We start from the raw sequence: 55,447 nt of genomic DNA on the forward strand, positions 1-55,447 counted from the left end.
CGAAGTCGAACGTCTCGGCGGTGACGGGCGCCGCCAGGTCGAGGAACGACTGGTCGAAGACGACGCCGGAGTTGTCCACGTAGCCCTCGTCATCGACGCGCACGCGGGAGGTCAGCTCTTCGCGCAGCAGGTCGGCGCCGGCGTCGCTGACGACCGCCTCCGCGCGGTCCGCGCTCGGGAGGACGTGGCCGTTGACGTAGCGGTTCAGGTCGCCGGCGGGGAGGCCCGTCTCCGCGGAGAGTTCGTCGTAGGTGCGGGTCTCCTTCAGCGTCCGCAGGACCGCGACGGCCTGCAACTGCAGGGCCGCCTTCTCGGCTCGGTTCATACGAGTACGCACGTTTCCACAAACTTGAATACCTCGAAACGGTTCGGCCGGGAAGGAACCACGAACGCGCTGTGCCCCGCGACGGCTGCTGGACCGTCAGTGACCGTGGCTCCGACGCCGGGTCACGCTGAATCGAGCAGGTCGCTCGCCGTGACGAGCGCCTCCATCTCGACGCCGTGCTCGGCGAGCAGGTCGCGGCCACCCTCCTCCCTGTCGACCACGAGCAGCGCCCGGTTCACCGTTGCGCCGGCGTCGCGAAGCGCCGTCACGGCGTCCATCGCCGACTGCCCGGTGGTGGCGATGTCCTCGACGACGACGACCTCCTCGCCGTCGTCGAGGCGGCCCTCGATGCGGTTGCCCGTGCCGTACTCCTTGGCCTGCTTGCGCGCGATGACGTACGGGACGTCCGCGACCACGGACGTCGCGGCGGCGAGGGGCACGCCGCCGAGTGCCACGCCGCCGAGTTTCGTCCCGGGGTCGACGCGCTCCGCGAACGCCTCCGCGATGGCGCGCAGGCACTCTGGGTCCGTCTCGAAGAGGTACTTGTCCACGTAGTACTCCGAGGTGCCGCCGTGGGAGAGTTCGAACTCGCCGAACTGGACGGCGTCCGCGTCCCGCAGCGCCGCGATGAGGTCGTCGTTCGCCATTGGCAGAGACGGCGCGCCGGTCCAGTAAAAGGTGTCCGGTCAGCGGCGCCCGCCTGGGTCGGAGTCGTACCCCAAATTGGTTTGGCGGACGCCGACGAACCGACCGTCCGTGCAGGTCCGGGAGGCTACACCGGCGGACGCCGAAGCCGTCGCCCGCGTCGCCGACGCGGCGTGGCACGACGCCCACGCCGGCATCGTCGGCGAAGACGCAGTCGAGGCGTTCCTCGCGGAGTACTACGACCCGGACGCCCTCCGCGAACGATACCGCGACGCGGAGAGCGTGACGTTCGTCGCCGAGGACACCGAACGAGTCGTCGGCTACGCGAGCGGCGTGCCCGCAGACGACGGCTACACGCTCGGGTCACTGTACGTCCACCCCGACCGGCAGGGAGCGGGCATCGGCAGTCGACTGCTCGCCCGTGTCGAGGACGCCGCCCGCCAGGCAGACTACGACGCCGTGGACCTCGTGGTGATGGCCGGGAACGACGACTCCATCGGCTTCTACGAGTCGAAGGGGTACGAGCGCGTGGACGACCACTACGACGAGCTGCTCGACGTCGACGGCTACGTGTACGAGAAACCGGTCTAGCGCGCGGGAAGCATCCGGCGACCGAGCGGGTCGAAGACCCCGGAAGGTCGCCGGTTCACCGCGCCGCAGGCGCGGGCGCCGAGGACCCCCGGAGTGGGGTCCGACGGCGCTTTTGGGCGAGCTTTTACCGAGCGAGGCGGCCGAAGGCCGCCGAGCGCAGCGTAAAAGCTCGCTCACCAGGGCTCGTCTTTGAGCCCCAACTGGTACGCGCCGACGTTGGTGCCGACGTGGAGGACGGGCGTGAGGACGAGCACGGCGACGACCACCTCGAGGGTGAACGTGTCGCCGAACCAGGCGGGGGCGGCGAGTGCGGTGAGCACGAGCGCGACGACGACGAAGTCGAGCTGGTCGACGAGCGGGAAGGCGGCGCCGCGTTCGCGGCCGGTGCGCCGCTTGAGGAACGACGCGAGGATGTCGCCGAGCATCGCGCCGGCCGGGAGCGCGACCGTCGCGGCGAGCGGGAACGCCGGGAGTGGGACGCCGAGTGCTTCGCTCGCGGCGGGTTCGAGGGTGTTCAGCGCGGCGGTGAGCGCGACGCCGGCAAGCGTCCCGACGAACGTGCCCCGCCACGTCTTTCCGTCGCCGAGGACGCGGCGACCGTTCCACGTGCGGCCGCCGTCGATGGGGCGGCCGCCGCCCGCGAGCACCGCGACGTTGTTCGGGACGTAGGCGGGGAGCATCGCCCAGAACGCGACGGCGACGGTGGCTGCGAGATCCATGCTCGCCGGTGCACGTGGCGGCCGCAAAAACCCGTGGGTTTCCGGGACACGGGTCGTTTAAGGGAGGGCGGCCCACAGGGACACGTATGATACCGCCCATCGCGAGTCGGTTCGTCGCGGGGGAGTCACCTGCGGCGGCGTTAGACCACGTCGACGACCTGAACGACCAGGGGGTGAAGGCGATCCTCAACCTGCTCGGCGAGCACTACGAGGAGCGCCCGCCCGCCGACGAGGACGCGGCAGCGTACGAGGACCTCGTCCGGGACATCTCGGGGAGCGGGCTGGACGCCTGCATCTCCGTGAAGCCCTCGCAGATCGGCCTCGACGTCGGCGACGACGTGTTCGCGGAGAACCTCGCGGACATCGCCGCGGTGGCCGACGAGCACGGCGTGTTCACGTGGGTGGACATGGAGGACCACGAGACGACCGACGCGACGCTGGACGCCTTCGAGGACCTCACGACCGAGTACGAGGGCGGCGTCGGCGTCTGCGTGCAGGCGAACCTCAAGCGGACGGAGGAGGACCTCGAACGCCTCGCCGACCTCCCGGGGAAGGTACGCCTCGTCAAGGGCGCGTACGACGAGCCGCGGGAGCTCGCGTACAAGAACAAAGAGCGCGTCAACGAGGCCTACCGGACCTACCTGAAGTTCATGTTCCAGGAGTTCGACGACGGCGTCGCGGTGGGGAGCCACGACCCCGAGATGATTGCACTCGCCCGCGACCTCCACGACGAGTACGGGACGGACTACGAGATCCAGATGCTGATGGGCGTGCGCGACGACGCGCAGGTCGAACTCGCGGCGGAGGACGTCGAGGTCTGGCAGTACGTGCCGTACGGCGACAAGTGGTTCTCGTACTTCTACCGGCGTGCGATGGAGCGCAAGGAGAACATGCTGTTCGCGCTGCGGGCCGTCCTCGGGCGGTAGCGGGGCACCTCGCAATCAATTTAAGTCCTGCCTCTATGGGTTCGGGTATGACCTCGTGGAAGCGGGACTTCGCGAGCGGACTCATCGTCCTCGTGCCGATCCTGGTCACGGCCTACGTCATCTACTGGCTGTTCGGCATCATCGCGGGCATCGCGGGTATCGCGACGTCCATCGACGACCCGGTGACCGCGGTAGGGCTGACGCTGCTGGTGTTCGTGTTGCTGGTGTTCTCGGTGGGCTACCTGATGCGGACGGCCGTCGGGGGCCTCGTCGAGGGCGTCATCGACGACCTGATGAACCGACTGCCGATTCTCCGCATCGTCTACAACGCCTCGAAGATGGCCGTCGAGACGGTGCTCTCCGGTGGCACCGGCGAGTTCCAGAAACCCGTGAAGATCACGCCGTGGCACGGGATGCGGATGACCGCGTTCAAGACCGGGAAGACGACCGACGACGGCCGCGAGGTGGTGTTCATGCCGACCTCCCCGAACATCACCACGGGGTTCGTCATCGAGGTCGAACCCGAGGACATCGAGGAGACGGGAGAGAGCGTCGAGGACGCGCTGACGCGCGTGTTGAGTGCCGGCTTCGGCGAGAACGACAACAAGAGCATCGACGAGTTCGTCGGCGACGACGAGTAGCGGTTCGGGCAGTCGGCTCTCTGGCGGGAATTGTTCTGCGGGGAAGCGAGAACCGAGACGTTCGGTGAAGTGTGTCTATCGAGGGCGCGAGTTCAGACGTAGTGGAACCACTCCTCGCGCTCGCCGGCCTCGACGAGGTCGAAGAACGCGGTCTGGAGTTCCTCGGTGACGGGGCCGCGGCCACCGTCGCCGATCTCGACGTTGTCGACCCGGCGGATGGGGGTGACCTCGGCGGCGCTGCCGGTGAAGAACAGTTCGTCGGCGGTGTTGAGTTCGCCACGCGAGATGGAGACGTTGTCGTGGACGGTGTAGCCACGCTCCTCGGCCAGCGTGATGACGGTCTCGCGGGTGATGCCGTCGAGGATGCTCTCGGAGAGGCCGGGCGTGTACAGTTCGCCGTCCCGGACGAGGAAGAGATTCTCGCCGGGGCCCTCCGCGACGTTACCCTCCTTGTTGAGGACGATGGCCTCGACGAAGCCGTTGCGGCGGGCCTCCTCGCCGGCGAGCATGGAGTTGACGTAGAGGCCGGTGGTCTTGGCGTTCGTCGGGATCTGGCTGGAGGAGTGCTTGCGCCACGAGGAGACCATCACTTCGACGCCGTTCTCGAGGGCGTCCTCGCCGAGGTAGGCGCCCCACGGCCACGCGGCGATGGTGACGTCGGTCGGGCAGTCGCCTGGGGAGACGCCCAGCGTGTCGTAGCCGTAGTAGGCGAGCGGACGGATGTAACAGGACGCGAGGTCCTGGCGGTCGAGGAGTTCGGTCGTCGCCTCGGTGAGTTCCTCGGGGGTGTACTCGATCTCGAGGTCGTAGGGCTTGCAGGAGTTGTAGAGGCGTTCGAGGTGCTCCTCCCAGCGGAAGATGGCGGGGCCGTTGTCAGTGTCGTAGGCGCGCACGCCCTCGAAGACGCCGCTGCCGTAGTGGAGCGCGTGGGTGAGGACGTGGACCTTGGCGTCCTCCCAGTCCACGAACTCGCCGTTCATCCAGATCGTGTCAACGTCCATGTCGTCGAATCCGCTCATATTCGCCGGAACGGCGCGCCGTATCATAAAACCACGAGTGACGCCTCCCGCGACCTTTGCCGGTTCCTCCAACCCCCGGCGGAAATGTCCTATGATAATTTAACCAACGCCCTTAATTACTGGAGTGAATTAGATCGGGGCGATGAGCGAGTTCACGCCACTCACCTACGACGACATCGACGAGGCCCTCCGGCCGAGCCTGCGCGAGGCGCTCGTGCCCGTCCTCGCCGTCGTCGTCTTCCTCGGCGTCGGCTCCGGCTACCTGGAGCTCGCGCCGCACGCACCGCTGCTGTGGAGCATCGTCTTCGCGGGCCTGTTCGCCCGCTACCGCCTCGCCTACGACTGGGAGGGCGTCTACGACGCCGCCGCCTCCGGCCTCCGCATGGGCCTGCAGGCGATCCTCATCCTGTTCGTCATCTACGGGCTCATCGCCACGTGGACCAGCGCGGGCACCATCCCCGGACTGATGTACTACGGGCTGGACGCGCTGTCGCCGACCGTCTTCCTCCCGGTCACCGCCGTCCTCGCGGCCCTCGTCGCGTTCGCCATCGGCTCCTCGTGGACCACCGTCGGGACGCTCGGCGTCGCGTTCATCGGTATCGGCAACGGCCTCGGCGTCTCCCCCGCGATGACCGCGGGTGCCATCGTCTCCGGGGCGTACGCGGGCGACAAGCAGAGCCCCCTCTCGGACACGACCAACCTCGCGGCCGCCGTCACCAACACGAACCTCTACGAGCACATCAACGCGATGCGCACCGGCACCGCCATCGCGTTCGGCCTCTCGGTGGTCGCGTACGCCGTCCTCGGCGTGTTCGCCGTGAGCGACTCGGGCGCGGACGTCGCCGCCATCAGCGGCCCGCTCGCCGAGTCGTACGCGCTGGGCGCGCTGGTCTTCCTGCCGCTGGTCGTGACGTTCGGCCTCGCGATTCGGGGCTACCCGCCGCTGCCCTCCCTCGTCGCCGGCATCTTCGCCGGCGCGTTCACCACGATCGTCGCCCAGGGCGCGTCGTTCACGTTCGCGTGGGACGTGTTCCTCAACGGAACCAGCCCCGCCACGGGGAGCGAACTCGTGAACGGGCTACTGACCACCGGCGGCGTCTCCGGGTCCGCCTGGACCATCGCCGTCGTCGTCGCCGCGCTCGCGCTCGGCGGCATCCTCGAACGCACCGGTATCCTCGCCACGCTCGCCCACCACCTCACGAACGCCGTCTGGTCGCCCGGGTCGCTGGTCGCGGGCACCGGGGCCGCCGCCATGGTGACCAACGCGTTCTCCGCCCAGCAGTACATGAGCATCGTGGTGCCGGGGATGAGCCTGCGGAACCTCTACGAGGAGTACGGCCTCGAGGAACGCGACCTCTCGCGGGCCGTCGAGGCCGCCGGTACGCCGACCGGCCCGCTGTTCCCGTGGCACGCCGGCGCCGTCTACATGGCGGGCGTCCTCGGGCCGGCGTTCGCCACGTCGTGGGACTTCGCGGCGTTCTACTTCTTCGGGTTCCTCTCCCCGCTCGTGCTGTTCGCGATGGCGCTGTCCGGCCACGGCTACACGCAGAACCGTGCGGAGGCCGACTCGGCGGCGCTCGCCGACGACTGAGGCGCTACCGCTCCTCGAACAGTTTCCCGTCGCCGTCCGCGCTCACCTGTACGCGGAGTCCGCAGAAGGAGAACTCGATGCAGGCCCGCTGCTCCGAGCGCGAGTCGAACAGTGCGTCCAACGCGTCGGGGTCGATCGCCGTGTACAGCGGTGCTATCGACATCGGGTCCCGGCCCGTGTAGGAGGCGACGGACCGAACGACGGCCGCACTCACCGATTCGTCGTCGGTCCACGTGAACGTCTGGCTCGCCGTGCGCTGCGGATCTCCCTGCAACATTGTCCCACGCTACGACCGGGCCGTGCCAATAGCTGATGGTTCCCTCGGGAACGGCGTTTAATACGGCTCGTTCGAATCGTCCCTCGTCGTCGGGTCGAGGAGCGTGCTGGTGACGAGGTTCCGCGTCCCGCGGCGGAGCCGGTTGGAGACGGCGCGGCCGCTGATGTCGAAGTGCTCGCCGAGGTCCGCCTGCGTGACACCCCTGGGTTCGTCGAAGTACCCGCGCTGGTAGGCGAAGATCAGCGTCTGTCGCTGTTCCGGGGTCAGCAGTCGGTCGTCGCTCAGCAGGTCCGCGAAGGCGTAGATGCGTCGTATCTCGACGGGTACCCCGCGGTCGGTGAACAGCTGGCGGAACGCTCCCAGCTGGTCGCGACTCGGGGCCCTGACCTGGAACGTCCAGCCGTCGGCGGTCCCGGTGGCGTCCAGTACCGTCGCCCGCATCTCATGTATCCCCTGGATGGCCACCGCGTCCGGCGTCCACTCCGCGCGGAACAGCGCGCTCGACTCCACCTCCGTGAGCACCTCGACGGTCGAGACGCCGGATTCGTCCCGTAGGCCCTCCAGAAATCGCTGGTGGTCGACGTCGAAGACCCAGAAGAACGGGAGCGCGGCGTCGCCCGTGGGCACCAGCCGTTCGAGTTTGACCGTCGCCGCCGGGAGGGATTCGAGTGTCTCCCCGCCGGGGATCGCTCGCGGCGGGAGACTGAACTCGGCGACGATACTCATCGACACCAGTACGCCGACGAACCGTCCCTGGGGGTGGTCTCGTCGCGCGACAGGGGGCGAACAGTCGACGACCGACTACTGGACCGCAACGAGATGGCAGTCCGCGTCGTACTCGAGGATACCCACGTCGTCGAGCACGGGGAGGTGGACGTGGTGGAGCGACACCGCAACCTCCTGGCGCGAAGTCGTGTCCTCGCCGGGGTCGGTAGGCACCCGTTCGAGCACCGCCGTCGTTAGTTCTTCCAGGGAGAGTTCGGTGGTCTGCTCGGGGAGGACGTCGAGGACGACCTGTCGGCGTTCGTCGGCGAGCAGTCGGTGGCGCTCGCTCTCGGTGAGGTCTGTGTCAGCGGCCTGTTCGAGTCCGTGTTCCAGTTGTGCCTTGCTCATTGTGTATGTCCACGGCTCCCAGCCGTCCGTTGGTGTTTCGAGAGACGTTCCCTCCCCGGGTAAGGGTTGACCATAAGAAATTAGGCCGGCGTTTTGTCGCCACCCCGGCGATTTAGTTGCAATTTGACAATCACGTGCCGGCGGATAGGTGCGACTAGTTTCCAGCATCGCCGAGGATAATTACAGTGTTCTCGATTCGTTACCTCCGTCCACGGAGGGTTAATGAACCAGGAATACGACAGGGAGCACTGATGGCAAGTGGCACGCTGAGTGAAGGGCTGCGCGAGACTCTCGAAGTCTTCGAGACGGTCGACGGGCCGGGCGAACCCTTGACGACGAACGAGGTCGCCGAGGCGTTGCCGATCTCGCGGCGGAGCACGTACGCTCGTCTGGAACGCCTCGCCGACGACGGCTACCTCCGGACCAAGAAAGTCGGGAGCAGGGGTCGCGTCTGGTGGCAGCCACCGACGGCTGCAGCCGCGGCCGACGTGTCGGGCAACGACGTCGAACTGGCGCGACTCATCGACAACACCCCGGGGATGGTGTACCGGTGTCTGGGCGAGTCGGGGTGGAAGTTGACGTTCGTCAGCGACGCCTGCAGTGACATCACGGGCTACGACGCCACCGCCCTCCAGTCCGGGGCCGTGAGCTGGGAGCGAGACGTCGTCCACCCGGACGACCGGGCCGAGGCGCGCGAAGAGATCACCGCGCAGCTGCGCGACGACGACCAGTTCACCGTCCAGTACCGCGTCCTGACCGCCGATGACGAGGTGCGGTGGGTGGCCGAGCACGGTACCCCCGTCGCCGACGCGGACGAACGGGCGTTCCGCGAGGGTGTCGTGACCGACGTCACCGAACAGCAGACGGTCGAGCGCGAACTCGCCGAGCGGGAGCGCCAGCTCCGCGAGGAGCAGGCGCTGGTCCAGAGCATCCTCGACAACCAGCGGGACATCGTCTACGCGGTGGACCCCGACGGGCAGTTCACGCGCTGGAACGACCGTCTCGTGGAGGTGACCGGCTACGCGGACGAGGAGATCGCGGAGATGGAGATCCCGGAGTTCATCGCCGACGAGGCGAGGGAGGAGGCCGCCGAGGCGATCCAGGACGTCGTCCTGCACGGCGAGAGCCGGACCCTCGAGTTGCCGCTGGTGACCGCCGACGGCACCGAGATCCCCTACGAGTTCACCGGCACCCCCATCCAGGAGGGCGGGAAGGTAGCGGGCCTCGTGGGCGTCGGTCGGGACGTCACCGAGCGCAAGAAGAAGGAACGACAGCTGGCGCGCCACCGCGACGACCTCGAGAGCGAACTGGAGGAGATCTACGGCCGCATCACGGACGCGTTCTTCGCGCTCGACGAGGACTGGACGTTCACGCACGCCAACGACCGCGCCCAGGAGCTCGTCGACCCGGACGGCGACGGACTCGAGGGCGAGAACATCTGGGAGTCGTACCCGGACGCGGTCGACTCCCGGTTCGAGACCGAGTACCGGACGGCGATGGAGACCCAGGAGGCGACGACCTTCGAAGCGTACTACCCCGAGCCACTGGACGCGTGGTTCGAGGTCCACGCCTACCCCTCGGAGACCGGGCTGTCGGTGTACTTCCAGGACGTCACCGAGCGCAAGGAGTACGAACGGGAGCTCGGACTGTACGAGACCATCGTCGAGACGATCGAGGACGGCGTCTACGTCCTCGACGACGAGTTCCAGTTCGCGCAGGTCAACGACGCGTACGTCGAGATGACCGGCTACGACCGCGAGGAGCTGCTCGGCTCGCACTGTTCGCTCGTCGTCGACCAGGCTGTGCTCGAGCAGTCCGCCGAGGACCTCCAGCAGATCATCGACGGGGAGGTGGCGGGCGCGACCATCGAGGCCGACATCCACCGGAAAGACGGCACCACGCTCCCCGCCGAGAGCCGGTTCACCGCGCTGCCGACAGTGGGCGACGACCCCCCGAAGAAGGTCGGCGTGGTCCGCGACGTCAGTGAGCGCAGGAAGCGCGAACGCGAACTCGAGGAGTCCGAGCGCCGCTACCGCACCATCGCGGAGTACTTCCCGAACGGCATCGTCACCCTCTTCGACCACGACTTCACCTACACGCTCGCCGCGGGGCAGGGGTTCGCCGACCTGTCCGTCGACCCCGAGGACGTCGATGGCAGGAGCTTCCGCGAGGCCTGGGACGAGGAGACCGCCGACGAACTCGAACCCGTCTTCGAGGCCGCACTCGACGGCGAGGAGCGGTCGGTCGAACTCTCCTACGCCGGCGCAGAGTGGGTCGTCCGCGGCGCCCCCATCACCGACGAGCGCGGCGAGGTGTTCGCCGGGATGACGACGTCCCAGAACATCACCGAGCGCAAGGAACGCGAGGAGGAACTGGTCCGCCAGCGCGAACAGCTGTCGGCGCTCAACGACATCAACGAGGTCGTCCACGAGATCACGGACGCCGCCATCGAGCAGTCCACGCGCGAGGAGATCGAGTCCGGCGTCTGCGAGCGCCTGGCTGCCACGGACTCCTACCGGTTCGCCTGGATCGGTGACGTGGACACGAACTCCCGGACCGTCGACTCGCGGGCAAGCGCGGGCACCGGAGGGTACCTCGACGACGTCACCATCTCCGTCGACCCGGACGACGAGCGCAGCGAGGGGCCGACCGGCAGGGCGCTGCGCACCGGTGAGATGCAGACGTCCCAGGACATCCAGAACGACGCGCAGTACGCGCCGTGGCGCCAGGTCGCCGAGACGTACGACTTCCGCTCCTCGGCGGCGATCCCGATCACCCACGAGGGGACGGTGTTCGGCGTGCTGAACGTCTACGCCGACCGCCCGTACGCCTTCGAGGAACAGGAACGGGCGGTCATCGGCCAGCTCGGCGAGATCGTCGGCCACGCCATCGCGGCCGTCGAGCGCAAACGCGCGCTGATGAGCGACGAGGTCGTCGAACTCCGGTTCCACATCCCGACGCTCTTCGAGAAGATCGACGCCGGAACCACCGGGAGCGGCCGGTTCACGGTCGAGGAGACCGTCCCGATAGCCGACGAGGAGTACCTCGTCTACGGGCAGGCCAGCCAGGACGCCGTCGAGAACGTCTCGGCCATCGTCGACGCCGTCCCCCACTGGGAGGAGGTGCGCTTCCAGGACGACGGCGACGGCGAGGTGGCCTTCGAGGCGCGACTCTCCGAACCGCCCGTACTGTCGGTGCTCGCGTCGCTAGGCGGCTCCGTCGAAGAGTTCGTCGTCGATGGCGGGGACCTCCACATGACCCTCCACCTCGCGCCGAGTTCGGACACCCGGGCGCTCGTCGACGCCGTCCGCGAGGCCTACCCCAGCGCGGAGATGGTGGCGCGACGTCAGACCACGCGGCCCGGGACAGGCGCCGAGCAGTTCGACCACGTGTTCACCGAATCGCTCACCGACCGCCAGCGGGCGGCGCTCCGCGCGGCCTACCACGCGGGCTTCTTCGAGTGGCCACGGGAGGCCTCCGGCGAGGACGTCGCCGCGTCACTGGACGTCTCGGCGCCGACGTTCCACCAGCACCTCCGGAAGGCAGAGCAGCAGATCTTCGAGTCGCTGCTGTCGTCGTCGTTCTGACTACGGCCCGAACGCCGCCAGCAGGTCGCTCCCCTCCACGTAGACGAGTCCGTTGCGTTCGGCGTACGCCTCCGCGTCCGCGACAGACAGCGCCTCGCCGGTCTCGTCGTCGAGCATCTCGCAGACCACGGCGGCGGGCGCGACACCGGCCTCGCGGGCGAGTTCGACGGCGAGTTCTGTGTGGCCCTGTCGGTCGGCCAGCGAGGGCGCGGCGCGCAGCAGGTGGACGTGGCCGGGCGCGCGGAACTCGGTGGCGAAGTCGACGGCGTCGGGGTCTGCGGCCGCTTGCCCGAGTTCCGCGATGGTGAGCGCGCGGTCGTCGTCCGTGATGCCGGTGTACGTGTCGCGGTGGTTGACCGACAGCGAGAACGACGACCGCTCGTCGTAGCCGAGGTGGTCGTGGTCGGCGACGTCGTGGTCGATGACGTCGGCGACGAACGGCAGGTCGAAGGCGTCGGCCACCTCGTCGGCGAGCGCGACGCAGATGAGGCCACCGGCGTCGTTCCGGAGGCGGACGACGTCCGCTGGCGTGACGACTTCCGCGGGGTAGAAGAGGTCGACCTCGCCCTCGCGGTCGGCGGCGTCGTGGACGAGCACCGGCTCGCCGTCGCGGAACGCGGCGACGGCGCGCTCGACGGCGGTCACGTTACCGCTCTTCGACACGGATGGTCACCTCGTCGTCGTCGAGCAGGCCGAGTTCGTCGCGGAGCTTCTCGGGCGCGATGAGCTCCATCTGGCTCTCGTCGTGGTGGGTGCGGTCGGGGACGATGACGTGGGCCGGCGAGAACTCGGTGTCGTCGCTGGCGACGGTGCAGGGGTAGCAGGTGGCCGAGCCGTACGTGCGCTCCTCGTCCTCCCACTCCTCGATGGCTACGCCGGTCATCGCCTCGAGCGCCGAGCGAGCACGCTGGCTCTCGGCGTCGAGGTCGACGTTGAGCGTGCCGGGGTAGGGCTCGTAGCCCAGTTCCTCCCGGAACTGGCGGTTGTACCCGGGGAGGCTGATGTAGTGGCGGCCCTCGCCCATCCCGCTGGTGACCGAGCCGGAGAGGGCGAGTTCGTCGGGGTCCTCGAAGATGCGGCGGTAGTCCTCGTACTCGCGTTCGAGCGCGCGGCTGCCGGGGTCCGTGATGGCGACCCACTGGCCGTCGCTGACGAGGTCGCGCTCGACGAGACCGGCGTCCTCGAGGGCCTGGAGCCGCCGGGAGGCGGTCTGGTTGGAGGCGTCGAGGTGGTCGGCGAGGTCCCCGCAGGAGACCTTGGTTTCGCCGCGGCGCGCGCCGTCGAGCGCGAGCAGTTTCAGCACGGCGAGTTCGTCGAACCCGACCTCGCGCGTGCGGGTGGCGTGTGACATGTTCGTGGCTACTGTCGGGCCCCGCATAAGCATACCGGATATGGAACGCGTTCCGTAACTGGGAGTCAGTCGGCGCTCGCCGGGTCGCGCCGCCAGAACTCCGAGTCCGCCGCCAGTTCGGGCACCCAGGTGTCCCGCTCGCGGGCTAGCAGCGCTACGCGGGAGACTTCCTGGTCTCTCAGCACCGTGTGCTCGGGCATGTGTGCCTGGACGGCCTCCGCGAACGCGAGGACTTCCTCGTGGTCCGGCATCGCCGACCGGTCGAGGCGACTCCGGGAGTTGCCGACGTGCATGTACGCTTTCAGCTCCACGAAGTCCGGGTCCGCGCGCTCGAAGAACGCCGCGTACCAGTCCGGGTTCGCCATGTTCTCGCCGCCGACCAGCGTCGTCCGCAGCACGGTCCGGGTGTCGTCCTTCTCGTAGAGGACGTCCATCGTGTCCACGAGTTTCTCCCAGGCGTCGTCCTCCGTCGCGCCCACCACGTCGTCGAACGTCGCGCGCTCCGGGGCGTCCACGGAGACGTACAGCTGCGTCGGGTCGCACTCCCGCAGGACCTCGGGCCGGGTCCCGTTCGAGACGAGGAACGTCGTCAGCCCGCGGTCGTGGAACGCCTCCAGCAGTTCCGGCAGGTAGGGGTACAGCGTCGGTTCGCCGTCCAGCGAGATGGCGACGTGGCGGGGCTCCATCGCCTCCTCGAAGCGCGCTCTGGGCACCTCGTCGTTGCCGCCGAACCCCGAGAGGAGGCGCTTCTGGAGGGAGATGGAGGCGTCCACCACCGCCTCCGGGTCGTCCCACTCCACGCCGTCGAGTTCGTACGTGTGGCCCGCGTGGTCCCGCCAGCAGAACACGCAGCGCTCGTTGCACCGCACCACGGGCGTCATCTGGATGCAGCGGTGCGAGCGGATCCCGTAGAAGGCGTGCTTGTAGCAGGTGCCCTCCCCACGGAGCGCGTTCGCCGTCCACCCGCAGGTCTGGGCCGCGGTGTGGTTCTCGTGGTGGTAGTCGGGGTCGTCCACCTGCTTCGGCATGCCACCGGGTTCGGCGCTCGCGGGCAAAAACGTGGCGCTACCCCGCCGCGAACGGTCGGCCCCGACGACCGCCCGACGCGGAGCGGGGGTTTGCCACGAGGAGAGATACCAAGTAACGGGGGCGAGTAGGCTGCCGCATGAGCAGCACACGCTCTCTGGAGCGACACGACCTCCTCATCGGGGGTGAGCGCGTACCCCCCGCGAGCGACGAGTACGTCGAGACCGTCGACCCGGCGACCGGCGAGGCGTTCGCCGAGGTGGCAGTCGCGGACGAATCCGACGTCGACCGGGCCGTCCGGGCGGCCAGCGAGGCGTTCCCCGGGTGGCGGGACACGGACCCCGTCGAGCGCGGACAGACGCTCCACCGGGTCGCCGAACTGATCCGGGACAACGCCGACGAACTCGCCGACCTCGAGTCCCGTGACCAGGGGAAGCCGCTCTCGCAGGCGCGTTCGGACATACTGAGCGCGGCGCGGTACTTCGAGTACTACGCGGGCGCCGCCGACAAACTCGAGGGGCGCTCGGTCCCCGTCGGCACGGGACAGGTGGACTACGTGGTCCGGGAGCCCTACGGCGTCTCCGCGCAGATCATCCCGTGGAACTTCCCGGGGAACCTCTTCGCGCGCGGCGTCGCGCCGGCGCTCGCCGCTGGGAACACCGCGGTCGTCAAGCCCGCGCCGACGACGCCGCTGTCGGCGTACCGTCTCGCCGAACTCTGCGCCGAGGCGGGCGTCCCCGAGGCGGCGGTGAACGTCGTCTCGGGCGCCGGCGAGACGGGCGCGGCGCTGACGGACCACGCGGGCGTCGACACGATCACGTTCACCGGGAGCGTCCGCACGGGCCAGCGGGTGATGGAAGCGGCGGCGGGCAACGTCACCCCCGTGACCCTGGAACTCGGCGGGAAGAACCCGGCCATCGTCTACCCGGACGCCGACCTCGAGGAGGCCGTCTCGTGGGTCGAGCGGGGCATCTTCGCGAACGCGGGCCAGGTCTGCTCGGCGGCGGACCGCGCCATCGTCCACGAGGACCACTACGACGAGTTCGTCGAGCGCATCGTCGAGCGCGCCGAGGCGTACGAACTCGGTCCCGGCGCCGAGGACCCGGACATGGGGCCGTTGAACAGCGCCGAACACTTCGAGCGCGTGCGGGACTACGTCGAGGTCGGCGTCGAGGAGGGTGCGAGACTCGCCACCGGCGGGGAAGCGCCGGACCGCGACGGCTACTTCATCGAACCGACCGTGCTCGCCGACGTGGACAACGGGATGCGGGTCGCCCAGGAGGAGATATTCGGCCCGGTGTTGACCGTCATCCCGTACGGCGACGACGAGGACCCGGTCGACATCGGCAACGACGTCGACTACGGCCTCGTCGCCGGCGTGTTCACGAACGACGTGCGGCGCGCCCACCGCGCGGCCCAGCGACTGCAGGCGGGTAACGTCTACGTCAACAAGTGGTTCGGGGACACGAACCAGACGCCGTTCGGGGGGTACAAGCAGTCGGGCATCGGCCGCGAGAAGGGGCTGGAGGCCATGGACTCCTACCTCCAGTCGAAGAACGTCGCCGTCAACCTGGAGGAGGGGTCGGGCGGCGACCTCCCGGGCGCCTGACCAGAACTGCCGGTGCTCCCCCTCTTTTAGTGCGTCGGCGTCCTCCGGTGAGCCATGACAGTGAGTGACAAAGTAGTAGCGGTGACTGGAGCGGGCGCGGGGATGGGTCGGGCGACCGCGGAACTGTTCGCCGAACGCGGCGCGTCGGTCGTGGTCGTCGACCTCGACGAGGACGCCGCAGCGGAGACGGTCGACCGCATCGCGGCCGACGGCGGGGAGGCGACCGCGGTCCGCGCGGACGTCTCCGACGCCGACGACGTCGAGGGGTTCGTCGAGCACGCCGTCGACACCTACGGGCGCCTCGACGTCCTCCACAACAACGCCGGCGTCCCCCAGCGGTCGACGCCGGTCGAGGACGTCACCGAGGAGACCTGGGACCGCATCCAGGACGTGAACCTCAAGAGCGCGTTCCTCGGCGCGAAGTTCGCGGTGCCACGGATGCGCGAGCAGGGCGGCGGCGTCATCCTCAACACGGCGTCCACGGCGGCCATCCGCCCCCGGAATGGGCTGTCGGCGTACTGCGCGTCGAAGGGCGGCATGGTGACGCTGACGAAGCAACTGGCCCACGAACTCGCCGCAGACGACGTCCGCGTGAACGCCATCTGTCCCGTCGCCACGGACACGGAGATGTTACCGGAGTTCACCAGCGACGGACTCACCGTCGACGAGATGGCAGCGACCATCCCCCTCGGCCGCCTCGCGGAACCAGAGGACGTCGCGCAGGCGGCGGCGTTCCTGGCGTCCGACGACGCCGAGATGATCACCGGGACGGCCCTGGAGGTCGACGGCGGCCGCGACCTCTGAGCGGCGACCGTAGCACGTCTGTCCCCATTCCGCCGCGGGTACCTCTGACGGAGCGGGTGATTGTTACCAGCGACAGAATGCTTTTATCCCTCTACTGTGAGAACCGTTCACATGAGAATCGACAGACGGCGATTCCTTAAACGATCTGGTGGCGTGGCAACAATCGCGGCCCTGGCCGGCTGCACAGGCGGCGACGGCGACGGGGGCGGCGACGACACGACCACCAGCGGCGGCGACACGACGACCACCAGCAGCGGCGGCGGCAACTCCGACGCGCTGAAGATCGGCGTCCTGCTGCCGTTCTCGGGTGACTACGCGTGGGTCGGCGCGAACGTCCTCCCGGTCGTCAACATGGTCGTCGAGGATATCAATGGGGCGGGCGGCATCGGCGGCCGGAACCTGACCGTGGTCCAGGGCGACACCGAAGCCTCACCGGACGCCTCCGTGTCGGCGACCAACCGCCTCGTCAACGTCGAGGAGGTCGACGCCATGATCGGCCCGACGAGCATCACCATGTCGGCGGTCATCGACACCCTCGTCGAGAACGAGGTACCGGTCGTCACGCCGACCGCCGGCACCACGTCGCTGGACACCCGGGGCGGCGAGTACATCTTCCGGACGGTGTCCTCGGACTCCCTCGGGGGACGCGCCATCGCGAAGGCAGCCCGGGAGGAGCAGTACAACGGCACCCAGAGCTACGAGCGGATGGCGCTCATGGTCGGGAACAAGGAGGTGTTCCAGTCGTTCAAGGAACCGGTGCGCTCCTCGTTCGAGGAGTTCGGCGGCACCGTCACCACGGCCATGGACATCCGCACCGGGAAGGCGTCGTACACGTCGGAGGTCCAGCAGATGATGGATTCGGACCCCGAGATCTGCGTCCTCATCGCGTCGGTCGAGGACAGCGTCAAGATCACGGAGGCCGGCTTCCAGGCCGGCTACGAGGGTAACTGGTTCGCGACCCAGGACCAGACCAACGCGGACTTCCTCTCCCAGAGCGAGAACCAGGTCACGAACGGCATGCTCGGGCTGAACGCCGCGACCTACCAGCCCGCACAGGAGGCCGGCCGGCTCGACGCGTTCTTCAGCGACATAAAGGAGTACGCCGGCTGGGAGGAGGGCGGGAAGGTGTTCGCGACGAACACCTACGACGCGATGAACGTCGTGGGCCTCGCCTTGAAGCAGGTCGCCGCCGACGGCAGCGACTTCTCCGGGTCGAACATCGCCTCGGCCATCCCGACGGTGGCGAAGCCGCCCGAGCAGCAGGTGACCAACTACAGCGACGGGGCGTCCACCATCGAGGGCGGCACCGACGTCGACTACGAGGGGCTCGTCGGCCCCATCAACTTCGACGAGAACGGCGACATCGTCGCACCGTTCGCCATCAAGAAGGCACAGGACGGTAGCTGGACCGAGGCGGGTCGCCTGCCACCAGAGGCACTCTGAGCGCGTCCTCCCTCCAGAATGGTTCTCGACAACCTCCTGCAGACGGTCGTGTTCGGCCTCATCGAGGGGAGTGTCATCGCCGTCGGCGCCGTCGGGCTGACGCTGTCCTACGGCGTGACGCGGTTCATCAACTTCGCGTACGGGGAGTTCCTCACGTACGGCGCCTACCTGACGGTGTTCCTCGCGGGCGGCCTGTTCGGCCTCTCAGTGCCGCTGCCGGCCGCCGCCGTGCTCGCCATCGTCATCGTCGGCCTGCTCGGCGTCGGCGTCTCCCGCGTGTTCTTCGAACCCATCTCCGGGCGCGGCGCGCTCCCCCTGCTCATCACCTCTATCGGCGTCTCGTTCGTGCTCCGGAACCTGCTCCAGGGGTGGGTCGGCGTCAGCGCGCGCCAGCTCCCCATCCCCCTGATGCGGCGCACGGACTACTTCGGGCTCGTCCAGCTCACGGACCTCGAGCTGGGCGTCATCGTCGCGAGCGTCGTCACCATGCTCGCCATCCACCTGCTGCTCCAGCAGACGATGCTCGGCAAGCGCATGCGCGCGACCAGCGGCAACCGGGCGCTGGCCGAGGTGGCGGGCATCGACACGACGAACGTCGTCCGCCAGACGTGGTTCATCTCGGCCGGGGCGGGCGCGCTGGCCGGCATCCTCTACGCGGTGCTGTTCTCGCCGTTCCGGCCGGGCGTCGGCTTCGAGTACCTCATCGTCGTCTTCGCGGCGACGCTGCTCGGCGGCATCGGCCGGCCGTACGGCGCGATGCTCGGGGCGGTGTTCATCGGGCTCGCGATGAACTTCGGGTCGACGTACCTCTCCGCGAACTACACCCGGGCCTACGCGTTCATCATCCTCGTGGGCGTCCTCCTGCTCAAACCGGAGGGCATCCGCGGAGGTGAGTTCTGATGGCGCTGCTCTCTGGGTGGGCGGCGTTCATCGTCACCATCGCCACCATCGGCTGCATCTACGGGCTGCTGACGCTCGGGCTGAACGTCCACTACGGCTACACCGGGCTGCTGAACTTCGGCCACGTCGCGTTCTTCGCGGCGGGCGCGTACGCGTCGGCCATCGTGACGATGCCGCCACCCTCGACGGTGACGAACGCGAGCTACGCTATCTGGCTCGACCTCCCGATGCCGTGGGGGTTCCCCGTCAGTCTCGCCGCCGCGTCGCTCGTCGGCGGCGCGCTGGCGCTGCTCATCGGCCTCACGAGCGTCCGCCTCGGCACCCACTACCTCGCCATCGCGACGTTCGCGCTGGCGGGCGTGTTCAGCGACGTGCTCGTCAACGAGGCTTGGCTCACCAACGGCTCGTTCGGGATGAACAGCGTCCCGAAGCCCGGGCAGGCCGCCCTCGGCCCGGACGCCTGGCAGCTCGCGTACCTCGCGTTCGCCGTCCTCAGCCTGGTCGCGGTCTACCTGCTGGTCGAACGCGTCCTCGACGCGCCGTTCGGCCGGCTGCTGAAGGGCGTCCGCGAGAGCGAGGCCGCCGCCGAGATGCTCGGGAAGAACACCACCGTGGTGAAGCTGAAGTCGTTCGTCATCGGCGGCATGATCGCGGGGTTCGCGGGCGGCGTCTACGCTCACTACCTCGGCAGCGTCGTCACCGCGCAGTTCGTGCCCCACGTGACGTTCACGGTGTGGGCCGCGATGCTGCTCGGCGGCGCCGCGTCGAACACCGGCGCGGTCGCCGGCGCCGTGCTGGTCGTCGCGTTCGAGGAGTCGACCCGGTTCATCACGACCGCCTACAACTGGGTCCAGGGGACGCTCCCGGACCCGCTGACCAGCGTGCTCCCGGCGCTCGTCGGCCCGCTCCCGGACAACCCGTCGTTCATCCCGAGCATGCGCTTCGTCGTCATCGGCCTGCTGTTCGTGCTCGTCATCCGGTACCGGCCGGAGGGACTGTTCGGCGACCCCTCGGAGATCGAGGCGCTGGGGGAGGAGGAGTGACCGATGCAAACTGAGGACACACCGGCCGGCGGACAGTCGGCCGACGACGGCGCGGAGTTGCTCGAAGTCGAGAACGTCGTGAAGACGTTCGGCGGCCTGCTGGCCGTCGACGGCGCCACCTTCGGCGTCGAGCGCGCGTCCATCACGGGCCTCATCGGCCCGAACGGCGCCGGGAAGTCGACGCTGTTCAACTGCATCACGGGCGTCCACCCGCCCGACAGCGGCACGGTGCGCCTCGACGGCGACCCCATCCAGGGGCGCTCGCCGACCGAGATCGCGCGCCGCGGCGTCGGCCGGACGTTCCAGACGCCGAAGACGTTCCGCGGGATGACCGTCCGCGAGAACCTCGCGTTCGCCGCGAAGGGGCAGGTCGGCGAGCGAGCGCTCAGCACCATCTTCCAGTCCCGTGCGGTCAACGACCAGGAGGCCGACATCCAGGCGACGGTCGACGAGACCCTCGAGTTCCTCGAACTCGACCACCTCGCCGAGGAGTACGGGAGCGCGCTCTCGGGCGGCCAGCGGAAACTGCTGGAACTCGGCCGGGTGCTGATGATGGACCCCGAGATCATCCTGCTGGACGAGCCCATCGCGGGCGTCAACCCGTCGCTGACCGACGAACTGCTGGCCCGGCTCCGCGAACTCAACGACCGCGGCCGGACCATCCTGCTCATCGAGCACGACATGGGCGTCGTGATGGAGAACTGCGACCGGGTCGTCGTGATGCACAACGGGCAGACGCTTGCGTCGGGCCCGCCCTCGATCGTCCAGGAGGACGAACGGGTCGTCGAGGCCTACCTCGGGGGGTACGACCGATGACCGACATCGAGACCGTCCGGCGGTACGACGACGCGGTGTTCTCCGCGCGCGACGTCGAGACCGGCTACGGCGACCTCCAGGTGCTGTACGGCGTCGACATCGACGTGCAGGACGACGAGATCGTGCTGGTGTTCGGGCCGAACGGCGCGGGGAAGTCGACGCTGATGCGCGCGCTGTTCAAGCAGTTGCCGCTGTGGGCCGGTACGATCGAGATCGACGGCGAGGACTACTCGGGACTCGAGGCCAACCAGATGGTCTCCCACGGGGTCGCGTACGTCCCGCAGACGTCGAACGTGTTCCCCAACCTCACCGTCGCGGAGAACCTCGACATCGGGTCGATCCACGCCCGCGACGCGGACGACCGCCGCCAGCGGATGTTCGACCTCTTCCCACGGCTCGAGGAGCGCCGCGGCCAGGACGCCGATACGCTGTCCGGCGGCGAACGCCAGATGCTGGCGATGGCGCGCGCGTTGATGCCCGACCCCGACGTGTTGCTCATCGACGAGCCCTCCGCGGGGTTGGCGCCCCAGCTCATCGAGCGGACGTTCGATCACGTCGACCAGATCCGGCAGACCGGCACGGCGGTGTTGATGGTCGAACAGAACGTCGACGCCGCGCTCGACGTCACCGACCGCGCCTACGCCCTCGACATGGGCGAGAACAAGTTCGAGGCCGACGCCGAGACCATCCGGAACTCCGAGCGCGTGCGGGACCTCTACCTCGGCAAGTAGGCCGCTCGCGTCCGGACTTTCAGAACACCTTTTGCCGCCGCCCACGACCCACCGCACATGTTCATCGCTTTCCGCCGGGAGGTCGAGACGGCCCTCGCGGCCGCGCTCGACGACCTCGGCTACCCGACCGGGGACCTCGGCATCGAGGAACCGCCCGCGGACGTACCCGCCGTGCTCGCGTCCAGCGCGGCGTTCCGACTCGCGGGCGAGGCGGGGGCGCCCCCGCCGCAGGTCGCCGCGGAGCTCGCCGACGCCCTCGACCTGACCGAGGCGAACTACGTCGGCGGCGCCACCGCGCAGGGCCCGTACGTGAACTTCACGCCGAGCGAGGAGTACTACGCGGCCACCCTGGAGTCCGCGCAGGCCAACGGCTGGGGCCGCCTGCCCGACTCCGGGGAGTCGGTCGTCGTCGAGCACACGAGCGCGAACCCTACCGGTCCCGTCCACGTCGGGCGCGCCCGGAACCCCATCCTCGGCGACGCCGTCTCCCGCGTCCTCGACTACGCCGGCCACGACGTCACCCGCGAGTACTACGTCAACGACGCGGGGCGCCAGATGGCCGTGTTCACGTGGGCCTACGAGAACTTCGACGAGGCCGACCTCCCCGAACCCGGCCGCGACAAACCCGACTACGACCTCGTGCGCTACTACCGCGCGGGCAACGAGTTCCTGGAGGAGGGCGAACCGGAGGCCGTCGAGGAGGCAGAGGCGGAGATCGCGGCCATCATCGAGGGCCTCGACCGTGGCGACGAGGCGACCTACGAGCGCGTCGGCGAGGTCGTCGAGGGCGTGCTCGGCGGGATGCGGGAGACCCTCGAACGCCTCCCCGCGGAGTTCGACGAGTTCGTCCGGGAGACCGAGTTCCTCCGCGACGGCTCCACCCACGAGGTCGTCGCGGACCTGAAGGCCTCCGAGTACGCCTTTGAGGAGGAGGACGCCTGGCAGCTCGACCTCGAGGAGTGGGGCATCGAGCAGTCGTTCGTCTTCCTGCGCTCGGACGACACGACGCTGTACACCACCCGCGACCTCGCCCACCACGAGTGGAAGTTCGACACGTTCGACCGCGCGATCACCGTCCTCGGCGAGGACCAGGAGCTCCATGCGAACAAGCTTCGGGCCGCCCTCGACATCCGCGGTAACGACACCGACCAGCTCGAGGAGCTGTTCTACGCGTGGGTGAACCTCCCGGGCGGCGAGTCGATGAGCACCCGGCAGGGCACCGGCGTCGACATGGACGACCTGCTCGACGAGGCCGTGCTGCGTGCCGAGGAGGCGGTCCGCTCCCGGATGGACGACCGCATCCGCGACGACGACCTCACCGAGGCCGACGTCGAGCGCATCGCCCGCCAGGTCGGCATCGGCGCGGTCCGCTACGACATCGTCTCCAAGCAGCCGACGAAGGCCATCACGTTCGACTGGGAGGACGCCCTCGACTTCGAGGGACAGAGTGCGCCGTACGTCCAGTACGCCCACGCACGGGCCTGCGGAATTCTCGGCGAGGCCGGCGACGCGACGGCCACGCTCGACGCGGACCTGCTGACCACCGACGAGGAACGGAACCTCCTGCAGGCGGTTGCGCGGTTCCCGGTGGTCGTCGAGTCCGCGGCGGACGAACTCGAACCCCACCAGGTCGCGACGTACGCCCGCGACTTCGTGGACACGTTCAACGCGTTCTACCGGTCGTGTCCGGTGCTCGCCGACGACGTGGACGACGACCTGCGGGACGCGCGTCTCGCGCTCGTCGAGGCGTCGCGGAACACGCTCGCGAACGCGCTGTCCGTCCTCGGCATCGAGGCGCCGGCGTCGATGTAGCCTACAGCGCGCCGACGAACGCCAGCACGCCGTAGAGGAGACCGAGCGCCAGCAGGACGTAGAGAATCAGCCAGCCGGTCGAGATCGAGTTGTCGGTTGCCATACGCCAAAGCGGTCGCGCCGTTCGCTTAATCCTTCCCGTTCGACCCGAGGAGGCCGCCGGTCACCCGCGAGAGCAGCGACGGGCTCCCCCGTGTCCCTGGCTCGTCGGCGACCTCCGCGAGCGCGGCACCCGCAGCCGCCGACGCCTCCTCGTCGTCGTTCTGGAACGACAGCGGCGGCGACTCCCCGAGCAGTTCGTAGCCGAGTTCCCGGTAGGACTGCGCGGCGGGGCTCTCCTCGGCGAAGACGACCAGCGGTTCGCCCGCCTCCTCGCTGTCGGCGACGCCGCCGTCCTCCGGGATGGAGCCCAGCAGCGGAACGTCGAGGTCCGCCACCGAGTCCTCCGTGTCGACGCTCCCGGAGACCCGCGTCAACACGAGGCCCGCGACCTCGCCGCCGACGCGTTCGGCGAGCGCGAGCGTCTTCGCGGTGTTCTCAAGGGCCGCGCCCTGCGGCGTCGACACCAGCAGCACGTCGTCGGCGAGGCCGAGTGGCACGGTCGTGTCGTGGCTCAGACCGCCGCCCGTGTCCACGACCACCACGTCGTACGCCTCGCGGAGGTCCGCGGCCACGTCCCTGAGCTTCGAGGGGTCCGCGCGCCCGAAGTCCTCGATGTCCGTCCCGCCGACCATCACGTCCAGGTCGCCGGGCGCCGACCCGACGGCGTCCAGCGTCTCGGCGTCCCCCGCGAGAACGTCGTGCAGTGTCGCCGCGGCCGGTTCGACGGTGAGGACGGCGCCGAGGTTCGCCATCCCGAGGTCGTAGTCCACGAGCACCACCGACCGACCCGACTCCGCCATCGCGGCCGCGGCGTTCACCGCGGTCGTCGTCTTGCCGACGCCCCCTTTCCCGGAGGCGACGGCGAACACGTGCCCTGTCATGTGCCCGCATACGCAGAGCGCGACTTAAAGCGTTGGGCGCGAGTGGGGTCAAAGCTTACTTACCCGCTGGCCGGCTACTTCCGAGCAATGAGCGAGCAGGAGGGCGTACCGTCCGAGGACCGTCGGAAGTACGAGTTCCAGAAGGTGATCGAGGAGCTCAAGGACTACTCCGGGAGCGGCACGCAACTCGTCACCATCTACATCCCCCCGGACAAGCAGGTCTCGGACGTCGTCGCCCACGTCACGCAGGAGCACTCCGAGGCGTCGAACATCAAGTCGAAGCAGACCCGGACGAACGTCCAGGACGCACTCACCTCCATCAAGGACCGCCTCCGCTACTACGACACGTTCCCGCCGGACAACGGGATGGTCATCTTCTCCGGCGCCGTCGACTCCGGCGGCGGCCGCACCGACATGGTCACCGAGGTGCTGGAGTCCCCGCCCCAGCCCATCGAGTCGTTCCGCTACCACTGCGACAGCGAGTTCCTCACCGAACCGCTCCAGGAGATGCTCGGGGACAAGGGCCTGTACGGCCTCGTCGTCCTCGACCGCCGGGAGGCCAACGTCGGCTGGCTGAAGGGCAAGCGCATTGAGGCCGTCAAGTCAGCGAGCAGCCTCGTCCCCGGCAAGCAGCGGAAGGGGGGCCAGTCTGCACAGCGGTTCGCCCGTCTCCGCCTCGAGGCCATCGACAACTTCTACCAGGAGATCGCGGAGATGGCCGACGACCTCTTCGTCCCGAAGCGCCACGAACTCGACGGCATCCTCGTCGGCGGCCCCTCACCGACGAAGGACGAGTTCCTCGACGGCGACTACCTCCACCACGAACTCCAGGACCTCGTCCTCGGGAAGTTCGACGTCTCCTACACCGACGAGTCCGGCCTGAAGGAACTCGTCGACTCCGCACAGGAGACGCTCGCGGAAGCCGACCTGATGGACGACAAGGCGGACATGGAGGAGTTCTTCAAGGAGCTCAACGGCGGCGACCTCGCCACCTACGGCTTCGACCAGACCCGCCAGAACCTCATCATGGGCTCCGTCGACCGCCTGCTCATCTCCGAGGACCTCCGCAAGGACGTCGTCACCTACGAGTGTCCGAACGACCACGACGAGCGCGAACTCATCAACCAGCGCGCCGACACCCCCGAACACGAGTGCTCGGAGTGCGGCCAGGACGCCGAGGTCCTCGAACGCGAGGACGCCATCGACCACCTCATGAACATCGCCGAACAGCGCGGCACGGACACCCACTTCATCTCCACGGACTTCGAGAAGGGCGAACAGCTCCTCACCGCCTTCGGCGGGTTCGCGGGGCTGCTGCGGTACGGCACGGGCGTGTAAAAGCACTTTTTCCAGCGCTCGCGGATGCTGCTGTCGACCTCCTTACTTAGTCGTCTGCGTGCGCCAGTTCGAAGGGATACGGCGGGAGCCGTAGTTCGTCGAGACCCGGGAGGTGTTTGACGTCGTAGACGACTTTGAGTTCGTCCGTTACGGGGATGCCGTTGCAGGAGAGCCGGAACCCGCGGTCGAGGAGGTCCGTCGAGAGGACGTGGTCGACGGGCTGGGAGAGGTCGCCCTCGGCGACGGCGACCGCGCAGTTCGCGCACGCGCCACCGCGGCAGGCGTACGGCCATGCCCACCCGCGGCTCTCCGCGGCCTCGAGGAGGGACTCGCCGGGTTCGACGACGAACGTGCCGTGGTCGACCGGCCCGAGGTCGGCGTCGGCTGCCTTCTCGAAGAGGTCCGCGTCGTCGAGCGCCCAGCCGTGGTCGTCGAGGACCGCGTGGCTCAGGTACTCGACGGTCGTCTCCGCGGACACCGGCTGGTCGTCGACGCCGTCGGCGGTGTCGACGTCGCGGGGTTCGAGGGCCTCGTCGCTCTCGATGGCCTCGTAGGCCGCACGGACCAGCTTGAACGCCTCGACGGAGCCACCCTGGTCGGGGTGGGTCTCGATGACGCGGCGGCGGTAGGCTTCCCGGATCTCGTCGTCGTCCGCACCGGGGTCGACGCCGAGAATCTCGTGTGGGGAGTCCACAGAGAGGGTTACGGCCAGAGCAGAATAAGTCTCACCGCTGGCTACGTCATCGCGTCGCTGGAGACGCTGGGGTGGTCGCGGACGTACTCGACGAGACGGTCGACGTAGCTCTCGAAGGCGGGACAGGCGACGCCGCTGCCGGCGAGTGCACGACGGGCGTTCGGGTTCACGTACCGTGTGGGGTGCGTGAAGTAGTCCAGCGTCGCCGGCGGGATGCCGGTCAGCGACCGGCCGAACTCGGTGCCGAGCAGGCGCTTCGCGAGAGCGGGCGTCGACGGAACCGGGAGGACGTGGGTGCCGGTCGCGTCCGCGAGCAGGCGCGTGAGTTCCGGTATCGTCGACGGGTTCGGGTCGCAGAGCTGGTAGACCGCGCCGGCGTCGCCGTGCTCGGCGAGGTAGTCGACGGCGTCCACGACGAAGTTCCGGGGGACGACGTTGAGTTCCGTCGAGCGCGCACCGGGGAAGACGGGGAGCGGGGCGACGCCGGGACACCGGCGGAGCCACTGGAGGACGAAGTACGGACCGTCGTACTTCTGGGTCTCGCCGGTCTCGCTGTCGCCGACCGTGATGGCGGGCCGGTAGACCGACGCCGGCAGTCCCTCGGCCATCCGGTCCTGGACGAGCACCTCCGCTTCGAACTTCGTCGCCTCGTAGTGGTTGTTGAACGACTGTCCGACGTCGAGGTCGGCCTCGCCGAACACGCCGTCGTGGCGCCCGCTGACGTAGCAGGTGCTGACGTACTGGAACCGTCGCAGGTCGCAGTCCGCGGCGAAGTCGAGGACGTGTCTCGTGCCGTCGACGTTGACCGCCTCGCCGACCGCCCTGGTCACCGCGAGGTCGTAGACGGCGGCGAGGTGGAACAGCTCCTCGACGTCCCGCTGGAGGGCGTCCCGGCTGTCTGCACCGAGCCCGAGGTCCGGGTCCGTGACGTCGCCCTCGTGGAGGACGACGTGGTTCTCCCACTCCGCGCCCGCCAGTTCCCGAGCCCGGGCCGCCGCGGCGTCCCGGTACGTCGGCTGGACGAGACAGTGCACCGTGTCCGTCCGGTCGAGCAGTCGGTCGACGAGCGCGGACCCGAGGAACCCCGGGAAGCCGGTGAGGAAGACGCTCACCGCAGCCACCCCGGGAGTCGGGAGAGGACTCGCGTCCCCGCGGTCATCAGACGGGTCCACAGTTCCGTCGGGAGCGGCCCGGGGTCGACCCGGACGCCGCGCTGGACGGCGACGGTCTGCGATTCGGTGTACTTCAGGAGGCCCTCGTCGCCGTGCCGCCGGCCGAGTCCCGAGTCGCCCATCCCGCCCATCGGCGCGTCCGTCGACGCCCACGCGGCGGCGTACCCCTCGTTGACGTTGACGGTGCCGCAGTCGACGCGCCGGGCGACGCGCTCGCCCCGTGCCCGGTCGGCCGTCCAGACGGAGGCGTTCAGGCCGTACGGCGAGTCGTTCGCGCGTGCGACCGCCTCGTCGTCACCGTCGACGCGGTAGAGGCTCACCACCGGACCGAACGTCTCCTCGGCGTACGCCACCATCTCCGGGGTGACACCCTCCAGGACCGTCGGTTCGTAGACGTACGGGCCGAGGTCCTGGCGCTCGCGGCCACCGGTCAGCACCGACGCCCCATGCTCGACGGCGTCCTCGACGTGCCGCGTGGTCTTCGCCAGTTGGTCGGCGTTCTGGAGCGAGCCGACCTCCGGCCCGTAGTCGAAGCCGGTGCCCAGGCGGAGGGACCGGGTCGCGCCGACGAACGCGTCCCGGAACTCGTCGTAGACGGCGTCGTCGACGTACAGCCGTTCGGTGCTGATGCAGAGCTGTCCCGCGTTCGCGAAGCAGGCGCGGACCGCGCCGCTGGCGGCTCGCTCGGGGTCGGCGTCGTCGAGGACGAGCAGCGGGTTCTTCCCGCCGAGTTCCATCGAGCAGTCGACGAGGTTACGGCCGGCGCGCGCGGCGACCTCGCGGCCCGTGGCCGTCGACCCCGTGAAGCAGACGTAGTCCGTGTGGTCGACGAGCGCCGCGCCGACGCGCTCGCCCGCCCCTGGGACGACGGCGAACAACGCCGGCGGCAGGCCGGCCTCGACGAGGAGCCGCCGGGCGAGCAGTGCGACGTGCGTGGTCTGCTGTGCGGGTTTGAGGACGACGCCGTTGCCCGCCGCGAGGGCGGGGAGCGCGTCGGAGACGGCCAGTGTCACCGGGTAGTTCCACGGCGAGATCGCGCCGACCACGCCCACCGGCTGGCGGTGGACCGTGGTCTTCGTGAGGCCCGGGAGTGCGCCGCGGCGCCGCTCGCTCGCCACGAGTCCGGGCGCGACGTCGGCGTAGTGACTCGCCGTCGTCGCCACGTCCAGCACCTCCTCGAAGGCGTCACGGCGAGCCTTCCCCGTCTCCACCTGCGCGAGGTCCAGCAGGTCGTCCTGCGCGTCGAGCACGCGGTCGGCGTACCGGTCGAGGACGGCGACGCGCTCGCCCACGGGGCGCTCGGCCCACGCGTCCTGGGTCTCCCGGACCTGTGCGACGGCGGCCTCGACGTCCGTCTCGGTTCCGGCGGGAATCTCGCCCAGCGGCTCGCCCGTGTACGGCGCCTCGACCGGGATGCGGGCGCGGTCGCCCGTGACGACGAGGTCCTCGCGGAGGTCGGCCAGCCGGTCGGCGTCCGCCCACTCCGTGTTCATACCGGTCCTTTGGAGGCCAGCCTGTTAACTGCGGGCGCCGGGCTCAGATGAGCTGTTCGAGTTGCTCCCGGCGCCGCCCGACGTCCAGTTCCGGGTCGATAGACCCGTCGGCCGCGAGTCTGTCGAGGAACAGCAGGACGTCCACGCCCCGGCCCTCGGCGACGGCGGCCACCCTGTCGGCGTCCTCCCGGTGGAGGACGAGGCGGTCGAGGAGCGCGAGCAGCACGGCGAGGACCGCGCTCGTCTCGCCGTCGGTCGGGAACGCGTCGCTCACGGTCGTGAAGTCGGGGTAGTCCTCGGGGGCCTCGTCGGCCGGCGAGACGCGCAGGCAGTGCGTACAGATCGTCGCCCCGACGCGGTCGTCCGGCAGGTGCTCGTGGACCGTCTCGGGAACGGGGAAAACGAGTTCGTCGCCGCCGCAGTTCGGACAGGTCATGGCTCGACGTGGGACGCGCGGCGGTTTAGCCGACCCGGACTAGTCGTCCGAGGGTAGCTCGGCCTCGGCAGCGGCTGCTTCCAGTTCGAGGCGCTCCTCTTCCTTCTCGCTCTCCTCTTTCTTCGCCTTCACCTTCTTCATGCGGAAGATCTCCTCGCGCTCCTGCTCCTCGAGTTTCTGCTCGATGTACTCCTGGCCGTCGTAGAGGTCCGGGAGGAGCTTGAACTCCAGGGCGTTGACGCGGCGCTTGGTCGTCTCGATCTCCGTGAGCATCTTCTTCATCGCGGTCTCGACCTCCGCCGCGAGCACGATGGACTCGAGGAGTTCCTCGTAGGCCTCGGCGGCCTCGTCGATGCGGGCGCTCGTCCCGAGGATGCCGTAGCCGCGCTCGTCGAGGCTCTTCTTCACCTTCGAGGACTCGATCTGGGGGACGACGACGCCCATGATGTTCCGGGACTCGACGGTGATCTCGGGGTGCTCCTCGAGGGCCGCCGCGGCGCCCCGGACCGTGATGTCGCCCTCCATCGCGCGCGCCATGTTGATCTTCTTCTGTGCGGTCTCGTAGTTCCCCTCCAGGTCCTCGCGGACGTCCTGGGCCTGGTCGAGGATGTCCATGAACTCCATGATGAGGCCGTCACGCTTCTGTTCGAGCGTGTCGTGGCCCCGCTCGGAGAGTTCGATGCGGTCCTCGATCTCCATCAGGTTCTTGCGGGTCGGCTTGATGTCCTGAGCCATGCGGTCTCTTGTCCGGGGCTAGTTCTCGCAGGGAGGTAAACGTTTTCAGTCGCACCCGCGCGAACCACCGCGAGGACGCGGACTCGCGGCGAACGCGTCGCTGGCTACCAGAGAAAAAACGAAGAAAATCGTGTCCGAGTTAGTCCGCGGCCGCGGCTTCCTCTGCCTGCGCGTCCTCGACGTAGTACTCCTCGATGAGCTCCTCGTCGATGCGGTTGAGCTCCTCCTTCGGGAAGATGGAGAGGAGATCCCAGCCGATGTCGAGGGTCTCCTCGACGGAGCGGTCCGTGTCGTAGCCCTGGTCGACGAACTCGTCCTCGAAGCTGTCCGCGAAGTCGAGGTAGAGGTTGTCGCGCTCGGAGAGCGCCTCGCGACCGACGATGTTCACGAGGTCGCGGAGGTCCTCACCTTCCGCGTACGCCGCGTACAGCTGGTCGGAGACGTCGCCGTGGTCCTCGCGGGTGAGGCCCTCGCCGATCCCGTCGTCCATCAGCCGCGACAGACTCGGCAGGACGTTGACCGGCGGCGTCACGCCCTGGCTGTTCAGGTCGCGGTTCATCATAATCTGGCCCTCGGTGATGTAGCCGGTGAGGTCCGGGATCGGGTGCGTGTCGTCGTCACCCGGCATCGTGAGGATGGGGATCTGGGTGACGGAGCCGTCCCGGCCCTTGATGCGGCCGGCGCGCTCGTACAGCTGCGCCAGGTCCGTGTACATGTAGCCGGGGTAGCCACGCCGACCCGGCACCTCTTCGCGGGCCGCGCCGATCTCGCGGAGCGCCTCACAGTAGTTCGTCATGTCCGTGAGGATGACGAGCACGTGGTAGCCCTTCTCGAAGGCGAGGTACTCGGCGGTCGTCAGCGCCAGCCGCGGCGTGATGGTCCGCTCGACGGCCGGGTCGTCCGCGAGGTTCATGAAAACGACGGAGCGCTCGAGTGCGCCGGTGCGCTCGAAGTCGTCCATGAACTCGTTGGCCTCCTCGGCGGTGATACCCATCGCGCCGAACACCACTGCGAACTCGCTGCCCTCCTCGTCGCCGCCCTCCTCCTCCTCCGGCACGGAGGCCTGGCGAGCGATCTGGAGTGCGAGGTCGTTGTGCGGCAGGCCGGACGCCGAGAAGATCGGCAGCTTCTGGCCGCGCACGAGCGTGTTCATCCCGTCGACCGCGGAGACGCCCGTCTGGATGAACTCCTCGGGGTACTCGCGGGCGTGGGGGTTGATCGCCTCGCCGACGATGTCCTGGCGCTCCTCGGGGACGATGTCCGGACCGCCGTCGATGGGGTCGCCGGACCCGTCGAGGACGCGACCGAGGAGGTCCTCGGTCACGGGCATCTTCAGCGTCTCGCCCAGGAACCGGACGGACGCGTCCTGGCCGATACCTTCGGTGCCCTCGAAGACCTGGATGGCGACGAACTCGTCGCTGGACTCGAGCACCTGGCCGCGCTTCACTTCGCCGTTAGGTGCCTCGATCTCGACGATCTCGTCGTAGGCGACTGGCTCGTCGACGTCGACGAACACCAGCGGGCCACTGATCTCGGTGATTGTCTGGTACTCTTTCATTAGTACTTGTCACGCAGTTGCTCGGTGAGCTCTGCCTTGAGGTCCTCGATGTACGTCTCCCAGTCCTCCTGGACGCCCATGCGGTTGAGCTTCGGCGCCGCGTCGACGTCCTGGATCTCCTCCGGTGGGACGCCGGCGTCGAGCGCGTCGAAGGCCTCCTCGCTGAACGTCTGGATGGCCGTGAGCATCTTGTACGTCTTGGCGGGCTCGCAGTTCGTGTCCACGTCGTGGAGCGCGTTCTGCTGGAGCCACGCCTCGCGGAGGTAGCGAGCGACCTCCAGGGTGAGCTGCTGGTCGTCCGGCAGCGCGTCCTTGCCGACGAGCTGGACGATCTCCTGGAGTTCGGTCTCCTCGTCGAGGACGTCGACGGCCCACTGCCGGACCTCCGGGAAGTCCTCGGAGACGTTCTCGCGCCACCAGTCGTCGAGCTGGTCCTTGTACAGCGAGTACGACTCGGTCCAGTTGATGGCGGGGAAGTGACGCCGCTCGGCGAGGTCCGCGTCCAGCGCCCAGAACGTCTTCACGATGCGCAGCGTGTTCTGGGTGACCGGCTCGGAGAAGTCGCCGCCCGGCGGGCTGACCGCACCGACGACCGACACCGACCCCTCCTCGTCGTTGAGGGTGGTGTAGAGGCCGGCGCGCTCGTAGAACTGCGCGAGGCGGGCGGCGAGGTACGCGGGGTACCCCTCCTCGCCCGGCATCTCCTCCAGTCGGGAGGAGATCTCGCGCATCGCCTCGGCCCACCGCGAGGTGGAGTCGGCCATCAGCGCCACGTCGTAGCCCATGTCGCGGTAGTACTCCGCGATGGTGATGCCCGTGTAGATGCAGGACTCGCGGGCTGCCACCGGCATGTTCGACGTGTTCGCGATGAGGCAGGTGCGGGCCATCAGCGGGTTCCCGGTCTGGGGGTCCTCCAGTTCCGGAAAGTCCTCGATGACCTCCGTCATCTCGTTGCCGCGCTCACCGCAGCCGATGTAGACGACGATGTCCGCGTCGGACCACTTCGCCAGCTGCTGCTGGGTGACGGTCTTCCCGGAGCCGAACGGCCCCGGAATCGCGGCCGTCCCGCCCTTCGCGAGCGGGAAGAGGCCGTCCTGGATTCGCTGGCCCGTCACCAGCGGCGTCTTCGGCGTGTGCTTGTCTGCGGTCGGTCGCGCGCGGCGGACCGGCCACTCCTGGTGCATCGAGATCTCCTCGCCGGAGTCCAGCACCGCGACCGGCTCCTCGACGGTGAACGAGCCGGCCTCGATCTCGGTGACCTCGCCGCCGTCGCTGCGGGGCGGCACGAGCACCTTGTGCTCGATGCTGATCGTCTCGTCGACGGTGCCGAGCACGTCGCCGGCTTCGACCTCGTCGCCGACCTCGACGGTGGGCTCGAACGCCCACTCCTTCTCGAGGTCGATGCCGGGTGCGTCGACACCGCGGTCGAGGAACGCACCCATCTCCTCCTCGAGGACGTCGAGGGGGCGCTGGACGCCGTCGTAGATGGAGTCCAGCATCCCCGGTCCGAGGTCTACGGTGAGGGGTTCGCCCGTGTTGTCCACGGGGCCGCCCGGGCTGACGCCCGAGGTCTCCTCGTACACCTGGATGGTTGTGATGTCGTCTTCGATTTCGATGACCTCGCCCATCAGACCCTCGTCGCCCACGTAGACGACGTCGTTCATCTGGGCGTCGAGGCCCGTGGCGGTCACGACCGGACCACTCACGCTCTCGATCTCGCCGGAGTCAGTGATTACTTCTGCTTGGCTCATTCGTTCTCACTCTCACCTTCCTCGTCCGCCATCAGGTCGATCCCGATGGCGCGCTTGATCTGGTCGCGCAGTCCACTGCCGCCGGCGGCGCCGCCGCCGATCGTCACGAACGTCGGTTCGACGCTCGTCTCGACGCTCTCGCGGACCTGCCGCGAGAGGAAGTCGAGGTCCTCGTCGTGCATCACGGCGATGCCCACGTCCTCGTCGCCGAGGACCGACTCGACTGCGTCGTCGAGGCTCTCGTCCTTGTCGTCCTGGGGGACGTTCTCGAACTTCCGAACGCCCGCCAGTCGGAACCCGGTGGTGAACTCCGGGCTCCCGATGACGGCTATCTCCTGGCTCATAGGATGACGAGTTCCTCCTGAATTTCGTCCTCGCTCAGGCCGGCTTCCCGGCCGCGAGCGATGGCGCGGATGTTGTCTACTTCACGTTCCTTCGCGAGCACGTACGCGAGCACCGGACAGACCGACAGCGGGTAGACGTACGAGAGGTGGTCGGAGTACTCCAGCAGCGCCCGGTCGAGGGCGTGCTCGAACCCGATGAGGCTCTCTGCGGTCTCCAGTTCGTCCAGCGCTCCCGACAGCTCGTCGCCGTAGCGGCTCTCGCGGATGCGGGTGACGAGCTCCGAACGGTTGCCGACGAGCTGGTTCATCTCCGAGCGCGAGAACAGCGTCCCGCCCTCGATGAAGTACTCGCCGACGTCGACGTCGGCGCCCGAGCGGGCGAGTCGGAGCGCGTTCCGGGCGTTCCGGAAGTCGATCTCGGCGTGCAGGAACTCCGCGTACAGCGCCTGCGGGCTGTCGCTGTCGCCCACCGTCTGGGGAACGAGGTTCTCGTAGTACGCACGGTCCACTGCGTTCTCCAGCGGGACGAGTGTTCCGGTGGCCTCGTAGTCGGCGAACGCGGGTTCGAGGTACGGCCCGAACATCGTCCCGTCGAGCAGGTCGACGACCGCTTCGATGTTCTCGGCGGCGACCAGTCGGTCGAGGAACGCCTCGTCGAACTCGCCGGCGTCGATGAGGTCCGTGCTGATCTCCTCGTTGGTCGCGTCGGAGTACCGGCCGCGGAGCACCGTCTTGACGTTCCACGCGTCGAACTTCCGGAGGTAGCGGGCGACCTGCTCGTACAGGCGACCCTCGCTCCAGCGCAGCAGGTCGTCGAACGTCCGTGCGAGCGTCTCGTTCAGCGCGTACTCGATCAGGTCGACGCCGCTGTGGCGCGACCCGAGCGCGTTCACCGCGTCCTCGTACACCGACTCCTCCATGAAGCGGGCGATCTCGCCCGTCCCCATGCGGAGGAGCTTCCGGTAGTCGTCGTCGCTGAAGAGGCTGGCGCGGCGGTGACGGACGCGGGCGACCACGTACTCGTAGTTTGCCGTGCCGGACGCGCTCATTGGTCCTCGTCGAACAGTTGGGCGCTGATCTCCTTCAGGTTGTTCTCCCAGACGTCCTCGAGCACCGAGTCGAACGTGTTGTTCACTCGGACCCGTGACGCCTCGCTCTCTACCACGACGCCGCCGAGACAGTCGCGCTCGCCGGCGTACTCGTAGCCGTCGTAGTCGTCGAGGATCTCCGAGATGAGCGCCTCGTCGTCGGCGCGACCGTACACGCGGACGTCGACGCCCTCGTCGAACTCCACGGCGGCGGCGTCGAGCAGCTCGCGGGTGAGCTCCTCGCGCTCGTCGCCGTCGATGTCCGCGATCCGTTCGCGGACGGTCTCGCGGACCGTTTCGAGGGCGTCGCGGCGCGCTTCCAGACGCATCTGCTTGGCCTCCAGTTTCGCACTGGAGAGCTGCTGCTCGCGCTCGCGCTCGATCTCGCGGTCGGCCTCCGCTTCGGCCGCCTCGAGGGTGGCCTCCGCGTCCGCTTCGGCCTCCGCGACGAGGTCGTCGGCGCGCTCTTCGGCGTCTGCGCGAATCTCCTTCGCGCGCTCGCGGGCTTCGTCTCGGATGTCCTCAACTACTGTTTCCAGACTCATGGAATGGGGAAAACGGGGGGGTTACGCTGCGAACACGACGACGAGCGCGAGAATGACGAGGGTCTCCGGGAGGACCGTCAGGATGAGGCCCGTACCGAAGAGGTCGCGGTCCTCGGCGATGGCGCCGACGGCCGCGCTACCGATACCGCGCTCTGCGTAGCCCGCACCGAGAGCCGCGAGACCGACTGCGAGCGCCGCGGCGGCGTCGCCGGGGATAGCTGGAGCGTTAGCTGTACCTTCCTCTGCAAGGATCGTACCGATCTGGGCGAATATGTCGAACATTTTACTTAGTCCTCAGTGGTGTAGTTTCGCTGGTAACCGAACGGGTTGTACTTCTCGCCACCGCCCTCATAAAACTTGTTAAAGAACTCCACGTATTCGAGGCGTAGAGACTGTAAGCCGGCCGATGTGACGCCCAGCCCAAGTACGAGAGCGTGGCCTGCGACCAGCACGATGATGCCGCCGAGGATGCCGGCGGGACCCTGCCAGAGCAGACCGGGGAACAGCACCTCGCCGTGCGAGACGCCGTCCAGCATGAAGTGAGTCGCGTGTTCGGGCACCTCGATGGTCCACAGCCCGAACAGGTAATCGATCTGTTCGCCCGCGTCAGCGGGCACCTCCTCGTAGGCGCCGAACACGAGCAGGTTCACGACGTACGCCATCGCCGCCTTGGCGAGGAGCACTGCCGCGAGCCGCGTGTACGACACCGTGTGGACGAGGGCGTACGTCGGGCTCTCGACGAACCCGACCGCGCCCTCGCCGATGGTGAGGAGCACGAGGCCGACGAGCGCCACGACGAGGGCGGCGATCCCGACTTCCGGGGAGAACTCCGCGACCTCGTAAAGGAACTCGGGGCGAGGACCGCCCTCGCCCTGCACGTGCGTGCTGAACAGCCAGACGGTGACGCCGGCCATCAGCATGAGCTTCGCACCGGACTCCGTCATGGCCGTCTTCAGGCCGTGTGCACGGCTCTCGTTGACGATGCCGAACACGTAGGCGACGACCAGGTGGAGTGCGCCCGCGACGAGGCTGAGCGTCAGCCACAGGCTCGCGAAGGCGCCGACGTGCAGCCCCTTCTTCAGCGGCGCGTCCTCGAGGCCGACGACGCCGGTCCACAGGTACTCGGTGATGAGGTGGAGACCGAAGAACTCGCCGTACAGCACGCCGAAGATGCCCGTCGCGATGCCGGCGAGCATCGCCACGCCACCGAGCTTGTTGATCATGTCGCTGTCGAAGCCCGCGTACAGCCAGTAGCCGATGGCCGTGTACAGGATGCCGTACCCGAGGTCCCCGATCATGAAGCCGTAGAAGGCGGGGAACGTCAGGAACAGGACGATCGTCGGGTCGATCTCGGTGTACTTCGGCCGGTTGATGACCTCGGTGAGCGCCTCGAACGGGCGCACCGGACCGGGGTTGTCCTGGACGACCGGCGGGCTGTCGTCACCCTGGAACTCGACGGTGGTGCCGCCGTCCGCGGCGGCAGCCGGAGCGTCACCGTCCTCGGCGGCCTGCGCGGCCTCCTCGTCCGAGGGCTGGTGGTGCTCCTCCGGTTCGTAGTCCGCAACTTCGAGTTCCTCCACGGCGGCGTGCTCGCCGACCGCGGTCTGGATCGCGTCCTCGAACGTCGAGTACTCCTCGGTGGGGATCCAGCCCTCGGCGACGAACGCGTGCTCCGTCGTCGCGAACTGGAGTGGCACCTCGGTCTTCTGGACGTCGATGGTGAGTTTCTCCTCGGCGGCCAGCAGGAAGCCGGCGTGCTCCCGCCGGAGCTCGTCGAGTTCGTCCTCGACGCCTTCGAGGTCCGCCTCGACGTCCCGGCGCTCGGCGCGCAGGTCGTCGAGGTACGCCTCGGGGCGTCCCTCCGCGTCGGGGATCTCCAGTCGGGCGAAGTCGACGCCGACGAGCGCGTCGTCGAGCGCCTCCGGGTCGTCGTCGCTCGGGTAGACGAAGACGCCGACCGTCTCGTCCCCCTCGAACACCTCGTACGCCTCGACGGCGTCCGCGGCGTCCAGTTCCGCTCGGATGTCCCCGGCGTCGCCGTGGCCGACGGCGACCTGCAGGCTGTCGTAGCCCGACAGCAGGTCGAGGTCGAGTCCGAGGTCGGCGAACGGCGCGACGGCGTCGATGCGCTCCTCGACCGCCCGGAGGTCGTCCTCCAGTGCGGTGCGCTGGTCGTCGAGGTCGTTCACCTCGACGCGGATCTCCTCGAGTTCCGTCTCGAGGGCCTCCTCGCTGACGATGCGGGTCGGTCCCGCGTCGTCCGGGGAGACGTCCAGGATGGACTCCAGCGAGCGGACGGTGACGAGCTTGTCCGACGCTTCGTCGGCGCCCGCGAGCGGGTCGCCGACGTCGAACCCCTCGATGGAACCGTCGTAGTCCGAGAGGTGGACCAGGTCGAGGTCGTGGGTGGCCTCGATGACGTCGCCCAGCACGCGCTGGGAGCCCGCCACCGAGACCTTGCTCATCTGCTCAGGTCTGAGCATGTACCGCCTCCGTGAACCGTTCGAGGGCGAACTCGACCGCGTCGGAGACGTTCTCCTCGGCCTGCGCCCGCAGCGCCTCGCGCTCGGCTTCGCCCTCCTCGAGGATGCGATCGCGTTCGGCCTCGATGTCTTCCCGTGCCGATTCGAGCCGTTCGTCTCTCAGTTCGCGAGCCTCCGCCTCCGCGTCGCTGCGGATTTCATCGGCTCGCGACCGGGCCTCGGACAGCCGCTGCTCGCGGTCCCCCTCGGCCTCCGCGACGATGTCGTCGGCGTCCGATTCTGCCGATTTGATGTCTTCGAGAACCTCTGCTCTTGGCATGCGCTCTACCGGTTGAGGGTTTGCCTACGGGCTATATGGTAGTTGCGAAGTCCAGGCCGTAACGCAAGCTATTATGCTGGTACGGAGTCAAATCTCGGCCAATGGGAGTCCTGGAGAACAAGTCGCGGGCCCGCACCTTCTACAAGTACCTCTCGAAGGTGTACGACCGCGTCAATCCGTTCGTCTGGAACGAGGCGATGCGCGACGAGGCGCTCGCGATGCTCGACATCGACGCCGACGACCGCGTCCTCGACGTCGGCTGTGGCACCGGTTTCGGCACCGAGGGGCTGCTCGAACACACCGAGCACGTCTACGGTCTCGACCAGAGCCCCCACCAGTTACAGCAGGCGTGGAAGAAACTCGGGAAGCACGACCCGGTGGCGTTCCACTTCGGCGACGCCGAGCGCCTGCCGTTCAAGGACGGGAGCTTCGACGTGGTCTGGTCATCGGGCTCCATCGAGTACTGGCCGAACCCCGTCACCGGCCTCCGAGAACTCCGGCGCATCGTCGAACCCGGCGGCCAGGTGCTCGTCGTCGGCCCCGACTACCCGAACTCGGCGGTGTTCCAGAAGATCGCCGACGCCATCATGCTGTTCTACGACGAGGACGAGGCCGACCGGATGTTCGACGAGGCCGGCTTCGTCGACGTCGAACACCGGGTGCTGCAGGCCAAGCCCGGCAGTCCGCGGGCCATCGCGACAGTGGCCCGCGCGCCCGACCAGCGTGAGGGCGCGGACTGAGCGAGCGGTGACCGGAGGGAACCGCGAGCCGCGCCTCCGAACGGGACGAAACGGCGGACGCCGCGTAGCCCGACGAGCGTACAGCGACGCACCGCGTCTACGACTGTTCTTCGACGGTAGTGCTCGCGCCGGCCACCGGGCGGCCCCGGACGCGTAGTTCCACCTCGACGTCGGCGCCAGCAGACAGCGCCGGGTCGTTCGTGGCGGCGACGCTGAACGCCGTGGACTCGCCGACCCGCCACGTCGAGTCGTCGGCGACGTTGAACGGTCCCGTCGGGCCGCCGTGGAACCCGCGAGCCGCGAAGAACGGCACCGGCGGCTGGTGGTCCAGCGGCTCGCCGTCGACGACGACGCGCACGTCCAGGTTCCCGACGGTTATCTCGGGCCCCGAGACGAGCGTCAGCGACACCCGGCCGTCGGCGGTCGCCTCGGCCACGACGCCGCGGTTCGGCGGTGGTTCGGCCGACAGCTCCGGGAGTGCGAGCGCGACGACGGCGGCGGCGACCACCGTGACGACGAGCAGGAGGACGACGGCGACCGGAGCGTACCCGCGAGCCACGTGACGGGGTGGTCCCGGCCTCGTACAAGAAGTCTCGCGTCGCTCGCGGGCGTGCAGAACATCGAGGCCACTGGGAGCCAGTGGGCCACTCGGGGTCAGTCTGGCGTGGCGGCCGGATGAGCCGTTACGGCGCGGGTCGCGCCGTCACGTTCACTTCGAGTTCGACGTCCTCGAAGGTCGCCGCCACCGCGTACTCGCCGGCGGGGCTAAGCAGCCACAGCTTGCCGTCGGGGCCGGTAGAGCCGACCTCCGTTCCGTTCAGGGCGACCGTCGCGTCGACGGGCGCACCGGTCGAGTTCTCGACCCTGACCTGCACGGGGCCACCCGTGTACGTCCGCGAGACGAGCATCGTGGTGTTGTTCGCCGACGCGGTCGCCTCGACGTCGACCGGGTGCTGCGAGAGGGACTTCCACTGGCGTTCGACGAAGACCCGCTCGGTCGTCGGGTCGATGTACGCCACGAGGCGGCCGTGCGTGTGGTCGACGCTCGACTCGAAGGCGTAGCCCCGGAGGAGTCGGGTCGACGGTCCGCCGGAGTTGTTCCAGACCCACGGGTAGAACTCCTGGACGATGCCCCGGACGTCGGGGACGCTGTTCGCGACCTCGGGGTCGAGGTTCCCCGGCCGGTAGGTCTCCCGGACGTACTGGCCGTCGATCGTCGAGAGCATCACGCCGTCTCCCACGGCGACGTGGACCCGGAGGCTGTCCCGGTCGCCGGTGACGACGTCGGCGACGCGGTCGCGAACGGGGCCTTGGACGGTCGCGAGCTGTGCGCGGAGGTGGCTGATTCGCGTCCGGGTAGCGTCGTCGATGATCGCGTACGCGTACAGCGTCTCGTCGGTCGTCGGGCGGCCGAGGTAGTTGCGCAGACTCTCGGCTTCGGCGTGGATCACGCCCAGCTGCGTGACGTACTCCCGGGCGCTACTTTCGCCGGCGGCGAACGCCGCACGGGCGTTCTGCTCGCGTTCGCGGAGCGAGGCGACGCGCTCTGCCGCCCACGTGGTGGCGTTGTCGAGGATAGCGCGCTTGGCGGCCTGGCTCTCGGCCGCGTCGAGGCGCTCCGAGACGGTCTCGATCCGGAGCGACGCGTCGAAGTCGTCGTAGCCGGCGTCGAGCGAGTCGGTCACCGACGCGTTCGGCGACTGGAACTGGGCGGCGTCGGCGTTCGTCAACAGTAGCACCCGAGTGGTGTTCTCGGAGACGCCGACGACCGGGTCGTCGCCGGGTTCGACGGGGGCCGTGACGGCCCCGCCGGCGGCGAGGGTGGCTGCCGCGCCAGCGACGACGAGGAGGAGCGCGGCGAGTAGCGGGGGGACGCGGGACATAGGGTGGCGTTCGTGGCGCCGGGTCAAAAACGATGCGGACGTGGCGGCGTTGAATTAACGTGGATGGAAAGGACTTTGCCCGAGCGGGGTGGACGCAAGGACGTATGCGACAGGCCGCCCTCCTCGTCGCCCTCGTCTGTGTTGTCGCCGTGCCGGTGGCCGGTGCGGTGGGAGCGACGGGTGGACAGTCGGCGGTCCAGCAGGACGACCTGGTGACGAACGGGACGGAGATCTCGATCCACCTCCAGCCGAACGGGGACGCCCGCTGGAACGTCTCCGCGAGGTACGAGCTGGACGACGAGAACGACACGGCGGCGTTCGGCCGCGTCGCCGAGCGATTCAAGGCCGGCGAGACGGACAACGGCTTCTCTATCGGCGTGTTCCGGGCGGCCGCGCCACAGGTGAGCGAGCAGGTCGGTCGCGAGATGGAGATCCGGGACGACCACCGGACCGCGACCCAGATCGACAACGCGAACAACTCCACGGGCGTGCTCACCCTCCAGTTCACGTGGACGAACTTCACCCAGGTGGACAACGAGACGCTGGTCGTGGACTCGTTCGCGGGGTCGTGGTTCGGCGACCTCCGCGGGGGCCAGACGCTCACGATCCGGCCGCCCGAGGGGTACGACACACAGAGCGTCCAGCCGGCACACAGCACGGTCGGCGGCGCCTACCAGTGGGTCGGCCCACAGGCGTTCGAGGACGGTGAGCCGGTCGCCGAGTTCGCGGTCGCGGGGTCGGGTAACAGCTTCACCTTCGACAGCGTGACGATGGTGCTGCTTGGCGTCGGAGGGGCCGTCGTGCTACTCGGCGGTATCGTGGCGTGGACGTACGTCCGACGGCAACCTCCGTGGTCCGACACCGGGGACGACGAGCTGCCGGCGAGTGGCGAGGAGGCGGCGGCCGGCGCAACAGCGGGCGCAGCCGGCTCGGGTACCACGAGCGGCGACGGCGGGGACGCCGCCATCGACCCCGAGCTACTGAGCGACGAGGAGCGCGTCGAGCGCCTGCTCCGCGAGCACGGTGGCCGGATGAAGCAGTCGAAGATCGTCGAGGAGACGCGGTGGTCGACGGCGAAGGTCTCGCAGTTGCTGTCAGCGATGGACGACGAGGGGCGCATCGAGAAGCTCCGCATCGGCCGGGAGAACCTCATCTCGCTGCCGGGCGAGGGCGTCAACGACGAGTAAACCCGTCGCGTCGCCCCGACGGTTCCGAAAACGTTTACGTCCGTCCTACCGATTCACGGAGTGATGAAGGTTCTCGTCACCGTCAAGGAGGTGGCTACCGTCGAGGACGACTTCGAGATCGCCGGCACCGAGATCGACAGTACGTACCTCGACTACGACCTCAACGAGTGGGACGACTACGCCGTCGAGGAGGGCGTACAGCTGGCCGAGGCCGGCGACGACGTTGAAGTCGTCGCGGTCACCATCGGCCCGGAGCGCTCCGAGGAGACCATCCGGATGGCGCTCGCGAAGGGGCGGACCGCGCGGTCCGCGTCTGGGACGACGCCATCGCGGACGTGGAACTGCTCGACGTGGAGACGAAGGCCCGTCTGCTCGGCGCGGTCGTCGAGGCCGAGGAGCCCGACGTCGTGCTGTCGGGCGTGCAGGCCAACGACGACAGCTTCGGCGCGACCGGCGTCGCGCTCGCCGAACAGGTCGGGTTCCAGTGGGCGGCGGTCGTGAACGCCCTCGACACCGAGAAGGTGCTCGAGGAGGGCGTCGCGTCCGTCCGCCGCGAACTGGAGGGTGGCGTCGAGGAACTCACAGACGTCGAGCTCCCGGCCGTGCTCACCATCCAGACCGGTATCAACGAGCCGCGGTACGCCAGCCTGCGGGGCATCCGGCAGGCCCAGTCCAAGGAGATCGACCCCCAGAGCCTCGACGACCTCGGCCTCGACGCGAGCGCCGTCGAGAGCAGCTTCGACGTCACCGCGATGTACGAACCCGAGAGCGAGAGCGACGCCCAGTACCTCGAGGGCGACGCCGGCGAGCAGGCCGCGAAGCTCGCTGACGTCCTCCGCGAGAAGGGGGTGGTCGGCGAATGACCGTCCTGGCCGTCGCCGACCACCGCCGCGGCGAACTGCGCGACGTGAGCTTCGAACTGCTGACCGCGGGCCGCGAACTCGCCGACGCCGCCGACACGGAGCTCCACGTCGCCGTGGTCTCCGGCGAGACCGAGACGTTCGCCGACGAGTTGAACCGCGAGGGCGTCGACGCCGTCCACACCGTCGACTACGGCGAGGAGTTCAACCACGACGTGTACGCGCAGGCCGTCACCGCGCTCACGGAGGACCTCGACGCGGAGTTCCTGCTCGTCCCGAACAGCGTCAACGGCCTCGACTACGCGCCCGCCGTGGCGACGCGACTCGACCGCCCGTACGCCTCCGATGCGGTCGGCCTCGCCTACGACGGCACGCTCGAGGTCACCCGCGAGATGTACGGCTCGAAGGTCGAGACCACCGTCGACGTCACCGAGGGCCCCTACGTGGTGTCCATCCGGAGCGGCGAGTGGCCGCCCGCGGAGGGCGTCGGCGAGGCCGAGATCTCGGCGTTCGACTTCGCACCCGACGAGGACGCCATCGGCTCGACCGTGCGCGGCTTCGAGGAGGTCGGCGGCGGCGACGTCGACATCAGCGACGCGGACTTCCTCGTCTCCATCGGCCGCGGCATCGAGGAGGAGGAGAACCTCCCGCTCGTCGAGGCGCTGGTCGAGGCGACCGGCGCGACGCTCTCCTCCTCGCGGCCCATCGTGGACAACGAGTGGCTCCCGAAGAACCGGCAGGTCGGCCAGTCCGGCAAGCACGTCACGCCCGACGTCTACCTCGCCATCGGCATCTCGGGCGCCGTCCAGCACGTCGCCGGGATGAAGGGCGCCGAGACGATCATCGCCATCAACACGGACCCGAACGCGCCCATCTTCGACATCGCTGACTACGGCGTCGTCGGCGACCTCTTCGAGGTCGTCCCGGCACTCATCGAGGAGTTCGGCGGCGAACCACCGAGCGTCTGAGGGTAGTCTGCGGCCGGAGGCCGCGGTTCACTCGCCGGAACGCAGTGACGGCGAGGGGTTTTTAGTCCAGATTTTTGCGAGGAGTGGTCGCCGCAGGCGACCCGACGAGTAAAAAGGTGGTTGACCGGAGTTCGGCGGCGAACCGCCGAGCGTCTGAGACAGCAGACGGTCCTTCTTACTCGCGCAGTCCCGTTTCGAGACAGTCCAGCACCGCCGGCCAGGCGTCTTCGCCCGCTCTGGCGGTGGCTCGCTGGCGCGTCTCGTCGCCGAACCCGCCGAGCGGCGCGTACGGCGTGCCGATCAGGTGGCCGACGTCGTCGTAGGTACGATGCTCGAAGTCGTGCGGGAACTCGTGTTCGCGGAGACGGTCGGCGACGGCCTCGGAGAGCCGCCGGGAGTTCCACACCTGGTCGTCGCCGCCGGAGAGCAGGAGAACCGGGCCATCGGTCTCCTCGACGGCGGGCGTCACGTCGGCGACCGGTTCCTCGTCGAGGTCCTCGAAGCGCGGCGCCTCCTCGGCGGTGAGGTGGGGGACCACCTCGCCGTCGTCGAGCCAGGCGGGGTCGTCGCGCGGGGTGTCCCAGGGGACGCTCCCCGAGTAGGAGACGACGGCGCCGACCCAGTCGCGGCGGGCGCCGAGGAGGAGCGCGAGTTCGGCGCCGCGGGAGACGCCGACGCCGCCGAACTGCTCGCCCGCGACCGCGTCCTGGTCGCGGAGCCAGTCGGCGGCGTCGTCGACGTACGACAGTGGGACGTTCGCGAGTTCGTCGGGGAGCGCGTCGTGCTCGCCGGCGTAGTGGAGTGCGAGCGTGGCGAACCCCTCGGTCGCGAGGCGGCGAGCGCCGTCGTCGGACAGCCTGCCGGCGGAGCCGTGGAGGTCGACGACGCCGGGGTGTGGGCCGTCGCCCGGCGGGCAGTAGAGCGTGCCGGCGACGCCGTCGCGGTCGACGTCGCGTGCGGTGACGTCGTCGCTCCACCGGACGCGCGTGACGGTGCGGGTGGCGCTGTCGTCTTCGGTCGCGGCGTGGAGGTCGACCGTGTAGCTGGGGCCGCCGAGTGCCGGGAAGCGAACGTCCTCGTCGTCGGGCCGCATCGACCAGAGCCACGCCATCGGTTCGGCGCCGGACCAGGTGCCGGCGTCGGGGGCGTCGGTCGCGAGGTCGACGACGCCGTCGTCGTCGCTGGTGAGCGTCGCCGTAGAGCGCCACTCGACGCCGTCTTCGGCGGTGAGTGTAGCGTCGAAGTCGACGGTCGCGTTCGGTGGTGCGCCGGTGACGCGGATGGGCGTCGGTTCGTCGTTGGGAGCGCGGTCGGGTGCGTCGATGGCGAGCGTGCCGGAGTTGTCGTCTGTTGTCATGAGGGAGTCGTGACTGTTCGGTCTGCGAACCGTACGTCGGCGGGTATCGGCCGACTCGTGGCTGGTGAGTCGGGAACAGTTGCTACTGGAGAATCGGCAAAGAGAGTTGTGGTTTCGATTAAGTTTACTGCTTGCTTACATATTCGCAGGGCTGCGGGTTAACGTTTTTCCAGAGAACGTTGACACGTCTCGTCAGTTCACCGTCATCCGCGGCGAGACGACGAAGGTGACAGTGCCGTCACCGTCGGCGATGTCGAACGCCGCCTCGACGGGCGCCTCCTCGCCGAAGCGCAGGCGAACAGGGCGGTCGGTGGGGACGGCGCGGTTCACCGACGCGAGGTAGTCCAGCGAGAACAGCGAGTGTGCGGGGCCGGCGTCGAACGCCGCGCAGTCCTCGCTCGGGAACTCGACTTCGATGGAGTCGGTGTCGCCCTCCGCTCGGACGTAGAGCGCGTCGTCCTCGACGCCGAGCGCGAGGTAGTCCGCGACCATCTCGGCGGCGTCGACGGCGCGAGCGAACCCCGCGCCGGGGAGCGTAGCCGACGCCGTGTACTGGTCCGCGAGGTCGACGCGGTCCGGTGGCGAGCGGATGGCGTCGGGGTCGACGAGCGCGAGCGTGTAGGCGAGTTCGCCGACGCGGACGTGGAGCATCCTGGTCTCGGCGTCGAACGCGAGGCGCACGGCCTGCCCGCTGTCGGCGATGCCGACGACGTCGCGGAGGCGGTCGAGGGCGATTCCGAGCCGGAGGTCGGTATCCGCCGCGTCGTACGCCTCGAAGGCGTCGGCGTCGAGGGACAGCGACACCATGCCGACGGTCGCCGGATCCATCGCGTCGACCGCGATGCCGTCGTCCTCGGTGCGGACGACACACTCGTCGACGAGGACCGAGAGGGCGTCGAGGGTGGTGCCGAGCGTGTCCGCGGAGACGACGGCGGAGAACGCGGGGTCGGTGGGCGTCTGCGAGTCGGTCGAGGAAGCGCGTGTGGCCGTGTTCTGGGTCATGGTCCGTGGGTCCGCGCTCCGGGGCGTGCGCTCCGACGAGCGGTCGGTCCCGGCGAACGCGTCTGTCCAGAGACACTCCCAGACCGTCCTTAAGCGTTATCTAGGAAATCGACAACGAATCGCCATCGATAATCCGAAGTGAGTTATCTTTATATCCCTCTTCCACAGTTCGTAATCCGTATCAAGTTATGTCCGGTTCCAGCGAGCGCGGGCGCGGCGTCCTCACCGAGGCCGACCGCGCGTTCCTCCGCGGCGACCGAGCACTGTCGAGCGTGCAGGCCGAGCGGAACGCCCGGGCGCGCATTCGGGATCGAGTGTACGACGCGCTGCTGGACTTCGAGGTGCTCGTCGAACACCTCGCGGCCCGCGACGTCCAACTCGTCTTCGGGAAGCGCGCCGACGAGGCGGACGGCGCGGAGGCCTTCGACGCGTTCGTCTCGACGCTCGCGTTCCTCTACGGCGGCGTCGACCACACCGACCTCGACTTCGAGACGGTGCTCCGGGAGGGTGTGAACCTCGCGGAGGCGACCGAGGACCGCGGCGCGACCGTCGACTTCGACGTGACCTACCACGCCCTCGACGTCGACCACCTCCGGGAGAAACTCGACGACGGCGAGTCGCTGTCGCTGACCGAGATCGCGTACCTCTACGAGTCCGACGACGTGAGTCCGGAGGAACTCGCCGAACTCGTCGGGGAGTCGCGGGCCGCGGACGTCGACGACGGCCGCGTCCAGTCGAAAGTGACCGAGTTCTGAGCGAAGTTCTGTCCCGTGGTAGCCGACGCGGCGTCCGCTGGCCGCGCTCGCGGGCGAATCCCGTCATATATTTCCGCGCGAGTCCCCGAGAGGCGGGTAATGGAGTACGTGGAGGCGCGGCGCGCGGCCATCGAGGAGCGCCTCGAGGAGACCGTCGCCGCGGTCGAGCCCCCGGAACTCGGCGCGGAACTCGAACACGTCGTGCTGGCGGGCGGGAAGCGCGTCCGGCCGACGCTCACGGTGCTCGTCTGTGAGGCCGCGGGCGGCGATGGCGAGGACGCCCTGGACTTCGCGGTCGGCGTCGAACTCGTCCACAACGCCTCGCTGGTCGTCGACGACATCATCGACCAGTCGGACGTCCGCCGCGGCGAGCCGAGCGCGTGGGCGGCCTTCGACTACGGCCCCGCCATCGTCGCGTCGAACGGCCTGCTCGGGGAGGCGTTCGCGCTGTTCTCGCGGGACCCCCGGGCGATGGAGTGTGTCACCGACGCGCTCGTCGACCTCGGCGAGGGCGAGGCCATCGAACTCGTCGACCGGCCGGAGACCGAGGCCGAGTACATGGAACTCGCGCGCCGGAAGACGGGGGCGCTGTTCCGCGCCGCTGCTGAGCTCGGTGCCATCGCGGCGAACGCCGACGGCCGCACGATAGAGGCGCTGGGCGAGTACGCCGAGCGCGTCGGCGTCGCGTTCCAGATCCGGGACGACGTGCTGGACGCGACGGCCACCCCCGAGGACCTGGGGAAGCCGGCGGGCATCGACGAGGCGATGGACCGCCCGAGCATCGTGCGCGTCACCGACCGCTCACCCGCGGAACTGAACGCGCTCGCGGAGGCCGAGGCCGAGCGCGCGATGGGAGCCCTCGACAGCCTCGACCTCCCCTCGGGCGAGGCCTACGACTACCTGGAGTACCTCGCGGAGTTCGTCGTCTCCCGGGAGACCTGACGCCTCAGGCCGCCTCGGGGTTGCCACGCCACGACTCGACGACGGCGAACGTCAGCGTCGAGAGCACGCTTACCAGCGTCCCCGCCGTCAGTACGGCGGCGAGTTCCGTCAGCGTGACGTAGTCGAGGAAGAACGCCGACAGCATGTGGAGCACCGCAGCTATCGAGAGCACGTAGAACGGTGCGTTGAGGTAGCGCCAGCGGAAACGGTCCGCGAGGTACTCGTCGGTGACCTGGCCGAGACTCGTCGTGAGGCCCGCGGCCGCGAACCACCGGACGGCGCCGAACGTGAGCGCGGCGAGCACCGTCGACGGCGCGATCGGTCCGTCCGCGGCGCGACGCACCTCCTCTAACTGGTTCATGCCCTCGACACCGCCGATGACGAGCAGCGCCGCCGCGACGACGTACGTGATGAGCGTGACGCGGCCCGTGTACAGCCCCGAGCGCACGCGCTCGACGGTCTCGTCCACCGTCGATTCGAGGCCCAGCCCCCGGAACAGGACGTAGAGCCCGAACACCGCCGAGGAGACGCCGAGCACCGCCCCCGGCAACCCGAGCAGGTCCGCGAGCACCGCGAGCGGGTAGATGAGCAGTAACACCCCCAGCGGGACGAGGATGGTCCCCCGCGTCTCGGGGTCGTTCATCACCTGCTTCAGCGTGTAGTACATCGACTCGAGGTCCTGGGCCTGGCGCACGACGACGCGCTTGACTGCGTCGATGGGTACCCGCGAGCGGATGACCGGGACCACGGACTCGTCCTGGGCGCCGTCGGTGACGACGACCGCGCGCACGGGTTCGTCGGTGCGGATGGTGGCCAGCACTTCGTCGACTTCGCGACCGACCTTCCGGTTGGCGGCGACGTCCCCGCGTTCGAGGCCAGTGACGGCCGCGACTTCGACCGTCTCGTCGGTGCTGTACTGGTCGTGGAGGTGGACACCCTCGAAGAGGACATTCACGTCGCTGTCCTCGGGGTCGGCCTCCGCGAGCGAGACCGCGGCGTGTTCGACCTCGTTGCGGCCGACTACGGGCGTCGGCACTCCCGTCTTGCGCCCGAGGTCGTCGTCGAGGTCGACACACAACACCAGCAGCATCTGTCCGCCGCTACGCGACAGCGGTATATCTGTTTTCGGGAGTCGCCAGTTTTCGGCGTCGAGCGGCGCGCTCTCCGGCGGTCGGTTCCCGCGAAGGCCTTAACTCTCCGGGAGGCGTACCACTGTACTGGTGACAGAGAATGGCAACCCAACAGCGACTGCTATCCGGTGCGACCGCACTGCTCGGGGCGTGGATCCTCGCCTCCGCGTTCGTCTACGAGCTCGGTGACAGCCACTACCTGAACAACATCGTCGTCGGCGCGGCCATCGCCGCGCTCGGGGCGTACGCGCTCTGGCGCGCGGTGACGCGGGACGACCGGCGGTACGCCCTCGGACTGGCGGCCCTCCTCGGCCTCTGGATGATCGCCGTGCCGTTCGTGCTGGACGCGGCGACGGCGCCGTCCTGGAGCGACATCGTCTCGGGCCTGCTGGTGTTCGCACTCGCCGGCTACGACGCCTACCGGTCCGGGCGCCGGGCGCCGACGACGCGCACCGAACAGGAACCGGCCCGGTAACACCAACCTACCCGTATTTTCGCTCGCCGTAACGGTCATAACCGTCGAGTCCTCGGTGTACTGTGTGACGCGAGCCGAACCGTCGTTCCGGGAGATGTTCCGCGCGTTCCCACAGCGGACGCTGGTGCTCTCCGTCGTCCCCGTCCTCGTTGCCGTTCTGCAGTCCGTGAACGTCGTCGTCCACGACCTCCCCGTGCTGTACGGCTCGGGGTTCGCCGTGGTACTGCTGGGCTGTTCGGCGGTGTTGACTCGCCAGCAGCTCGCCGCGTTCCGGACGCGGACCCTCGAGGACGAGTGGCTGGACCGGACGAAGTAGGACGGGGTTGTCCGCGTGGTGACGTTCGTACGCCGGCGTTACCCCGAGGTAGCGGGTGCAGACGCGACAGTTCCCGCCCCCGATTCGAGGGTGGAACGGTTTCGCAGTGCCGTCCGTCGCGGCCTTTCGCACGCTTTTTGAGTCTCCGCGGAGTACGACTGTTCCAACGAATGATCTCCAAGGGCTGTGAGCAGTGCGCGGAAGGGGGGAAGATGGTCCTCTTCGTCTACGGCTACTGCGACCAGCGCGACTGCTTCTACTGCCCGCTGGGGGAGAACCGGAAGAACGTCCGGCAGGTGTACGCCAACGAGCGCCCCGTCGAGGAGGACGCGGACGTGATTCGCGAGGCGAAGGCGATGGACGCCCTCGGGACCTCCATCACCGGCGGCGAGCCACAGGAGGCGATGAACAAGACCTGCCGGTACCTCCGCCTCCTCAAAGAGGAGTTCGGCGAGGACCACCACACCCACCTCTACACGGGCATCACGGGCGGCCGCGAGAACATGCGGCGCCTGAGCGAGGCGGGCCTCGACGAGATCCGGTTCCACCCGCCGTACGAGCAGTGGGGGGACCTCCACGGCACCGAGTGGGAGGAGATCCTCTACGTCGCCCGCGAGGAGGGACTCACGCCCGCCTTCGAGATCCCCGGCATCCGCGCCGAGGAGGAGTTCCTCGAGTTCCTCGACGAGGGCGCCGCGGACTTTTGCAACGTCAACGAGTTCGAGATGAGCGACGGGAACTACGAGCGCATGCAGGAGGAGGGATACGAACTCCAGGAGGACCACATGAGCGCCGTCGACGGGTCGAAGGCGGCCATCCTCGAGGAGATGGGCGACCACGAGCGCGTCTACTTCTGCACGAGCGTGTTCAAGGACGCCGCGCAGCACCGCTCGCGCCTGAAGCGGATGGCCCGGAACGTCCGCCGGGAGTTCGACGAGGTGACCGAGGACGGCACGCTCGTCTACGGGAAGACGACGGTCAGCCCCGACCGCATCGCGAACCTCGGCGTCCCCGAGGAGTTCTACACGGTGAAGACGAACCACGTCGAGGTGGCGTGGTGGCTCCTTGAGGAGATGGTCGAGAACGGCGACATCGACGACGGGGAGATCGTCGAGCAGTACCCAACCTACGACGGCCAAGTCGTCGAGCGGACGCCGCTGGCGTAGCGGGTTCTGGTGCAGGGTTTCGCGGCGAGAGTTCCACAACTCGTCAGAAACGGGTACGCTCGGGAGCAGAATCCGGTCCGGAACGGCGCGCAAGCGGACACGAACCGCTAGTATCGTTTTATCGCCTCTTCGAGCGTCTGTAGTAGTGGTGATTGAGAATGTCAACCACGGACAGAGTGATGGTGAACGGTGTCGACGTCTCCGCCCTCGAGGGGGCCGTCGAGACGATTAGCAACGACCACGACGTGGGTTCGTTCGCGTTCCGGGCCGAGACGGAGTGGCAGGACGCCCTCCGGAGCGTGACCACGATCGACGAGTTCGACCAGGCGGGCGAGACCGTCCACACCCGGGAGTTCACGCTCCAGGGTGACGAGCCAGAGCAGATCCTCGGCGAGCGGATGGGACCGAACGCCGTCGAACTCCTGCTCGGCGCGCTCGGCTCCTGCCTGACCGTCGGCTACGCGGCCAACGCCGCCGCGATGGGAATCGAGCTCGAGGACCTGCGCTTCGAGATGGAGGGCGATGTCGACCTCCGCGGGTTCCTCGGCATCGACGAGGACGTCCGCCCCGGCTACGAGTCGGTCAGTTGCACGGTGCACGTCGACGCCGACGCCACCGAGGAGCAACTCCAGGAGCTGCACGACCGCGTCGAATCCACCTCCCCGCTCGTGGACGCGATCAGGAACGAGGTCGCACTCGACACCCACCTCGTCGTCGAGTGAACACCCCCTTCTTCTCTCAGCCAGTCGGACGGAGCACTCGCCACAGCACGCTCGGCCGGAGCAGCGACGTCGGTGGGTCCTCCATCGTGAGGACCCGGCCGTACGCAGACGCGACCTCGCCGTCCGAGTGGGCGGTCCGGACGAGTCTCGAGCGGTAGCGGTCAAACAGGTCGGTGCCCCGGGGTCTCTCGCCCTCGGTCTGGGGGAACGCGAAGTCCGCGCCGACGGCCAGCAGCCACGCGCCGTCGACGACGTCGGCGGCCCGGCCGAAGAACCGGCGCGGGAGGTCCCGGGTGCCCTCCGCGGCGAGCGCGTGGTGGAGCTGGAGCGCCTCCAGCGCGGCGACGGACATCCCCTGGCCGTAGACCGGGTTGAAGCTGGCGAGAGCGTCGCCGACCACGACGAGGCCGTCCGGGAACCGGTCGAGCGACTCGTAGCGGCGGCGCTGGTTCGACGGGAACGGGTACTGCGCGATTTCCGTCGAGCGCCACTCCCGGTCGTCGAGGAGCGCCGCGAGTTCGGGGACGGGGAGGCTGGCGGCGAACTCCCGGAACCCCTCGGGGTCTGTCGGCGGGTCGTCGCCGTGGACGCCCTGCATCGTGACGAGCCAGCGGCCGTCCTCCACGGGGAACGCGCCGCCGCCCCGAGTGCGTGGTGGCGACGGCGGGACGAAGACGGTTCGACGGTCGCCCGGCGGTCGGTCGACGACCGCGGTGCTGTAGGTCACGTCGACGGTGACGGCGTCGACCGGCGGGGCCTCGTAGCCGTGGCCGGCCAGCCAGTCGGGCGTTCGACTGGTCCGCCCCGTCGCGTCGACGACGAGGTCCGCGCGGAGGTCCGCGCGCGTCCCGTCGTCGCCGTCGCGGACGACCACGCCCTCGACGGCGGCCGCGTCGTCGGTCGCGAGGTAGTCGACGAACCGGCAGTTCCGGTGGACGACGACCGCGTCGCGCTCGGTGACTCGGTCGCGGAGCGTCCGCTCGAACAGCGGTCGGCTGGCGGCGTACATCGACCGGCGGCGGGGGCCGTCCGCGAGGAAGCCACCGCCCTCGTAGTGGTGGAGGTCGGTCGTCCAGTCGACGAGCAGGCCGCCCGCCGACAGCAGCGCCTCGCCGTAGCCGGGGAGGAGGTCCGCGATGGTCGCGCGCCCGGCCTCGAGGAGGACGTGTGGCTGTCGGGACTGTGGGGCGCCGCGTCGCTCGTCGTCGAGGGAGTCGCGCTCGACGACCGTGACGCGGTCGTAGCTATCGGCGAGCACGCGCGCCGCGAGCAGTCCCGCCACGCTCGCACCCACGACCACCGCGTGCCCGCCGAGGTCTGGCGCGCGGTCGGGGTCGTACCGGGGGAGCGTGGAGAGCGTCATCGGCTGTACGCTCGGAGAACGACGGTCGGTCCACGTAGTGGTGTCGCTTCCGCGGGCGTCAGTCCGAGTAACAGGTGAGGTCCGTCGCCGCGCAGGCCGCCTCCGCGTCGACGCGGTAGATGGTCACCGCGTCGTTCCGGAACACTTCTTCGACGCCGGGGCCGCCGAAGGTGGCGTCCGGGTAGCGCTCGCGCTCGACGGGGCCGTAGTAGACGTACTGGACGTCGTACTTGTCGTACAGTAGCGCCTGCGTCGCGCGGTCGCCGGCGTAGAGGAACCCGACGTCGTTCGCGCGCTCCTCGTAGGCGCCCTCGGGGCGGTACCCCTTCTCGTGTTCCCAGCCGACGACGGTCGGGATGCCGGTGAACACCGACGGCGCGCTCACCCACGTGTAGATGGGTTCGCCGACAGCCGTCACCATCGCCGGCTGGCCGTCGACGTTCGCGCGGAGCCACCTGAACGCCTCGGCCTCCTGGGGGTGGTAGGTCTCGACGAACTGCGTGGCGTCGAGGGTGCCGTCCGCCGGTTCGCGGACGGGGTCGCCGAAGTGGTCCGACAGCGCGAGCGCGGGGAACGTCACCGCCGAGAGGACGACGAGCACGGCGACGGCGGCGCCCGCGGCGTCGGCCGCCGAGAACCGGGTGGTGGCGCCGCGGAGGCGCCCGGTGACGGGTTCGAGGAGCGCGGCGGCGGCGACGCCCGCACCCAGTCCCCAGAGCACCGAAATCTGCATCGAGACCTTGTAGACGGTGTTCCAGCGGATGGCGTTCGGGTCGTGGGGCCACACCTTCGCGTACGCCAGTTCGATGGCGACGAGGAGGCCGACGCCTGCGGCGGCGAGCACGGCGGCGAACCCCGCGTGGTCCGTGCGTCGGAGGTACCACGCGCCGGCCAGCAGGGGGAGCAGGACGGCGACGGAGGCCGCGTCGAGCAACAGGCCCACGACGGTGACGGCGACCCAGCCGACGGTCGCGAGCGCCGTGCGGCGACCTGTGAGGCGGGCGCTACGGGCGAGGTAGGCGGCGAAGACGGCGACGAACGCGCCCCACGCGAGCAGGTAGGGCGCGAGCGGACTGCGCGGCGGGAGCCAGCCGACGCCGTCGTTCGGCGGCGCCTGGAACAGCAGGAACGGCGAGGCGAGCGCGGCGCCGCCGAGTGCGACCAGTACGCCGGCGACGACGGCGAGCGCGTACCGCGACAGTTCGCCGCCCGGGCCGGTCGTCGGCACCCGGTCGCGGAACCGTGCGGGCAGCGAGGCTGCCGGGTGCGCGGTGGCGAGCGCGACGGCGAGGAAGCCGACGCCCGCGGCCGTCGGGAGACTCCACGTGCTCGTGATGGCGAGCGCGCCGGCGAACACCGGGAGAGCGCCGAACAGGAGCGTGACGCGGCGCCGACGGTCGGTCGCGCGCCACCCCGCGAACGCGACGGCGACGGCGGGCAGCAGGAATGTCGGCGCGAGGACGTGGGCGTGGAGGTCGCCGTTGAGGTACGACCAGAACGGGTTGACGACGATGGTGTCCGGGACGACGTAGCGGCCGATCCAGTAGTTCCACGGTCCGAGCGTGGTGGCCTCGCGGAACGCGTCCTCGGTCGGTGCGCGGATGCCGGCGACGAGGAACCGCCCCCACTCGGTGACCAGCGACTCCGGGAAGAACCCGGCGAGTACGCGGAGCGGCGTGGCGAGGAAGCCGCCGAGGCAGACGAACAGGACACCGAGCGTCCCCGCGAGCGAGCGGGAGCGTCCGCGGTCGTCCGCGATGGCCGCGGCGAGACCGTAGGCGCCGGACGCGAGCGCGGCGTAGAACGTCGCCAGGCCGAGGTTGTAGGCGTACTGCGGGGCGACACCGACGGCGTCGGCGAACGCGGCGACCGAGAGGATGCCGCCGTAGTAGTAGCGCACCGGGCGACCGGCGAACCAGATGTCCGGCGGCGGCAGGCGGTCGGCGAGCGTCATCGAACGCAGCAGTCCGAAGTCGAGGAACTTCTCGCCCGCCGCGGCGTGGGCGGCCGGGTCGACGGCGCGCACCGCGACGAAGAACGCGAACGCCAGGACGAAGACGGCGAGCGGTGTGGCGACCGTACGCGGGTCCGGCAGGTCGGCGCCGCGTGCGGCGATGGCGCCCGCAGCGAAGACGGCGAGGATACAGAGCGCGGCGACTGCCGTCCCCCAGCGGACGTGGCCGACCCAGTAGGCGAGCAACGCGAGGAGGGCGAAGGCGACGCCCGGCGCGAGCGCGGCGCCGCGGTCGGGGAACCCGGCGAACAGGCGCGCACAGATGGGGACCGCGGCCGCGGCGAACGCGAGCGTCGTGAGTAGCCAGTAGGCGGCGGTGACGTACTCCATTCAGCTATTTTTCCGGTCGTATCGGGTATGTGTTTTCTGGCACGGGTCGACGATGGAAGCCGATTCGCGGGGGTCGCTCGTCGGGTCGCCGCCTCGTCGAGTGCGACCCGGACAGCGGTGTTCACGACCACGTGCCGCAAGGGTTTAGGCTGCCGGCCAGCTATCGCCTCTATGGCAGACTGCCCACTCGCCGACGAATGCCCCAGTTTCCAGGAACAGATCGAGGGGATGGGGTGCCAGCACTACGGAGACCGCGGGGGGATGGAGTGGTGCAACCACTACAGCCAGCCCATCTCGGACCTGAAGACCGCGCCCGTGGTGCACGGCGA

The 55,447-nt window shown here is 69.0% G+C and carries 55 protein-coding genes and 1 pseudogene (2 of these 56 cut by a window edge); 25 read left to right on the forward strand and 31 right to left on the reverse strand.

Annotated elements, in window-relative coordinates; translation table 11 throughout:
* Together LT965_RS05675 and pyrE are read right to left on the reverse strand one after the other, a co-directional pair.
* Positions 1–325, reverse strand: the 5' end (the start) of a protein-coding gene (locus LT965_RS05675) for a phosphoribosyltransferase family protein (protein ID WP_232703047.1). The gene continues 389 nt to the left of window position 1, outside the view; only the first 325 of its 714 coding nucleotides appear in the window; the start codon lies at positions 323–325; its stop codon lies beyond the left edge, outside the window.
* Between the two features lie 122 nt (positions 326–447).
* Entirely contained in the window at positions 448–972 is a 525-nt protein-coding gene (gene pyrE, locus LT965_RS05680; RefSeq protein ID WP_232703048.1) for an orotate phosphoribosyltransferase, read from the reverse strand.
* A gap of 109 nt (positions 973–1,081) precedes the next feature.
* Between pyrE and LT965_RS05685 the strand changes: the two genes are divergently transcribed.
* Positions 1,082–1,561: a GNAT family N-acetyltransferase gene (locus LT965_RS05685; protein WP_232703049.1), complete on the forward strand. Its 480-nt coding sequence runs from the start codon at positions 1,082–1,084 to the stop codon at positions 1,559–1,561.
* Between the two features lie 173 nt (positions 1,562–1,734).
* On the opposite strand, the gene LT965_RS05690 is transcribed toward LT965_RS05685, so the two are convergent.
* Positions 1,735–2,280 (reverse strand): CDP-2,3-bis-(O-geranylgeranyl)-sn-glycerol synthase, encoded by a 546-nt coding sequence (locus tag LT965_RS05690; RefSeq protein ID WP_232703050.1) that lies wholly within the window; start codon positions 2,278–2,280, stop codon positions 1,735–1,737.
* Between the two features lie 86 nt (positions 2,281–2,366).
* Between LT965_RS05690 and LT965_RS05695 the strand changes: the two genes are divergently transcribed.
* Positions 2,367–3,206, forward strand: coding sequence for a proline dehydrogenase family protein (locus LT965_RS05695; RefSeq protein ID WP_232703051.1), 840 nt, complete (start codon positions 2,367–2,369; stop codon positions 3,204–3,206).
* A gap of 47 nt (positions 3,207–3,253) precedes the next feature.
* Positions 3,254–3,847, forward strand: coding sequence for a DUF502 domain-containing protein (locus LT965_RS05700; protein WP_232703052.1), 594 nt, complete (start codon positions 3,254–3,256; stop codon positions 3,845–3,847).
* A 92-nt stretch (positions 3,848–3,939) separates the two neighbouring features.
* Here the strand turns inward: LT965_RS05700 and LT965_RS05705 are convergent, their stop codons facing one another.
* Complete coding sequence (locus LT965_RS05705; protein ID WP_232703053.1) at positions 3,940–4,866, reverse strand: branched-chain amino acid transaminase; 927 nt, start codon at positions 4,864–4,866, stop codon at positions 3,940–3,942.
* A 142-nt stretch (positions 4,867–5,008) separates the two neighbouring features.
* On the opposite strand from LT965_RS05705, the gene arcD reads away from it, so the two are divergent.
* Positions 5,009–6,457 carry an arginine/ornithine antiporter ArcD gene (gene arcD / locus LT965_RS05710; protein WP_232703054.1) on the forward strand — a complete coding sequence of 483 codons (1,449 nt, stop codon included), beginning with the start codon at positions 5,009–5,011 and terminating at the stop codon, positions 6,455–6,457.
* 4 nt (positions 6,458–6,461) lie between these two features.
* On the opposite strand, the gene ddfA is transcribed toward arcD, so the two are convergent.
* The 3 genes from ddfA to LT965_RS05725 all read right to left on the reverse strand — a co-directional run bounded on the left by ddfA (position 6,462) and on the right by LT965_RS05725 (position 7,847).
* Complete coding sequence (gene ddfA / locus LT965_RS05715; RefSeq protein WP_232703055.1) at positions 6,462–6,734, reverse strand: DdfA family disk-determining factor; 273 nt, start codon at positions 6,732–6,734, stop codon at positions 6,462–6,464.
* Positions 6,735–6,791: 57 nt separating this feature from the next.
* The gene (locus LT965_RS05720; protein WP_232703056.1) at positions 6,792–7,460 is read right to left on the reverse strand and encodes a helix-turn-helix domain-containing protein; all 669 of its coding nucleotides are present in this window, start codon (positions 7,458–7,460) and stop codon (positions 6,792–6,794) included.
* A 75-nt stretch (positions 7,461–7,535) separates the two neighbouring features.
* Positions 7,536–7,847 (reverse strand): DUF7344 domain-containing protein, encoded by a 312-nt coding sequence (locus LT965_RS05725; protein WP_232703057.1) that lies wholly within the window; start codon positions 7,845–7,847, stop codon positions 7,536–7,538.
* A gap of 251 nt (positions 7,848–8,098) precedes the next feature.
* On the opposite strand from LT965_RS05725, the gene LT965_RS05730 reads away from it, so the two are divergent.
* The gene (locus LT965_RS05730) at positions 8,099–11,434 is read left to right on the forward strand and encodes a PAS domain S-box protein (protein ID WP_232703058.1); all 3,336 of its coding nucleotides are present in this window, start codon (positions 8,099–8,101) and stop codon (positions 11,432–11,434) included.
* Here LT965_RS05730 and ribB read toward each other — a convergent pair whose 3' ends face one another.
* From ribB to twy1, 3 genes are all read right to left on the reverse strand, one after another.
* Positions 11,435–12,097: a 3,4-dihydroxy-2-butanone-4-phosphate synthase gene (gene ribB / locus LT965_RS05735; RefSeq protein ID WP_232703059.1), complete on the reverse strand. Its 663-nt coding sequence runs from the start codon at positions 12,095–12,097 to the stop codon at positions 11,435–11,437. It lies immediately after the preceding gene.
* Positions 12,081–12,785: a CTP-dependent riboflavin kinase gene (locus tag LT965_RS05740; protein WP_232703060.1), complete on the reverse strand. Its 705-nt coding sequence runs from the start codon at positions 12,783–12,785 to the stop codon at positions 12,081–12,083. The genes ribB and LT965_RS05740 overlap by 17 nt, the downstream gene beginning before the upstream one ends.
* 65 nt (positions 12,786–12,850) lie before the next feature.
* Entirely contained in the window at positions 12,851–13,813 is a 963-nt protein-coding gene (twy1, locus tag LT965_RS05745; RefSeq protein WP_232703061.1) for a 4-demethylwyosine synthase TYW1, read from the reverse strand.
* 137 nt (positions 13,814–13,950) lie between these two features.
* On the opposite strand from twy1, the gene LT965_RS05750 reads away from it, so the two are divergent.
* From LT965_RS05750 to argS, 8 genes are all read left to right on the forward strand, one after another.
* Positions 13,951–15,420, forward strand: a complete 1,470-nt coding sequence (locus LT965_RS05750) for an aldehyde dehydrogenase family protein (protein WP_232703062.1) — start codon at positions 13,951–13,953, stop codon at positions 15,418–15,420.
* Between the two features lie 54 nt (positions 15,421–15,474).
* On the forward strand, positions 15,475–16,224 hold the full coding sequence (locus LT965_RS05755) for an SDR family oxidoreductase (RefSeq protein WP_232703063.1): 750 nt from the start codon (positions 15,475–15,477) through the stop codon (positions 16,222–16,224).
* A 153-nt stretch (positions 16,225–16,377) separates the two neighbouring features.
* Positions 16,378–17,667: an ABC transporter substrate-binding protein gene (locus tag LT965_RS05760; protein WP_232703064.1), complete on the forward strand. Its 1,290-nt coding sequence runs from the start codon at positions 16,378–16,380 to the stop codon at positions 17,665–17,667.
* 18 nt (positions 17,668–17,685) lie between these two features.
* A complete protein-coding gene (locus LT965_RS05765) occupies positions 17,686–18,567 on the forward strand; it encodes a branched-chain amino acid ABC transporter permease (RefSeq protein WP_232703065.1) in 882 nt (293 codons plus the stop codon).
* Positions 18,567–19,610, forward strand: coding sequence for a branched-chain amino acid ABC transporter permease (locus tag LT965_RS05770; protein WP_232703066.1), 1,044 nt, complete (start codon positions 18,567–18,569; stop codon positions 19,608–19,610). The genes LT965_RS05765 and LT965_RS05770 overlap by 1 nt, the downstream gene beginning before the upstream one ends.
* 3 nt (positions 19,611–19,613) lie before the next feature.
* The gene (locus LT965_RS05775; protein ID WP_232703067.1) at positions 19,614–20,426 is read left to right on the forward strand and encodes an ABC transporter ATP-binding protein; all 813 of its coding nucleotides are present in this window, start codon (positions 19,614–19,616) and stop codon (positions 20,424–20,426) included.
* Positions 20,423–21,157 (forward strand): ABC transporter ATP-binding protein, encoded by a 735-nt coding sequence (locus LT965_RS05780; RefSeq protein ID WP_232703068.1) that lies wholly within the window; start codon positions 20,423–20,425, stop codon positions 21,155–21,157. The genes LT965_RS05775 and LT965_RS05780 overlap by 4 nt, the downstream gene beginning before the upstream one ends.
* Before the next feature lie 57 nt (positions 21,158–21,214).
* Positions 21,215–22,969, forward strand: coding sequence for an arginine--tRNA ligase (gene argS, locus LT965_RS05785; RefSeq protein ID WP_232703069.1), 1,755 nt, complete (start codon positions 21,215–21,217; stop codon positions 22,967–22,969).
* A gap of 128 nt (positions 22,970–23,097) precedes the next feature.
* Here argS and LT965_RS05790 read toward each other — a convergent pair whose 3' ends face one another.
* Positions 23,098–23,952 carry a MinD/ParA family ATP-binding protein gene (locus tag LT965_RS05790; RefSeq protein ID WP_232703070.1) on the reverse strand — a complete coding sequence of 285 codons (855 nt, stop codon included), beginning with the start codon at positions 23,950–23,952 and terminating at the stop codon, positions 23,098–23,100.
* A gap of 87 nt (positions 23,953–24,039) precedes the next feature.
* On the opposite strand from LT965_RS05790, the gene prf1 reads away from it, so the two are divergent.
* Positions 24,040–25,290, forward strand: coding sequence for a peptide chain release factor aRF-1 (gene prf1 / locus LT965_RS05795; protein ID WP_232703071.1), 1,251 nt, complete (start codon positions 24,040–24,042; stop codon positions 25,288–25,290).
* A gap of 46 nt (positions 25,291–25,336) precedes the next feature.
* Here prf1 and fer read toward each other — a convergent pair whose 3' ends face one another.
* The 13 genes from fer to ahaH all read right to left on the reverse strand — a co-directional run bounded on the left by fer (position 25,337) and on the right by ahaH (position 37,908).
* Positions 25,337–25,984: a ferredoxin Fer gene (gene fer, locus LT965_RS05800; RefSeq protein WP_232703072.1), complete on the reverse strand. Its 648-nt coding sequence runs from the start codon at positions 25,982–25,984 to the stop codon at positions 25,337–25,339.
* A 41-nt stretch (positions 25,985–26,025) separates the two neighbouring features.
* Positions 26,026–27,096 (reverse strand): SDR family oxidoreductase, encoded by a 1,071-nt coding sequence (locus LT965_RS05805; protein ID WP_232703073.1) that lies wholly within the window; start codon positions 27,094–27,096, stop codon positions 26,026–26,028.
* The gene (locus tag LT965_RS05810) at positions 27,093–28,649 is read right to left on the reverse strand and encodes a succinic semialdehyde dehydrogenase (protein ID WP_232703074.1); all 1,557 of its coding nucleotides are present in this window, start codon (positions 28,647–28,649) and stop codon (positions 27,093–27,095) included. Before LT965_RS05810 ends, LT965_RS05805 begins: the two co-directional genes overlap by 4 nt.
* 43 nt (positions 28,650–28,692) lie before the next feature.
* Entirely contained in the window at positions 28,693–29,085 is a 393-nt protein-coding gene (locus tag LT965_RS05815; protein WP_232703075.1) for a DUF6276 family protein, read from the reverse strand.
* Between the two features lie 39 nt (positions 29,086–29,124).
* Entirely contained in the window at positions 29,125–29,820 is a 696-nt protein-coding gene (locus LT965_RS05820; RefSeq protein WP_232703076.1) for a V-type ATP synthase subunit D, read from the reverse strand.
* Positions 29,821–29,959: 139 nt separating this feature from the next.
* Entirely contained in the window at positions 29,960–31,378 is a 1,419-nt protein-coding gene (locus LT965_RS05825) for an ATP synthase subunit B (RefSeq protein WP_232703077.1), read from the reverse strand.
* The gene (locus tag LT965_RS05830; protein WP_232703078.1) at positions 31,378–33,129 is read right to left on the reverse strand and encodes an ATP synthase subunit A; all 1,752 of its coding nucleotides are present in this window, start codon (positions 33,127–33,129) and stop codon (positions 31,378–31,380) included. The genes LT965_RS05825 and LT965_RS05830 overlap by 1 nt, the downstream gene beginning before the upstream one ends.
* On the reverse strand, positions 33,126–33,473 hold the full coding sequence (locus LT965_RS05835; RefSeq protein ID WP_232703079.1) for a V-type ATP synthase subunit F: 348 nt from the start codon (positions 33,471–33,473) through the stop codon (positions 33,126–33,128). Before LT965_RS05835 ends, LT965_RS05830 begins: the two co-directional genes overlap by 4 nt.
* Positions 33,470–34,522, reverse strand: a complete 1,053-nt coding sequence (locus LT965_RS05840) for a V-type ATP synthase subunit C (RefSeq protein ID WP_232703080.1) — start codon at positions 34,520–34,522, stop codon at positions 33,470–33,472. Before LT965_RS05840 ends, LT965_RS05835 begins: the two co-directional genes overlap by 4 nt.
* Positions 34,519–35,106: a V-type ATP synthase subunit E gene (locus LT965_RS05845; RefSeq protein WP_232703081.1), complete on the reverse strand. Its 588-nt coding sequence runs from the start codon at positions 35,104–35,106 to the stop codon at positions 34,519–34,521. The genes LT965_RS05840 and LT965_RS05845 overlap by 4 nt, the downstream gene beginning before the upstream one ends.
* A gap of 21 nt (positions 35,107–35,127) precedes the next feature.
* Positions 35,128–35,388: a F0F1 ATP synthase subunit C gene (locus tag LT965_RS05850; protein WP_232703082.1), complete on the reverse strand. Its 261-nt coding sequence runs from the start codon at positions 35,386–35,388 to the stop codon at positions 35,128–35,130.
* Between the two features lie 5 nt (positions 35,389–35,393).
* Positions 35,394–37,589, reverse strand: coding sequence for a V-type ATP synthase subunit I (locus tag LT965_RS05855; RefSeq protein ID WP_232703083.1), 2,196 nt, complete (start codon positions 37,587–37,589; stop codon positions 35,394–35,396).
* Positions 37,576–37,908: an ATP synthase archaeal subunit H gene (ahaH, locus tag LT965_RS05860; protein WP_232703084.1), complete on the reverse strand. Its 333-nt coding sequence runs from the start codon at positions 37,906–37,908 to the stop codon at positions 37,576–37,578. Before ahaH ends, LT965_RS05855 begins: the two co-directional genes overlap by 14 nt.
* 101 nt (positions 37,909–38,009) lie before the next feature.
* On the opposite strand from ahaH, the gene LT965_RS05865 reads away from it, so the two are divergent.
* A complete protein-coding gene (locus LT965_RS05865) occupies positions 38,010–38,648 on the forward strand; it encodes a methyltransferase domain-containing protein (protein WP_232703085.1) in 639 nt (212 codons plus the stop codon).
* A 97-nt stretch (positions 38,649–38,745) separates the two neighbouring features.
* Here LT965_RS05865 and LT965_RS05870 read toward each other — a convergent pair whose 3' ends face one another.
* Positions 38,746–39,207, reverse strand: coding sequence for a type IV pilin domain-containing protein (locus LT965_RS05870; RefSeq protein ID WP_232703086.1), 462 nt, complete (start codon positions 39,205–39,207; stop codon positions 38,746–38,748).
* A gap of 124 nt (positions 39,208–39,331) precedes the next feature.
* A complete protein-coding gene (locus LT965_RS05875; protein ID WP_232703087.1) occupies positions 39,332–40,531 on the reverse strand; it encodes a DUF7096 domain-containing protein in 1,200 nt (399 codons plus the stop codon).
* A 104-nt stretch (positions 40,532–40,635) separates the two neighbouring features.
* On the opposite strand from LT965_RS05875, the gene LT965_RS05880 reads away from it, so the two are divergent.
* From LT965_RS05880 to LT965_RS05890, 3 genes and pseudogenes are all read left to right on the forward strand, one after another.
* Positions 40,636–41,718: a DUF7345 domain-containing protein gene (locus LT965_RS05880; RefSeq protein WP_232703088.1), complete on the forward strand. Its 1,083-nt coding sequence runs from the start codon at positions 40,636–40,638 to the stop codon at positions 41,716–41,718.
* A 63-nt stretch (positions 41,719–41,781) separates the two neighbouring features.
* A pseudogene (locus LT965_RS05885) lies at positions 41,782–42,581 on the forward strand (electron transfer flavoprotein subunit beta/FixA family protein).
* Positions 42,578–43,546, forward strand: a complete 969-nt coding sequence (locus LT965_RS05890) for an electron transfer flavoprotein subunit alpha/FixB family protein (RefSeq protein WP_232703089.1) — start codon at positions 42,578–42,580, stop codon at positions 43,544–43,546. The pseudogene LT965_RS05885 and the gene LT965_RS05890 overlap by 4 nt, the downstream one beginning before the upstream one ends.
* A gap of 175 nt (positions 43,547–43,721) precedes the next feature.
* On the opposite strand, the gene LT965_RS05895 is transcribed toward LT965_RS05890, so the two are convergent.
* The gene (locus LT965_RS05895; RefSeq protein ID WP_232703090.1) at positions 43,722–44,903 is read right to left on the reverse strand and encodes an acyl-CoA thioesterase/bile acid-CoA:amino acid N-acyltransferase family protein; all 1,182 of its coding nucleotides are present in this window, start codon (positions 44,901–44,903) and stop codon (positions 43,722–43,724) included.
* A gap of 192 nt (positions 44,904–45,095) precedes the next feature.
* Positions 45,096–45,905, reverse strand: a complete 810-nt coding sequence (locus LT965_RS05900; protein WP_232703091.1) for a DNA polymerase sliding clamp — start codon at positions 45,903–45,905, stop codon at positions 45,096–45,098.
* Between the two features lie 188 nt (positions 45,906–46,093).
* Between LT965_RS05900 and LT965_RS05905 the strand changes: the two genes are divergently transcribed.
* Both LT965_RS05905 and LT965_RS05910 read left to right on the forward strand, forming a co-directional pair.
* Positions 46,094–46,660 (forward strand): DUF8102 family protein, encoded by a 567-nt coding sequence (locus LT965_RS05905; RefSeq protein ID WP_232703092.1) that lies wholly within the window; start codon positions 46,094–46,096, stop codon positions 46,658–46,660.
* A gap of 99 nt (positions 46,661–46,759) precedes the next feature.
* Complete coding sequence (locus LT965_RS05910) at positions 46,760–47,602, forward strand: polyprenyl synthetase family protein (protein ID WP_232703093.1); 843 nt, start codon at positions 46,760–46,762, stop codon at positions 47,600–47,602.
* A 4-nt stretch (positions 47,603–47,606) separates the two neighbouring features.
* Here LT965_RS05910 and LT965_RS05915 read toward each other — a convergent pair whose 3' ends face one another.
* Positions 47,607–48,692, reverse strand: a complete 1,086-nt coding sequence (locus LT965_RS05915; protein WP_232703094.1) for a DUF373 family protein — start codon at positions 48,690–48,692, stop codon at positions 47,607–47,609.
* A gap of 140 nt (positions 48,693–48,832) precedes the next feature.
* On the opposite strand from LT965_RS05915, the gene LT965_RS05920 reads away from it, so the two are divergent.
* The 4 genes from LT965_RS05920 (at position 48,833) to LT965_RS05935 (ending at position 51,411) form a co-directional block, all read left to right on the forward strand.
* The gene (locus tag LT965_RS05920; RefSeq protein ID WP_232703095.1) at positions 48,833–49,207 is read left to right on the forward strand and encodes an SPW repeat domain-containing protein; all 375 of its coding nucleotides are present in this window, start codon (positions 48,833–48,835) and stop codon (positions 49,205–49,207) included.
* Positions 49,208–49,271: 64 nt separating this feature from the next.
* Complete coding sequence (locus tag LT965_RS05925) at positions 49,272–49,523, forward strand: hypothetical protein (protein ID WP_232703096.1); 252 nt, start codon at positions 49,272–49,274, stop codon at positions 49,521–49,523.
* A gap of 170 nt (positions 49,524–49,693) precedes the next feature.
* Positions 49,694–50,689 carry a radical SAM protein gene (locus LT965_RS05930; RefSeq protein ID WP_232703097.1) on the forward strand — a complete coding sequence of 332 codons (996 nt, stop codon included), beginning with the start codon at positions 49,694–49,696 and terminating at the stop codon, positions 50,687–50,689.
* Positions 50,690–50,847: 158 nt separating this feature from the next.
* A complete protein-coding gene (locus LT965_RS05935; protein ID WP_232703098.1) occupies positions 50,848–51,411 on the forward strand; it encodes an OsmC family protein in 564 nt (187 codons plus the stop codon).
* Positions 51,412–51,427: 16 nt separating this feature from the next.
* On the opposite strand, the gene LT965_RS05940 is transcribed toward LT965_RS05935, so the two are convergent.
* The gene (locus LT965_RS05940) at positions 51,428–52,774 is read right to left on the reverse strand and encodes an FAD-dependent oxidoreductase (RefSeq protein WP_232703099.1); all 1,347 of its coding nucleotides are present in this window, start codon (positions 52,772–52,774) and stop codon (positions 51,428–51,430) included.
* A gap of 58 nt (positions 52,775–52,832) precedes the next feature.
* Positions 52,833–55,118, reverse strand: coding sequence for a DUF2298 domain-containing protein (locus tag LT965_RS05945; protein WP_232703100.1), 2,286 nt, complete (start codon positions 55,116–55,118; stop codon positions 52,833–52,835).
* A 171-nt stretch (positions 55,119–55,289) separates the two neighbouring features.
* Here LT965_RS05945 and LT965_RS05950 point away from each other — a divergent pair, with 171 nt between their 5' ends.
* Positions 55,290–55,447, forward strand: partial view of a TRAM domain-containing protein gene (locus tag LT965_RS05950; RefSeq protein ID WP_232703101.1) — the beginning only. The gene runs 295 nt beyond the window's last position; 158 of the gene's 453 nt are visible here — the first part of the coding sequence; its start codon is at positions 55,290–55,292; its stop codon lies off the right edge, out of view.

Origin of the sequence: Halobacterium wangiae, from assembly GCF_021249345.1 — an archaeon.
GTDB classification, from domain to species: Archaea; Halobacteriota; Halobacteria; order Halobacteriales; family Halobacteriaceae; genus Halobacterium; species Halobacterium wangiae.

What these genes read in the sequence shown, in the direction of transcription:
- LT965_RS05850 (WP_232703082.1), bottom strand. Translation starts at nt 35,388, where the DNA reads ATGTTCGACATATTCGCCCAGATCGGTACGATCCTTGCAGAGGAAGGT.
- LT965_RS05700 (WP_232703052.1), top strand. Translation starts at nt 3,254, where the DNA reads ATGACCTCGTGGAAGCGGGACTTCGCGAGCGGACTCATCGTCCTCGTG.
- LT965_RS05825 (WP_232703077.1), bottom strand. Translation starts at nt 31,378, where the DNA reads ATGAAAGAGTACCAGACAATCACCGAGATCAGTGGCCCGCTGGTGTTC.
- LT965_RS05915 (WP_232703094.1), bottom strand. Translation starts at nt 48,692, where the DNA reads ATGCTGCTGGTGTTGTGTGTCGACCTCGACGACGACCTCGGGCGCAAG.
- LT965_RS05905 (WP_232703092.1), top strand. Translation starts at nt 46,094, where the DNA reads ATGTCCGGTTCCAGCGAGCGCGGGCGCGGCGTCCTCACCGAGGCCGAC.
- LT965_RS05900 (WP_232703091.1), bottom strand. Translation starts at nt 45,905, where the DNA reads ATGACCCAGAACACGGCCACACGCGCTTCCTCGACCGACTCGCAGACG.
- LT965_RS05725 (WP_232703057.1), bottom strand. Translation starts at nt 7,847, where the DNA reads ATGAGCAAGGCACAACTGGAACACGGACTCGAACAGGCCGCTGACACA.
- LT965_RS05875 (WP_232703087.1), bottom strand. Translation starts at nt 40,531, where the DNA reads ATGTCCCGCGTCCCCCCGCTACTCGCCGCGCTCCTCCTCGTCGTCGCT.
- LT965_RS05910 (WP_232703093.1), top strand. Translation starts at nt 46,760, where the DNA reads ATGGAGTACGTGGAGGCGCGGCGCGCGGCCATCGAGGAGCGCCTCGAG.
- ahaH (WP_232703084.1), bottom strand. Translation starts at nt 37,908, where the DNA reads ATGCCAAGAGCAGAGGTTCTCGAAGACATCAAATCGGCAGAATCGGAC.
- LT965_RS05880 (WP_232703088.1), top strand. Translation starts at nt 40,636, where the DNA reads ATGCGACAGGCCGCCCTCCTCGTCGCCCTCGTCTGTGTTGTCGCCGTG.
- LT965_RS05810 (WP_232703074.1), bottom strand. Translation starts at nt 28,649, where the DNA reads ATGAACACGGAGTGGGCGGACGCCGACCGGCTGGCCGACCTCCGCGAG.
- twy1 (WP_232703061.1), bottom strand. Translation starts at nt 13,813, where the DNA reads ATGCCGAAGCAGGTGGACGACCCCGACTACCACCACGAGAACCACACC.
- LT965_RS05940 (WP_232703099.1), bottom strand. Translation starts at nt 52,774, where the DNA reads ATGACGCTCTCCACGCTCCCCCGGTACGACCCCGACCGCGCGCCAGAC.
- LT965_RS05930 (WP_232703097.1), top strand. Translation starts at nt 49,694, where the DNA reads ATGATCTCCAAGGGCTGTGAGCAGTGCGCGGAAGGGGGGAAGATGGTC.
- LT965_RS05840 (WP_232703080.1), bottom strand. Translation starts at nt 34,522, where the DNA reads ATGAGCGCGTCCGGCACGGCAAACTACGAGTACGTGGTCGCCCGCGTC.
- LT965_RS05705 (WP_232703053.1), bottom strand. Translation starts at nt 4,866, where the DNA reads ATGAGCGGATTCGACGACATGGACGTTGACACGATCTGGATGAACGGC.
- LT965_RS05830 (WP_232703078.1), bottom strand. Translation starts at nt 33,129, where the DNA reads ATGAGCCAAGCAGAAGTAATCACTGACTCCGGCGAGATCGAGAGCGTG.
- LT965_RS05895 (WP_232703090.1), bottom strand. Translation starts at nt 44,903, where the DNA reads ATGACAACAGACGACAACTCCGGCACGCTCGCCATCGACGCACCCGAC.
- ddfA (WP_232703055.1), bottom strand. Translation starts at nt 6,734, where the DNA reads ATGTTGCAGGGAGATCCGCAGCGCACGGCGAGCCAGACGTTCACGTGG.
- LT965_RS05730 (WP_232703058.1), top strand. Translation starts at nt 8,099, where the DNA reads ATGGCAAGTGGCACGCTGAGTGAAGGGCTGCGCGAGACTCTCGAAGTC.
- arcD (WP_232703054.1), top strand. Translation starts at nt 5,009, where the DNA reads ATGAGCGAGTTCACGCCACTCACCTACGACGACATCGACGAGGCCCTC.
- LT965_RS05690 (WP_232703050.1), bottom strand. Translation starts at nt 2,280, where the DNA reads ATGGATCTCGCAGCCACCGTCGCCGTCGCGTTCTGGGCGATGCTCCCC.
- LT965_RS05855 (WP_232703083.1), bottom strand. Translation starts at nt 37,589, where the DNA reads ATGCTCAGACCTGAGCAGATGAGCAAGGTCTCGGTGGCGGGCTCCCAG.
- prf1 (WP_232703071.1), top strand. Translation starts at nt 24,040, where the DNA reads ATGAGCGAGCAGGAGGGCGTACCGTCCGAGGACCGTCGGAAGTACGAG.
- LT965_RS05845 (WP_232703081.1), bottom strand. Translation starts at nt 35,106, where the DNA reads ATGAGTCTGGAAACAGTAGTTGAGGACATCCGAGACGAAGCCCGCGAG.
- LT965_RS05890 (WP_232703089.1), top strand. Translation starts at nt 42,578, where the DNA reads ATGACCGTCCTGGCCGTCGCCGACCACCGCCGCGGCGAACTGCGCGAC.
- LT965_RS05720 (WP_232703056.1), bottom strand. Translation starts at nt 7,460, where the DNA reads ATGAGTATCGTCGCCGAGTTCAGTCTCCCGCCGCGAGCGATCCCCGGC.
- LT965_RS05695 (WP_232703051.1), top strand. Translation starts at nt 2,367, where the DNA reads ATGATACCGCCCATCGCGAGTCGGTTCGTCGCGGGGGAGTCACCTGCG.
- LT965_RS05740 (WP_232703060.1), bottom strand. Translation starts at nt 12,785, where the DNA reads ATGTCACACGCCACCCGCACGCGCGAGGTCGGGTTCGACGAACTCGCC.
- pyrE (WP_232703048.1), bottom strand. Translation starts at nt 972, where the DNA reads ATGGCGAACGACGACCTCATCGCGGCGCTGCGGGACGCGGACGCCGTC.
- LT965_RS05920 (WP_232703095.1), top strand. Translation starts at nt 48,833, where the DNA reads ATGGCAACCCAACAGCGACTGCTATCCGGTGCGACCGCACTGCTCGGG.
- LT965_RS05935 (WP_232703098.1), top strand. Translation starts at nt 50,848, where the DNA reads ATGTCAACCACGGACAGAGTGATGGTGAACGGTGTCGACGTCTCCGCC.
- LT965_RS05945 (WP_232703100.1), bottom strand. Translation starts at nt 55,118, where the DNA reads ATGGAGTACGTCACCGCCGCCTACTGGCTACTCACGACGCTCGCGTTC.
- LT965_RS05750 (WP_232703062.1), top strand. Translation starts at nt 13,951, where the DNA reads ATGAGCAGCACACGCTCTCTGGAGCGACACGACCTCCTCATCGGGGGT.
- LT965_RS05765 (WP_232703065.1), top strand. Translation starts at nt 17,686, where the DNA reads ATGGTTCTCGACAACCTCCTGCAGACGGTCGTGTTCGGCCTCATCGAG.
- LT965_RS05770 (WP_232703066.1), top strand. Translation starts at nt 18,567, where the DNA reads ATGGCGCTGCTCTCTGGGTGGGCGGCGTTCATCGTCACCATCGCCACC.
- LT965_RS05865 (WP_232703085.1), top strand. Translation starts at nt 38,010, where the DNA reads ATGGGAGTCCTGGAGAACAAGTCGCGGGCCCGCACCTTCTACAAGTAC.
- LT965_RS05820 (WP_232703076.1), bottom strand. Translation starts at nt 29,820, where the DNA reads ATGGCTCAGGACATCAAGCCGACCCGCAAGAACCTGATGGAGATCGAG.
- LT965_RS05815 (WP_232703075.1), bottom strand. Translation starts at nt 29,085, where the DNA reads ATGACCTGTCCGAACTGCGGCGGCGACGAACTCGTTTTCCCCGTTCCC.
- argS (WP_232703069.1), top strand. Translation starts at nt 21,215, where the DNA reads ATGTTCATCGCTTTCCGCCGGGAGGTCGAGACGGCCCTCGCGGCCGCG.
- LT965_RS05775 (WP_232703067.1), top strand. Translation starts at nt 19,614, where the DNA reads ATGCAAACTGAGGACACACCGGCCGGCGGACAGTCGGCCGACGACGGC.
- LT965_RS05790 (WP_232703070.1), bottom strand. Translation starts at nt 23,952, where the DNA reads ATGACAGGGCACGTGTTCGCCGTCGCCTCCGGGAAAGGGGGCGTCGGC.
- LT965_RS05835 (WP_232703079.1), bottom strand. Translation starts at nt 33,473, where the DNA reads ATGAGCCAGGAGATAGCCGTCATCGGGAGCCCGGAGTTCACCACCGGG.
- LT965_RS05780 (WP_232703068.1), top strand. Translation starts at nt 20,423, where the DNA reads ATGACCGACATCGAGACCGTCCGGCGGTACGACGACGCGGTGTTCTCC.
- LT965_RS05755 (WP_232703063.1), top strand. Translation starts at nt 15,475, where the DNA reads ATGACAGTGAGTGACAAAGTAGTAGCGGTGACTGGAGCGGGCGCGGGG.